We start from the raw sequence: 57,671 nt of genomic DNA on the forward strand, positions 1-57,671 counted from the left end.
GCTTTGCAGTTATCGTCAATGATATCGGCGAAGTAAACATTGATGCCGCCCTCATCCAGAAAGGCGGTGTGGTAGGCAAGAAAGACGACAGTTTAGTGGCTTTGCAGAACGGTTGCATCTGCTGCACCCTGAAAGCCGACCTCATCGAGCAAGTATACGAACTGATGAAGCTGGAGCGGTTCGACTACATCGTCATCGAAGCCAGCGGCATCTGCGAACCCGAACCCATTGCACAAACCCTTTGCTCCATTCCCCGACTGGGCGAAGCATACACCCGTTACGGCATCTGCCGGCTGGATTGCATCGTCAGCGTCGTCGATGCCCTGAGGTTGCAAAGCGAGTTCGCCTGTGGCGACAATCTGACCCGCAAAGGTTTGGACGAAGAAGACATTGAAAACCTCATTGTCCAGCAAATCGAATTCTGCAACGTCATTCTGTTGAACAAAGCGGCTGAGGTGGCTCCAGAAGAGCTGGGACGCATCAAGAAAATCATCCGCACCCTGCAACCGTCAGCCGAAATAATCGAATGCAACTATGCGGATGTCGATTTGGACAAATTGCTGGACACCCATCTGTTCAATTTCGAACGGGCGGCAACCTCGGCCGGATGGATTCGCGAAATCGAACGGGCCGCAACCGAAGAAGAAGAGCGTGAAGCGCATGCCCACGGCAGCCATCACCACGAACACGAAGAGCATCACGACGACCATCACCACGAAGAAGGGGAAGGCCATCACCATCATCATCACGACCATGAAGGGGGTGAAGTGGAGGAATACGGCATCGGTACTTTCGTGTATTACCGTCGTCCAGCCTTCGACATCCATAAGTTCGACCGGTTCATCGCTACGCGCTGGCCGCGCAATGTCATCCGTGCCAAAGGAGTATGCTACTTCAGCCATAACCGCGACATGTCCTACCTGTTCGAACAAGCCGGCGTACAAAAGCAGTTGACCGAAGCCGGACAGTGGTATGCCACCGCTCCCGAAGAAGACCTTATCGAGCTCATGAAACAGGAACCGGGCCTCTTACGCGACTGGGACGAAAAATACGGTGACCGCATGCAGAAAATCGTATTCATCGGGCAACACCTCGACAAAGAGCAATTGGCACACGATTTGGACGAATGTCTGGAGTAAATCAAATTCCAACAAGACAAGATGACACAAAAATAGCACCTGCTCGCCCTTGATCTGGACGGCACCCTGACCAACTCGCAACAGGGTAGTACATCATAAACAGTTAAAGCAAACTTTTAAGCTGGGAAAACGAACAGTTTGCCCAGCTTAAACGAATGCTTTACCCAGCTTAAAGCAACCGTTTGTCCAGCCTAAAGCATCGCTTTCTGCAGGGCAAACAGACGATGTTCCCCCGAATGATTTCTCCTTTAGCAATCAGGCCAAACCACTAACTTGGCAGAAAGAATGTCCAATGCTTGTTTCCTCATCAAGTTTTTCCCTTATCATAGAAAAATCCTCGGCGTATTGCCTTTTTCAATCGCACGTAGAACCGGTATTCACCCCTGCGTCAGCCGTTCGTACACTTTGGGATGGAGGAAATAGCGCACGTCCTTGCCTGCCTCGACAGACTCACGGATGAAGGTGGAACTGATTTCGAGTACCGGCGAATCGACCAGACGCACACGGGGAGGCAGAGTGGAAACATCGACAGGATAACCCGAACGGGGATAAATCAAGATAGGGTTCTCGGCCAGCAAGCGTTCCGACTGGTACCAGCGGGAGAAGGAGAGCCAATTGTCCGACCCGATAATCAGGTGGAAGGTGTGCTGCGGATAGACTTCCTTCAGACGGTCGAACGTATGGATGGTATAGGAGGGCTGGGACAAATGGAATTCAAAATCAGAAGCACGGAATTTGGGATAGCCCTCTATGGCCAGCTCTACCAGTTCCAGCCGCAAGGCATCGGGCAGCAGGTCCTGCCCCACCTTGAAGGGATTGCGGGGAGTGACCAGAAACCACAATTCGTCCAACCCGCCGAATTCACAGAGGTAATTGGCCAACGCCAGATGGCCGATGTGAATGGGATTGAACGAACCGCTGAAGATGCCAATATCCATAATCGTATCAGATTTTCTTTCCCTTCAGACGAAGGAAGGCAAGCGTGCCGTTGGCAAGGGCCACTATTGCCACAAGCCCCATCGCCACCGCCGTAGTGTATTCCTCGTAGCGTATATTGGCCACCAACAGCCACACGGCACATACCAGCAAAATGATGTTGACAATCAGCAGGCTTTTGTTCATCTTGCGTGAGAATTGCTTTCCGCTATAATCTTTCGTCATGCTTTCAGAAATTGGGTGATTACTTTCAATGCTTCGGCCTTGGCCGTCTCCAGGTCGTCGTTCACAATAATCTTGTCAAACTTCGGAGCAAAGGACATCTCATAGGCGGCCTTGGCCACACGGTCCTCGATGACTTCGGGCGTATCGGTACCGCGACCTATCAGACGCTTGCGCAGCTCCTCAATCGATGGTGGCTGGATGAAGACCGACAAGGCACGGTCGCCATAAAATTTCTTGATATTGCATCCGCCCACGACGTCGACGTCGAACACCACGTTCTGTCCGGCAGCCAGCTGCTTTTCGACCTGCGACTTCAACGTGCCGTAGAAGCGGTCGTGATATACTTCCTCATATTCCAAAAACTCGCCGTCGGCTATGCGGCGACGGAATTCTTCAGGCGAAAGGAAGAAATACTCCACGCCATCGCGCTCCGTGCCACGCGGCGGACGGCTGGTGGCCGAAATGGAAAAAGCCAAGTTCAGGTTCTGCGTCAACAGATAGTTAATGATGGTCGACTTACCCGAACCTGAAGGGGCGGAAAAGATAATCAGTTTACCCATAAAAATGAAGAACTAAAAATGAAGAATGAAGAATCCTGCATTCATTTTACATTACATTCAAAACTTGCTCCTTGATTTGCTCCAGCTCGTCTTTCATCTGCACCACAATCTTCTGCATCTCGGCATGATTGGACTTGCTGCCCAAGGTATTGATTTCGCGGCCCATCTCCTGAGCAATGAAGCCCAGCTTCTTTCCCTGTCCGCTACCGTTCTCCAACGTCGTAATAAAATATTTCAAGTGATTGCCCAGGCGCTGCTTCTCTTCGTTGATGTCCAGCTTCTCGATGTAATAGATGAGTTCCTGCTCCAGGCGGTTCTTGTCATAATCCACGCTGATAGTCTTCTCCAGCGCGTCGACAATGCGTTCTTTAATCTTGCCCACACGCTCCTTTTCGTAAGGTTCTACCGTTTCGAGCAGATGGGAAATGTTGGCTATTTTCTCACGGAATTTCTTTTCAAGCGCGGCACCTTCCTGCTTGCGGAAATCCACCAGATGGTTCAGTGCCTCTTCGACAGCCGCGTGAGCCACCTGCCACTCTTCTTCACTCAGTTCCTGTGTCTCGGTCTTGGTCATTACGTCGGGCAGACGGAGCAGAGTACCGAACCAGTCTTCCGGCTCGGGAATGCCTGTGGCGGCCGAAATTTCCTTGATGCGGTGATAGTAGGCAGCCACCAGTTCCTGGTTGATGGGGGTAGCCAGCTGTTCGGCATCTTTCTTCTCTACCCAAAGGCTGAAATCCACCTTGCCACGCTCCAGCACACGGGCAATTTCGTTACGGATTTCCATCTCTTTTTCCCTGTAAATCGGTGCAATACGCGTCGACAGGTCCATCGCCTTACTGTTTAGCGACTTGATTTCAACATTTATCTTTTTATCGGGCAATTCGACAATGGCCTTGCCATATCCCGTCATCGATTGTATCATAATGCTTCTTAAGTTTTGTGCAAAATTACACGATTATTTTTAAATACTGAAAATAATCCCGTAAATTTGTCAGCTGATTTAAAGAGGTATAGAAACTATGTCATGTATCCTGCATATTGAAACATCCACTTCCGCCTGTTCGGTAGCCGTAAGCGAAGACGGGCAGGTAGTGTTCAAGAAAGAAGACCTGAACGGCCCTTCACACGCCGTTTCACTGGGAGTATTTGTAGACGAAGCCCTGTCTTTTGCCGACAGCCATGCCATGCCGCTGGATGCGGTGGCCGTCAGTTGCGGTCCGGGTTCCTATACGGGCCTGCGCATCGGTGTGTCCATGGCCAAGGGCATCTGCTACGGCCGCGACCTGAAGCTCATCGGCCTGCCAACGTTGAAGGTACAGTGCGTACCGGTGCTGCTCTACCACGACGAGCTGCCCGAAGACGCCCTGCTGTGCCCCATGATAGACGCCCGCCGCATGGAAGTGTACGCAGCCATCTACGACCGGGCCTTGAAGACCGTGCGCGACATCAGCGCCGACATTGTGGACGAAAACTCTTACCGCGAGTTTCTCGACCAGCATCCCGTCTACTTCTTCGGTGATGGCGCCGCCAAGTGCAAGGAAAAGATTACCCACCCGAACGCTCACTTTATCGACGGCATCCGCCCCCTGGCCAGCATGATGTTCCCCCTGGCCGAAAAGGCCATAGCCGAAGGAAAGTACGAGGACGTAGCCTACTTCGAGCCCTTCTATCTGAAGGAATTTGTGGCGGGGAAGCCCAAAAATCTGCTGAAAGAATAACAGACCCGATAATTTATTGAATATATGCAATATAACACCCAACAAAAGCGGATGCCCCTGCCCGAATACGGCCGCAGCATCCAGAACATGGTAGACTATGCTCTGACCATCGAAGACCGCGCCGAACGCCAGCGTTGCGCCAATACCATCATCAACATCATGGGCGGCATGTTCCCGCATCTGCGCGACTTGCCCGACTTCAAACATAAACTGTGGGACCACCTGGCCATCATGTCCGATTTCAAACTGGACATCGACTACCCGTTTGAAATCATTCCCAAGAACGACCTCGACTCCAAACCCGACCCCGTGCCCTACCCCTGCACTAAAATCCGCTACCGCCACTACGGCCGCACCTTGGAAGTGCTGATACAGAAGGCATGCGAGTTCCCCGAAGGCGACGAGAAGCAAAACTTGGTGGCCCTCATCTGTAACCACATGAAAAAGGATTACATGACGTGGAACAAGGACACGGTGGACGACCGCAAGATAGCCGACGACCTGTACGAACTGTCGGGCGGCAAGTTGCAGATGACCGACGACATCCTGAAGCTGATGGCCGAACGCATTGACTTGTATTACCGTCCGACCAAAGCCAACATGCCGAACAACAACAGCAATAACAACAACCGCAACAACAAGAAAAAGAAATATTGACCCTACACGCAGGGCCCACCCTATTCTTTTTCCATAAACCGAACCAACATGGCATCATTCATCATCGAAGGAGGACACAGGCTGGCGGGTGAGATCCATCCGCAGGGAGCCAAGAACGAGGCGCTGCAGATTATCTGCGCCACACTGCTCACCGCGGACAAAGTGACCGTACACAACGTGCCCAACATTCTGGACGTGAACAACCTGATACAGCTGATGCGCGACATGGGGGTAGAAGTCACCAAAAACGGCATTGACAGCTATACTTTCCAGGCAGCCCGCATTGACACCGCCTATCTGGAAAGCGAGGAGTTCCTGAAGAAATGCTCCAGCCTGCGTGGTTCGGTCATGCTGGTAGGGCCTATGGTCGCCCGCTTCGGACGGGCCGTCATTTCCAAACCCGGCGGCGACAAGATAGGACGCCGGCGACTGGATACCCACTTCATCGGCATACAGAACCTGGGCGCCCGCTTCCACCACAACGAAGCGGCGGGCACTTTCGACATAACGGCCGACCGCCTGAAAGGCACCTACATGCTGCTGGACGAAGCCTCCGTAACGGGTACGGCCAACATCATTATGGCCGCCGTGCTGGCCGAAGGTACGACCACCATCTACAATGCGGCCTGCGAGCCCTATGTACAGCAGCTTTGCCGCATGCTGAACCGCATGGGAGCCAAGATAACGGGCATCGCCTCGAACCTGCTCACCATCGAAGGAGTGAAGGAACTGCACGGCACGGAGCACACCATCCTGCCCGACATGATTGAAGTGGGCAGCTTCATCGGGATGGCCGCCATGACGGCCAGCGAACTGACCATCAAGGATGTCTCTTATGAGAACCTGGGGATTATTCCCCAATGTTTCCGACGTCTGGGCATCCGACTGGAACAACGGGGCGACGACATATACATACCGGCACAGGAAAGCTACGAGATAGAGTCGTTCATGGACGGATCCATCATGACCATTGCCGACGCACCCTGGCCGGGACTGACGCCCGACCTGCTGAGTGTGATGCTCGTCGTGGCCACCCAGGCCAAGGGCAGCGTACTCATCCACCAGAAGATGTTTGAAAGCCGCCTGTTCTTTGTCGACAAGCTGATTGACATGGGAGCGCAGATCATTCTCTGCGATCCTCACCGTGCCGTCGTCATCGGCCACAACCGTACCTTCCGCCTGCACGGCGGCAACATGACTTCGCCCGACATCCGTGCCGGTATTGCCCTGCTCATCGCAGCCATGAGTGCCGACGGCATCAGCCGCATCCACAACATCGAGCAGATAGACCGCGGCTATCAGGACATCGAAGGACGACTGAACGCCATCGGAGCGAGAATAACGAGAATTTGACCATTATGATTAAACGAGAAGAAGTATATAAGATAGGAATATTCAACAAGCCGCACGGCATTCATGGCGAACTGCTGTTCACCTTCACCGACGACATCTTCGACCGTGTGGAGGCCGAATACATTGTCTGCCTGCTCGACGGCATCTTCGTTCCCTTCTTCATCGAGGAATACCGTTTCCGCTCGGACACCACCGCCCTGATGAAGCTCGAAGGGGTCGATACCGCCGAACGGGCCCGCATGTTTACCAATGTGGAAGTGTGGTTCCCCGTGAAGCATGCCGATGAGGCCGAACCCGAAGAACTGACCTGGAACTACTTCGTAGGTTTCCGCATGGAGGAAATCCATCACGGCTATCTGGGCGACGTGACAGAAGTGGACACTTCGACCCTCAACACGCTGTTTGTCGTAGATCACAACGGTGAAGAGCTGCTGATACCCGCCCAGGAAGAGTTCATCACCGATATTGACCAGAAGCATAAGGTCATCACCGTCAGCCTGCCTGCCGGCCTGGTAAACCTTGACGAAGCGGAAGACGAATAATCCATTCTTAACCCCACCAAGATTCATGCAGACGAAAAAGAGGAAAAAAAGCAAAGCGTTCTGGAACAACATCAAGTTCAAGTACAAGCTGACCATCGTCAACGAGAATACGCTGGAAGAGGTGGTAGGCCTGCACGTGTCCAAGCTGAACGGCATCTCCGTACTTCTGTCCGTACTGACCGTTCTGTTTGTGATAGCCTCGCTCATCGTGGCCTTCACCCCGCTGCGCAACTATCTGCCGGGCTACATGAACAGCGAAATACGTGCCCAGGTGGTAGACAATGCCCTGCGCGTGGACTCTCTCCAGCGACTGGTAGAGAGGCAGAACCTGTACATCATGAACATCCAAGACATCTTCCGCGGCGAGGTCAAGGCCGACACCATCCAGTCCATCGACTCGCTGACCACCCTGCGCCAGGATTCTCTGATGGAACGCACCCAACGCGAAGAAGAATTCCGCAAGCAATACGAGGAAAAGGAAAAATACAACCTGACCAACGTTGCCACCGGACCAACCGAAGGGCTGAACTTCTACTGCCCCACACGCGGCATCGTATCGTCTTCCTTCAACCCCGAACAGCGGCATTACGGAACGGATATTGCCGCCACTCCCGGCGAAAGCATACTGGCCACTCTGGACGGTACCGTCATCCTGAGCGCCTACACTGCCGAGACAGGCTACATCATTCAGGTGCAGCACAGTCAGGACCTCGTGTCCATCTACAAGCACTGCGGTTCCCTGCTCAAGAAAGAAGGCGACACGGTGAAGGCCGGAGAAGCCATCGCCCTGGTGGGCAACACGGGACAGCTGACTACCGGCCCACACCTGCACTTTGAGCTGTGGTACCGCGGAAGAGCCATCAACCCCGAAATTCATATAGTATTCTAAATAAAACGATATATCATGAAGAAACAGATAGCCATACTCGGTTCTACCGGTTCCATCGGAACACAGGCCCTGCAAGTCATTGAGGAGCATCCCGACAAGTACGAAGCCTATGTGCTGACAGCCAACAACCGTGTGGATGAACTCATCGCCCAAGCACGTCGGTTCATGCCTGAGGCTGTGGTCATCGCCAACGAAGAAAAATACCCCAAACTGAAAGAGGCTCTGGCCGACCTGCCCATCAAAGTCTATGCCGGCGAAGAAGCCATCTGCCAGATTGTACAGGAGAAACCGGTCGACATCGTGCTGACGGCCATGGTAGGTTACGCCGGCCTCCGCCCCACCATCCATGCCATCCGTGCCCGGAAGACCATCGCCCTGGCCAACAAGGAAACGCTGGTTGTAGCTGGTGACCTCATCAACGACCTAGCCCGTGTCAACGGTACTCCCATCCTGCCCGTCGACTCCGAACACTCGGCCGTGTTCCAGTGCCTGGCCGGCGAAGCAGGCAATCCCATTGAGAAAGTCATCCTCACTGCTTCGGGAGGTCCCTTCCGCACCTTCAGCCACGAACAACTGAAGACGGTGACCAAGGAACAGGCCCTGCGCCATCCCAACTGGGACATGGGAGCCAAAATTACCATCGACTCCGCCTCGATGATGAACAAAGGCTTCGAGGTAATAGAGGCCAAATGGCTCTTCGGTGTACGGCCCGACCAGATAGAAGTGGTGGTACATCCGCAATCGGTCATCCACAGCATGGTACAGTTCGAAGACGGTGCCGTAAAGGCTCAGCTCGGTATGCCCGACATGCGTCTGCCCATCCAGTACGCGTTCTCTTATCCCGACCGCCTGCATGCCTCGTTCCCGCGGCTGGACTTCAGCAAGTGCACGCAGCTCACCTTCGAGCAACCCGACACCGAACGCTTCCGAAACCTGGCGCTGGCTTACGAAGCCCTTCACCGCGGTGGAAACATGCCTTGCATCGTCAATGCCGCCAACGAAGTCTGTGTGGCCGCCTTCCTGCACGACCGCATCTCCTTCCTCGGCATGAGCGACGTCATCGAAAAAACGATGGGACGTGTATCCTTCATCCAGAAACCCACCTACGAAGACTATGTGGCAACGGATGCCGAAGCGCGCCGTATAGCAGAAAGTCTGATAAATAAATAATTGGAAAGTAAAAATTGATAATTTATAGTTGAATAAATAATGGAAACATTCTTGATTCGTGCCCTGCAACTCATCATGAGCCTCTCGCTGCTCGTCGTCATACACGAAATGGGGCACTTCCTCTTCGCCCGTCTCTTCAAGACCCGGGTTGAAAAGTTCTGTCTATTCTTTGACCCTTGGTTCACGCTGTTCAAGTTCAAGCCCAAGAACAGCGAAACGGAATATGGCATCGGCTGGCTGCCCCTGGGTGGCTATGTCAAGATTGCCGGCATGATAGACGAGTCGATGGACACCGAACAGATGAAACAACCTGTACAGCCGTGGGAATTCCGGGCCAAACCGGCCTGGCAGCGTCTGCTCATCATGGTGGGCGGCGTACTGTTCAACTTCCTGCTGGCTCTGTTCATCTACTCCATGATTCTCTTTGCCTGGGGCGACTCCTACATTCCCGTGCAGAAGGCACCGCTCGGCATGGACTTCAACGAAAGCATGCACCAGGCCGGCTTCCGCGACGGCGACGTACTGCTCTCGGCCGACGGCGTACCCTTCGAACGCATGGGCGGTGACCTGCTGACATCCATTGTCGATGCCCGTCAGGTCAGTGTCCTGCGCGACGGCAAACCGGCCTCGGTCTACATTCCCGAAGGGCTGATGGACCGTCTGCTGGCCGACAGTGCCCGCTTTGCCGACTTCCGTTACCCGTTCGTCATCGACAGCATCGTAGCCGGACGCCCTGCCGCACTGGCCGGTCTCCAGTCGGGCGACAGCATCACGCAGCTGGACGGGCGCAACATCGCCTACTTTGACTTCAAGGAAGAAATGCTGAAACGCCAGAAAGACGGTCAGGCTTCACACGATATCCGCCTGACTTACGTCCGCAACGGCGTCACCGATACCCTCAGCATAGCCACCGACTCGCTCTACGAAATCGGTGTCACTGCCGATATGCGCACCGCCCGCCTGCTCCCCATCGTGAAGAAGGAATACAGCTTCTTTTCTTCGTTCCCTGCCGGCGTCACACTGGGCGTGAACACACTCAAGGGCTACGTCAACCAAATGAAATACCTCTTCTCCAAGGAGGGCGCCAAGCAGCTGGGCGGCTTCGGCACCATCGGCAGCATCTTCCCCGCCACGTGGGACTGGCACCAGTTCTGGTACATGACGGCCTTCCTCTCCATCATCCTGGCCTTCATGAACATCCTGCCCATCCCCGCCCTGGACGGCGGCCATGTACTGTTCCTCATCTACGAGATTGTGGCACGCCGCAAGCCCAGCGACAAGTTCATGGAGCGTGCGCAGATGGTGGGCATGTTCCTGCTCTTCGCCCTGCTCATCTGGGCCAACCTGAACGATGTGCTGAGGTTCATCTTCTAAGAAAATCATAACACAAACCGTTTATCCTATATCTACATATCCAGTAGCTCCCTGAATGGATACACGGAGAATTTTCTATGAAACTACAAGCGACACGGGCTTGTACGGACTGATTGAGTCAGTGAACGTACTCGTCTATGTCGCTTGTACTTTTTTTGCATATTCCATATAAAAATTATACTTTAGCACGCTGATAAGGCAACAGAGAAAATGCAAAAAATTGTCCTACCAAAAACAAACGATATGAAAAAGACAACTGCTACACTGGCCGCCGCCCTGCTGTGCGGAATGACGGCCCTGCAGGCCCAGTCGTGGAAGGCCTATGAACGGACGGCCTTGCAGGACGAGGCTTACGCCCGACACGATTGTGTCAACCTGCTGGACAGCACCAGCGTCACGGTACAACCCAGCGGACAAGGTTCGTTCGCCGTGTGCCGCGCCGTCAAGGTGCAGACACCTGCCGGCGCCCTGCGCCAGCGTGTGCTGAAGTACGACTACGACCCGCTGACGGCTGCCGCCCGCTTCCGTCGGGTGACCGTCCACCATGCCGACGGCACGAAGACCGAGGTGGACGTATCGAAAACCCTGGACTATGCCGCACCCGCCCGTGCCATCTACTGGGGCGCCCGTCAGATTATGATTGAGTTGGGACAGCTGAAGCCCGGCGACGTCATCGACTACGAGATAGACAAGAAGGGATTCACCTACGCCCTGCTGGCCGACATGCCGCAGGAGGATGACGATTCACGCTTCATCCCGCCCATGCGCGGCCAGTTCTACGACATCGTGCCTTTCTGGAGCGGCGACCCGACGGTGCGCAAGGTCTATCGCGTCAGCCTGCCCGGCGACAAGGACATGCAGTTCCAGTTCTATCAGGGCAGCTGCACGTCGTCCCTGCGCTACGAGGACGGACGAAAGGTCTATACCTTCGCCTCGGACGGCCTGATGCCTTTCCGGCGCGAACCGAACATGGTGGACTTCTACGACGCCGCTCCCAAGCTGATGATGTCCACCACTGCCGACTGGCGTGACAAGTCGCGCTGGTTCTACGGCGTCAACGAAGACTATGGCAGCTTCACCGCTATCCCCGAAGCCCAGCGCAAGGTGGACGAACTGATACGCGGCAAGAAGACTGATATGGAAAAGATAGCCGTGCTGACCCACTGGGTGGCCGACAACATCCGCTATGCCGGCATCACCATGGGCAAGGGCGAAGGCTTCACCCTGCACAACCTGAAGATGAACTATACCGACCGCTGCGGCGTGTGCAAGGACATTGCCGGCACACTCATCGCCTTCCTGCGCATGGCAGGCTTCGAAGCCTATCCGGCCATGACGATGGCAGGCAGCCGCGTAGAAACCATCCCCGCCGACCACTTCAACCACTGCGTGGCCGTGGTACGCCTGCAGGACGGCACGCTGATGCCCCTCGACCCCACGTGGGTGCCCTTCTGCCGCGAGCTGTGGAGCAGCGCCGAACAGCAGCAGAACTACCTGCCCGGCACGCCCGAAGGCACCGACCTCTGCCTGACACCCGTTTCCGCTCCCGAGAACCACTACGTCCGCATCCACGCCGACAACCGACTTGCCGACAACGGCACTCTGCGAGGCAGCTTCACCATCGAAGCCGAAGGACAGAGCGACAGCAACATCCGCCGCATCTTCACCACCGGCTTCCAGACCGAATGGCAGAACACCATGGAACGACAACTGCTGAACGTTTCGCCCAAGGCTCGCCTCCTCAGCGTGGACTACGGCCGTAACCCGAAAGACTATCAGAAGGCACCCATCCGCATCACCTTCCGCTACGAGATACCCGGCTATGCCCTGGCAGGCGACGGAGGCGAGATGGTCTTCAAGCCCTTCGTGCTGAACAACCTCTATACGCAAGTGATGTCCTACCTGCGCATCGACACCAGCCTGGAGACTCGACAGTATGGCTTCAAGGACGGCTGTTCGCGCCTGGTGGAACTGGACGAAACGCTTCGTCTGCCCTCGGGCTACCAGCTGGCAGGCCAGCCCCGCCATGACAATCTCAGCGGACAGGCAGCCGACTTCGACGGTTCCATCGCCCAGGAAGGCAACCGGCTGACAGTAAAGACCCGCCTCGCCCTGAAGAAGCGCGTCTATGAGGCTGAAGACTGGGACAGCTTCCGCCAGGCTGTGAATACCGCCAAGAGCTACGGCCAGTACCTCGTCGTAAAGAAATAAAACCGATTCGTCGAACACTCAAAACAGAACTGAAGAAGAATGAAAACAATCCAACTCTATATAGGTGTACTTGCCTTGCTCCTGTCCACGGCCCTCACCGCGCAGGCTGCTCCCGAGGCACGCTTCGGCAAGTTGTCGAAGACCTATACCCTGCATGCCGACGGCAGTCAGGAACTCCGCGTGCAGAAAGAACTGACCCTCTACACCCACGCCGCCATGAACAGCCTCTACGGCGAAACGTTCATCGTCTACGATCCGCAATACCAGCAATTGGAGATACACGATTCATATACACGACAGAAGGACGGTACCATCGTCCGTACGCCCGCCAACGCCTTTGTCGAGGTGCTGCCCTCAGCCGCCGCCAACGCTCCGGCCTACAACCAACTGAAAGAGATGGTCGTCGTACATACCGGCCTGGAACTGGGTGCCACCATCTGCTTGGACTACTCCATCAAGAGTCAGGCAGGTTACTTGACTGAACTGGACATCTGTTGTCCGATCAAAGAGCTGTCACCCATCGACGAATTCACTTGTCGCATCGAGGTGCCCGAAGGCAAGACCCTTCACTACGAATTGCTGAACGCCTCCATCCGTCCGGCAGAAACGCATCAGGACGGCATGAAGATACTGACGTGGAGCCTGAAAAACGTAGAGCCGCGCCCCTACTCCTATCCCTCGCTGCGCGGCAGTCTGGGCATGGTACAGCAGGTGGCCTCCGGCATGATGCCTGTTATCGTGGCCTCTACCTGGACAAGCCATGCCGACGCACTGAAGTCGCTCGCCCGTCAGTTTGTCGCAGGCGACCGTACCGTCATCGATGCCAAGCTGGCTGAGCTGAAGCAAGAAGCGCAAAAGGACAGCACCGACCTGCAAAGCGCCATTGCCACCTACATGGACAGGCTGTACCGCTCCGGCCAGTGCAAGGTGTCGCTCAGTGAAGCGGGCTACCGCCTGCGTCCGGCCTCGGAAGTCATCCGCAGCGCCTACGGCACACAGGCTGAGCTGATCAATCTGGATGCTACCCTGCAGCAGGCAGCCGGACTGAAGGCCGAAGTGGCCGTCTGTGCCCTCCGTCCTTCGGAAGCAGACAACTGTGGACTGGGAACCATCGTATCGGTCGTGGCTATATCAGATGTCACCCCAAAAGGCGTAACGCTACAAGATAAGGAGGAAGCCCGGCTACAAGGCTACATGACGGTAACCGACCTCCAGGCACAACCCCTGGAACTGCCTCTTGGCAATGCCCAGGATATTCAGAAAGACAGACTGGAGGTAAACACAGACAACTCGCAGACGCTACCCGACGGATGGAAGGTTGTCAGTCTGAAGCCGGTATCAACCGCCCTGCCGCTCTACGCCTATGCCGCCAACACCGGCATCCGTGAGAACATTCTGCTCCCGCAGACGCTGGAAGTGACCTGCGAAACGCTGGTGAAGCTGCCCGAAGGTACCGCCTGGAGTCCGAAAGCCGACAAGGTACTGACTAACCGGTGCGGCAAGGTGTCGTTCACCTACCGCCCCAGCGCAGACGGTGTGACCGTGACCCGCAGCCTCAGCATCACGCAACAACGGCTTACGCCCCAAACCTACGGCGACTTCTATGCCCTGATGGCCGAATGGCGCGACACGAACAACCACACCCTGCTGCTGAAGCCGGCGAGATAAGGACCAGACAAAACGAGGGCGCGTCCAGTCAGGACGCGCCCTCGCTGTTATCAGATATATAGGTATGATTATACCAAGTGGGAGATCCATTCCTCGCGGTCGCCCGGCAGCAGGTCGATGACAGGGATTTCAATCATCGTGTAGCAGCCCGGCTGCTGGCGCATCGAAGCACGTGCCACGCATACCAATACCTGAGCCGTCAGGGCCGGATTGTTGATACGCATGTTGAACTCGAACAGCTGATTCTGCGTCTTTCCCGAAACGCCCTTACGGGTGAGGTTCACACCGTGACCCATGTCAAGCAGTGCATCTACGCTGGGCACGAGTTTCACGTGTGTCTCATCGTTCACGAAGTAGGGATCGGCCTTGATGGCGGCAGCCACCTTGTCGAAGTCGTAGCCATCCTTCAGTTCGATGTACACCATACGGCGATGGATGCCCGTACCGGTGGGGATAGTCATGGAGAGGGCAGCCTTGACACCTTCCACAGCCTTGACGGCTACGGTGTGGCCCATGCTCATGCCCGGACCGAAGTTGGTATAGGTGATGCCTTTCGGGGCAATGGCCTCCAGCAAAGTGCGTACTACGGAGTCACTTCCCGGATCCCAGCCGGCGGAAATGATGGACACCGTGTTGTGAGCCTTTGCCTCGGCGTCCAGCGTGCGGCGCAGGTCGGCAATGCCGGTATGGATGTCAAAACTGTCTACCGTGTGGATACCCAAGGCCAAAATCTCCTTGGCATACTTCTCCACGCTGCGGGTGGGCGTACAGAGGATGGCCACGTCCACACCTTCCAGCTCCTTGATGTCCTTCACTACAGGGTAGTCGTTCAGTTCAGCCGGACGGTTCTCGGCTCCTGCGCGGCGTACGACACCGGCAATCTCGAAATCAGGCGCAGCCTGTAAAGCCTGGAGCACATAGTGCCCGATATTGCCATAACCAACGATGGCAGCTCTTACTTTTTTCATACTTTTATTGATTTTAGTTATCAGTTATCTATTTAGCGGGCACAAAAATACACATTTTTCATTGAATTTCGGCATAAACCCACACAATCTTCCATTTCCTTTTTTCTTTATTAAGCTATTTTATAGACGGAGGATATTTCGTACATTTGCACCGGACATGGGTTTCACTCCATCTGCCATTGACCATTAACCATTACTACCGCATCCCAATAAAGAACTGAAAACTTATGATAGAATACCTCCGGGGCGAACTGGCCGAACTCAGTCCGGCAGCCGCCGTCATCGACTGCAACGGTGTGGGCTACCTGGCCAGCATCTCGCTCAACACCTATTCGGCCATCCAGGGCAAGAAGTCCTGCAAGCTCTACATCTACGAAGCCGTCCGCGAAGACGCCTACCAGCTCTACGGCTTTGCCGACAAGCAGGAGCGCGAACTCTTCCTGCTGCTCATCTCCGTGTCGGGCATCGGTGGAAACACCGCCCGCACGATACTCTCGGCCCTGTCCTCCGCCGAACTTATCAACATCATCAGTACGGAGAACGCCAGCCTGCTGAAGACGGTGAAAGGCATCGGTCTGAAGACAGCCCAGCGCATCATCGTGGACCTGAAGGACAAAATCAAGACGGGAGCCGTGGCGGCTGCCATGGGCAGCGAACCGGGCCTTCCGCTCCAAGCCGCTACCAGCAGCGAGGTGATGGACGAAGCCGTAGCCGCCCTCACCATGCTGGGCTTTGCCCAGGCCGCCTCACAGAAAGTGGTGCTGGCCATCCTGAAGGAAACACCCGACGCCCCGGTGGAGCAGGTCATCAAGCTGGCCTTAAAAAGACTTTAAAACAGATTCCCATCCATGAAAACGACTCCTATCTATATGAAACGATGGCTGGAAGCCAACGGACGCAAACGGGCGCTGCCCGGCGACACCTGGTACCTAAACTTCGCCAACGAAGTGCTGCCCCTCGTGGCCGCCTCGCCCCTGTTTCAAGACCACGCCGCAGGCAAGGCTGCCCAAACAGCCCTGGACACGGCCCTCTACTTTCAGGATGCCATCGCCCAGGCAGGCGGATGGAAGGCTTTCACCGCCCGCTACCGCATGCTGTACGGGCAACCGCTTCCCTTCTATGCCTGCAACGACTACATCGACGACGAAATCAACCGGGACGATGTCTGCTTCCTCTTGTGGAAAAACCTGTCGGGCCTGCATCCCTCCTTCCACTTCCTGCCTCCCCACGAAGCATTCCTGATGACGCTGGCCGGGCAACTCTACGACCGGATGGACAGCCTCTTCGAGGAAGCCCCCATCAACGAAATTCCCTCGACCGAGACGTGGGTCATGGACCTCGGTCTGCTGGACACGGTCACCACTCCCCTGCCCGAAGTGACACCCGACTCCCGCCTGACGAAAGACGTGGAACGCTGCCTGGCCTACAGCCACGGACATCCTCTGCTCTACTTCGCCACTTACGGAGACCTGCATGCCTTCCTCACCGGCACACTGGAATGGGAAGACCATCCCGGAGGTGTACTGGCCGACCTGAAGGACGAAAAGGACTTCGTGATTTACGCCAACGCCAAAGGCATGCTGCTCGCCCCGGGCGTAGCCTCCTGCTTCTGCGACTCCCGCAACCCCGCCTACGATGCCCCAACGGCCGCCGCCGAGGCTTACGAACTGTTCTGCCTGCCCGGCCGCTGTCCCTTCGACCTGCTGAAGTATGGCATGCAGCACGGCCTCCTGCCCGATGCCGCCCTGCCCTTTGCCGGAGGTCGGGAAGTGCTGCAACGGCACTGGGACTTCATCGCCCGCTACTTTCTGGAAGAATATTACGAAGGGGACTAATCAAGTCAGGGCTCATTATTGCAAATTGCTCGGATTAACACAGAAAATAACATGATACCATCCATGAGAAACATTTCTTCTGCCGCCTTCAGCGACACCAAACCCCATTATGAACTGCTCGACGGCCTGCGTGGCGTAGCCGCCCTGCTGGTGGTGTTCTACCACATCTTCGAAGGCTTGTCCTTTGCTGCCGGGGGCACCCTCATTACCGTTATCAACCACGGTTACCTGGCCGTAGACTTCTTTTTCATCCTGTCCGGTTTCGTCATCGGCTACGCCTACGACGACCGACTGGGCAAAAGCATGAGTCTGGGCAACTTCTTCAAGCGGCGGCTGATTCGCCTCCATCCGATGATTGTGATGGGAGCCGTACTGGGTGTGGTGTTCTACCTGCTGCAAGGTTCGGTGCAATGGGACGGCACCCACGTGAGCCTTTCGCTGGTGATGCTTGCCCTGCTCTGTGCCCTGTTCTTCATTCCGGCCGCCCCAGGTGCCTGCTATGACATACGAGGCAACGGTGAAATGTTTCCACTGAACGGGCCGAGCTGGTCGCTCTTCTTCGAATACATCGGCAACATCCTCTATGCACTCTTCATCCACCGCCTGAGCAACAAGATGCTGGGCCTGCTGACCGTCCTGTCGGGACTGGGGCTGGCGTGGTTCGCCCTGTTCGACGTAGTGGGCTACGGCATGATCGGTGTAGGCTGGACGCTGGACGGTGCCAACTTCGTGGGCGGACTGCTGCGCATGCTCTTCCCCTTCACACTGGGCATGCTGCTGTCGCGCCACTTCAAGCCCGTCAAAATCAAAGGGGCCTTCTGGATTTGCACAGCCGTATTGCTCGTTCTGTTCTGCGTTCCTTATATAGAAGGTAAAGAAGGCATCTGCCTGAACGGTCTGTACGAAGTATTCTGCATCTTCCTCGTATTCCCCGTGCTGGTGTGGCTGGCTGCCTCCGGAAAGACTACGGACAAGCACTCCACCCGGATATGCCGGTTTGCAGGCGACATCTCCTATCCGCTCTATGCCGTCCACTACCCCGTGATGTACCTGTTCTACTCCTGGCTGATCGAGCACAAATACTATACATTCCGCGAAGTGTGGCCCACGGCCCTCACGGTCTATGCCGGCAGCATCCTGCTGGCCTGGCTCTGCCTGAAACTTTACGACGAGCCTGTACGCCGGTGGTTGAGCAAAAGGCAAGTTTAAAAACTTGACGCAGTAACTATCTGATTATATATACTTTACGGTGACGCGTAAAGTCTCGGGTAAACTTTACGCGGACAATTAAATAAATAGGCTGCCTTTAAAGGCAGCCTATTTATTTAATCAGTTACAGAAAGTTTATAAACACGCCTTTCACTTGACGCAATAAATCATTAACAATCAACCAAGTAGGGTGACAAGTTATAATATTCAAAGTAAAATGGTGCAAAGGAACACTATCATCAAGTGCTTCGTTCCCCCCTCATGCAGTGCTTCCTTACACTTTGACGAAGCACTGCATGAGGGGGTAACAAAGCACTTCGTCAGCAGTTCACGAAGCACTGCATGACATTCCCAAACAACTGCCCGTTAAAGCTCGATGATTTCTTCGGGAGCAAGCGTCAGTTTTTCCAGGCCTTCAGTCGTCACTACCCAGGAATTCTCGATACCCAGCGGACCGACTCCCGGCAATACGATTTTCGGCTCGAGGGCAAAGACCATGCCCGGCTCCAGTTCCTGACGGATGCGGGGAGCGATGACAGGTGCCTCGTTGATCTCCAGTCCGATGCCATGACCGATGAACTTCGCCTTCTGCTCCACTCCCATGAAATAGTCGGCAAAACCGGCTTTCGTCACCAGCTCGATGGCCTTGCTGTACAGGTCCTCGCAGATGACTCCCGGCTTGGCCATGGCTGCCACGGCCTCCTGTATCTCCAGGCAGGTCTGATGGGCCGCATAAGCCTGATCCGTCAGCTTGCCGACGGAGTATACACGGCTCATGTCGCCCATGTAACCATAGAAATTACCTCCCATATCGACCATGATGCTCTGCCCGGGCTGTATCAGCGAACCGTTGGCACCGCCAGGCAGCGTGGGGTCGAGTCCGGCACCTCCCAAAGCGAAGTCGTAGGGCGAAGGAGCTGCCGCATTGTCGCCTGCCAGCAGGCTTCCCATGAATATCTCCATGCTTTGTCCGAACACCCGGAAGATACCCAGACAACCCTCCAGGCGCATCAGCCGCTCCACCTCAACGGAAAGCTGGAGATCGGTCATGCCGGGCCGGTAGACCGACGGAATCTGTGCGTAAGCCTTTGCATGCGCCACGCCCGACCGACGGAAGAACTCAATCTCCATCTCCGTCTTGGTGCTGCGTGCCTGGCGAATGAGATCCGTACCGCAAGGCACCACTTCCGCCTCGGGGAAACAGGCCGCCAGGCGATTGTATTCGTTAAAGGACAGCTCGCTTCCCTCGAGCATCAGCTTCTTCGGCAACGGCAGGCCGCATGCCTGAATCAGTTCCGGCAGCTGTTCGGGCTTTCGGATGGGCATGATGTGTTCGCCTTCAATGGTGTTGGGACGCTTCACGAACAAACGGGCAAAATCGTTCAACGGCAGATACAGATAGCCGCTGACTACCCGTCCGTAGGTATAAATCAAGTTGACATTGCAAGTAATGAGGGCGGCATCAATCCCCTGTTGTGCCATCAGTACGCGTATTTTATCACGTCTTTGTTTCAATTCCGGAAATAGCATATTCTTAACTGTTTTTATTGGTTTCGATGTGCAAAGGTAATAATTTTAAAGATTAAGCCCTATACATCGGAAACTAAGTTAAAGCCTTTTCGGACAAATCGCTGCAAAATACCCATAAACAGGTAACGTCCTGCCACTTCATCTGCCTGACGGACAAAAAAACGCTGCCCCGTACCTTCACAGGCAAAGGGCAGCATAAACCACAAATACAAATACAACTAAACAAAGTTTCTCTCTTAAATTATGCCTTGTCCCATCATGGCGTGGGCAACCTTCATGAAACCGGCGATGTTTGCGCCTTTCACGTAGTTGATGTAGCCATCGGGCTCAGTACCATACTTCACGCACTGTTCGTGGATGCCGTGCATGATGGCATGCAGCTTCTGATCCACTTCGGCAGCGCTCCAGCTGAGGTGCATGGCGTTCTGCGACATTTCCAGTCCGCTGGTGGCCACACCGCCTGCGTTGACGGCCTTGCCCGGCGCGTACATCATCTTGTGCTCGATGAAGAGGTCGATGGCCTCGGGCGTACATCCCATGTTCGAGATTTCGCCTACGCACAGCACGTTGTTGGCAATCAGCTGACGGGCATCATCGCCGTTCAGCTCGTTCTGGGTAGCACAAGGCAGTGCGATGTCCACCTTCACTTCCCACGGACGTTTGCCGGCCACAAACGTAGCCCCCGGGAACTGCTCGGCATAAGGCGCAACAATGTCGTTGCCCGATGCACGGAGTTCCAGCATATAGTCAATCTTTTCGCCGCTGATACCGTCGGGATCGTAGATGTAGCCGTCGGGACCGGAAATGGTCACTACCTTGGCGCCCAGCTGGGTAGCCTTGGTAGCGGCACCCCATGCCACGTTGCCGAAGCCGGAGATGGCCACCGTCTTGCCCTTGATGTCGATGCCCTTGGTCTGCAGCATCTGGTTCACGAAATACAGACCGCCGAAACCGGTAGCCTCCGGACGGATCAGCGAACCGCCGAACTCCAGTCCCTTGCCGGTAAAGGTACCCGTAAACTCACGAGTCAGCTTCTTGTACATACCGAACATATATCCAACCTCGCGGCCGCCTACGCCGATATCGCCGGCAGGCACATCCATGTCGGGACCCAGGTGGCGCCACAATTCCAGAATGAAGGCTTGGCAGAAACGCATGATTTCAGCGTCGCTCTTGCCGCGCGGCGAGAAGTCAGAACCGCCCTTGCCGCCCCCCATCGGAAGCGTAGTCAGGGCATTCTTGAAGGTCTGCTCAAATCCCAGGAACTTCAGGATAGACAGATTGACGGAAGCATGGAAACGGATACCGCCTTTGTACGGGCCAATGGCGTTGTTGAACTGCACGCGATAGCCCAGATTTGTCTGGACTTCACCCTTGTCGTCCACCCACGTTACGCGGAACGTAAAGATGCGGTCGGGTTCTACCAGACGTTCGATAATCTTGGCCTTCTCGAATTCAGGATGCTGGTTATAGATATCTTCGATGGAAAGAAGCACTTCCTTGACGGCTTGAAGATATTCAGATTCGCCGGGATGTTTTGCCTCCAAAGAGGCCATGATACGTTCAATATTCATAATATTACGCTTTAAAAGGTTTATCAAATGGGTTCCTTTGCGTTAGCCAATCAAAATGTCAGCTAACAACACTGCAAATATAGTCATTCTTTTCAAATCTCCTAAACTTTCAACCGAAAAAATAAGCAAATAATAATAAAATGTCATTTCACAAGCAAATAAGTTCCATACGCCCAAAAGAAAATGAGACCTATGTATTAAAAATCCAAAAAATATTCATACCTTTGCATTTATGACTTTAACCAACCTAAATCATTAAACCAGTTCATCAAGACATGAAAACGAAATTCACTTACCTGATGGCTGCTTTTCTTTGCCTGATTCTGGCAAGCTGCAGCACCAACGAATCTCCCTTCACCCTGTCGCAGGACAGCTTCACTGACGTTCCACCCGAGGGAAAGACCCTCTCACTCGACATCCATACTTCCGGCGAATGGACAGCCACCAGCCTCAACAAGGACTGGTGCAACGTAACGCCCGGCAAGGGAACCGGCAATGCCACCATCCAAATAGAAGTGATGGGCAACATCTCCCAAGACCGTACCGGCACCGTAGTCATCAACTGCAACGGCACCCAGACCAACATCGACATCGTGCAGAAGGCCGTACCTGCCGGACAGGAGCTAACCTACCGAATTCCGGTCATCTTCCACGTGTTATATAAAGACCAAAGCGACCCGCACCAGTACATTACCGCCAACCGCATCAAACAGGTATTAGCCAAAGTGAACCAATACTACGATGGACAGACCATCGCCGCAGGCGGTGATGCCGGACAGGACATCAACCTGGATTTCTACCTGCCCGAAACGGACGAAGCCGGCAATCCGCTCGAAACGCCGGGAGTGGAATACATCGCCTGGAACGAAATGCCCATCGACTGCGAAAACTTCATGGTAAGCAACAGCTCCAAAATCCTGAACCTGCTTTGGAATATGAACAAGTACATCAACGTCATGCTTTACAATTTTTCAGAAGTGAATGGTAGCCTAATCTTAGGCATTTCCCACCTGCCGCTGTCTGTCGAGGGTCCGAACTATCTGGAAGGGCTTCAGTCTGTGAAATATGACCGCCTGGAGAACTCCAACCTGGGCTATCCGCACTGTGTCTCCATCAACAGCCTCTACTTTGACCAGGATACCCCTGCCGGATATTACAATGCTGCGGACGCCAATGTAACTCTGGCCCATGAATTGGGACACTATCTGGGTCTGCACCATGCTTTCGATGAAGATGAAAATGCCCAAGAGACTGGGGGTCTTTCAACAGCATGCATTGATTCGGATTATTGTCCAGATACCCCTTCATACAATCGCTATGCCTATCAGATGATGCTGGCGGAATATTACAAAAACTTCTCCATGGAGGCTTTTGAACGGGAGAATTGCCAAACAGGAACGACCTTTACGTCCTACAACCTGATGGATTACGAGATCAGCTATGCAGACCGCTTTACGCCCAACCAAAGGGAACGCATGCGTCACGTGCTGGAATACAGCCCGCTGATTCCAGGTCCCAAACGGACGGCAAGTACCCGCAGCGTAGCCCCGCAAGGCGTGCTCGACATACCTATTATATATAAGGTGTGCTACAAGCACTGATGCAGAAACGAGCTGCCAGCAAGAGGGGCTCAAAACAAAGTCACATCAGCAAAATGCTTTGTCATCCCGGCTTTAAGCTGGGATGACAAAGCATTCTTTTTTATTCCCCCACTTGCATATCCCAAGAAAAAACACGACTTTTGCCTTACTAATTTTGGAAAAACATGCTCAGCAAACTGAAACTCAATCTGCTTTACCTGAAAGATACGCAATTTGCCAACCTGATGACCCGCCGTATCTTCAACGTACTCCTGATAGCCAACCCCTACGACGCCTTCATGCTGGAAGACGACGGACGCATCGACGAGAAGATATTCAACGAATACACTTCGCTGTCCCTGCGCTATCCGCCCCGCTTCACGCAGGTGAGCACCTGCGACGAGGCTCTGGCCCAGCTGAAGAACATGACCTACGACCTCATCATCTGCATGCCGGGCACGGGCGACAACGAAGGCTTTGACGTGGCCCGCACCATCAAGGCGGCATGGCCCCACATTCCGATGGTCATCCTCACCCCCTTCAGTCACGGCATCACCAAGCGCATCGCAAACGAAGACCTCAGCGCCTTCGAGTACGTGTTCTGCTGGCTGGGCAACACGGACCTGCTGGTATCCATCATCAAGCTGATCGAGGACAAGATGAACCTGGAACACGACGTCAACGAAGTGGGCGTGCAGGCCATTCTGCTGGTAGAGGACAGCATCCGCTTCTACTCGTCCCTGCTGCCCAACCTCTACAAATTCGTGCTGAAGCAGAGTCAGGAATTCAGTACCGAGGCGCTGAACGCCCACCAGCGCACCCTGCGCATGCGCGGACGTCCCAAAATCGTACTCGCCCGCACCTACGACGAAGCCATTTCCATCTACACCAAGTACAAGAACAACATACTGGGCGTAGTGACCGACGTCCGCTTCCCCCGCACCGAGCGCGGCGAGAAGGACGGCATGGCCGGCATCCGCCTCTGCGCCGCCATCCGCAAGGAAGACCCCTTCGTACCGCTCATCATCCAGTCGTCCGAAACGGAGAACATGACCTATGCCAACAAGTACGGGGCTGCCTTCATCGACAAGAACTCCAAGAAGATGGACGTGGATCTGCGCCGCATCGTGTCGGACAACTTCGGCTTCGGCGACTTCATCTTCCGCAACCCCGAAACGATGGAAGAGATAGCCCGCGTGAAGAACCTCAAGGAACTGCAGAACATCCTGTTTGCCGTCCCCTCGGAGTCGTTCCTCTACCACATCAGCCGCAACCACATCAGCCGCTGGCTCTACTCGCGCGCCATGTTCCCCATCGCCGAGTTCCTGAAGCCCATCACCTGGAACACCCTGCAGGACGTGGATGCCCACCGGCAGATCATCTTCGAAGCCATCGTCAAGTACCGCAAGATGAAGAACCAGGGCGTGGTGGCCGTCTTCAAGCGCGACCGCTTTGACCGCTACTCCAACTTTGCCCGCATCGGTGAAGGTTCGCTGGGAGGCAAGGGGCGCGGTCTGGCCTTCATCGACAACCTGGTGAAGCGCCACCCCGAGTTCGAGGAGTTCGACAACGCCCGCGTCGCCATCCCCAAGACCGTGGTGCTCTGTACCGACGTGTTCGACGAGTTCATGGAGACCAACAACCTCTACCAGGTGGCCCTGTCGGACGTGGACGACTCCACCATCCTGCGCTATTTCCTCAAGGCCAAGCTGCCCGACCGTCTGGTCGAAGACTTCTTCACCTTCTTCGACGTGGTGAAGTCGCCCATCGCCGTGCGCTCGTCGTCGCTGCTCGAAGACTCGCACTACCAGCCTTTCGCCGGCATCTACAACACGTACATGATTCCCTACCTGGACGACAAGTATGAAATGCTCCGCATGCTGAGCGACGCCATCAAGGGCGTCTATGCCTCGGTCTACTTCCGCGACTCCAAGGCCTACATGCAGGCCACGAGCAACGTTATCGACCAGGAGAAGATGGCCGTCATCCTGCAGGAAGTGGTGGGCAACCAGTACGGTCCCCGTTTCTACCCCAGCATGTCGGGCGTGGCCCGCTCGCTCAACTACTACCCCCTGGGCGACGAGAAGGCCGAGGAAGGCATCGTCAACCTGGCTCTCGGACTGGGCAAGTACATCGTGGACGGCGGCCTGACGCTCCGCTTCTCGCCCTACCACCCCACCAAAGTGCTCCAGACCAGCGAGATGGAGATAGCCCTGCGCGAGACGCAGACCCGCTTCTACGCCCTCGACCTGAGCAACTCCGGCCACGACTTCTCTATCGACGACGGCTTCAACCTGCTGAAGCTGCCCGTCAAGGAAGCCGAGAAGGACGGTGCGCTCAACTACATCGCCTCGACCTACGACCCCTACGACCAGATTATCCGCGACGGCCTGTATCCGGGAGGGCGCAAGGTCATCACCTTTGCCAACATCCTGCAACACGACGTCTTCCCCCTGGCGCGCATCCTGCAACTGGCCCTGAAGTACGGACAGGAAGAGATGCGCCGTCCCGTAGAGATAGAGTTTGCCACCACCCTGAGCCGCGAGAAGGACAAGACAGGTACCTTCTACCTGCTGCAGATACGCCCCATCGTAGACAACAACGCCGTGCTCGACGAAGACCTCAGTGCCATCCCCGACGACCGGCTGCTGCTGCGCTCCAACAACTCCCTGGGACAAGGCATCATGAACGACCTCTACGACATCGTCTACGTGAAGACCGACCACTACAGCGCCTCGAACAACCAGAAGATAGCCTGGGAGATCGAGAAGCTCAACCAGCAGTTCCTGGACGAAGGACGCAACTACGTGCTGGTGGGCCCCGGCCGCTGGGGCAGCAGCGACACGTGGCTGGGCATTCCCGTGAAGTGGCCCCACATCAGTGCGGCCCGCGTCATCGTGGAAGCCGGCCTGACCAACTACCGCGTAGACCCCAGCCAGGGCACCCACTTCTTCCAGAACCTGACATCGTTCGGCGTGGGCTACTTCACCATCAACGCCTACATGAACGACGGCCTCTACAACCAGGACTACCTCAACGCCCAGCCTGCCCTGCATGAGACGGAATACCTGCGCCACGTCCGTTTCGACCGTCCCATGACCGTCAAGATGGACGGCAGGAAGAAGCAGGGAGTGGTGATGATGCCGGAATAAAGCTCTCCTGCCGGCCGTTTCCTGTACATGGAAACGGCTGTTCCCTTCAATGGTAACGGGCCCAAGCCTGTCGCTCCGCCGGCCACCAGACTCTTCAAAATAGCCTTTCACTTCTTCCTCCTTTTGCCCTGAATCTTAAAAAACAGACATAAAACGGGCTATTTTCCCTCTATCACGACCCAATTCCTTAAAAAAAGAACTGAATTCCCTTAAAAAGGAACTTGCAGCATTTCAAGAAAAGTTGTTACTTTGCGGCGAAAATTATACAACTTTATAGAAATATTATTACCTAATCAATGTCAACAAGAGGAAATTGCCGTAATCTTCAAGTATGTGGCTTTCCTCTTTTTCACTGTGACAACAGTCTAAATGATTAAAGCCACAGCGGAACTAAAAAAAAAGTTATATGAATACAATGAGAAAGTTAGTAGCACAGCTGCTATTGTGTGCCCTCGGAGGAGGACTGCTGACCGCCTGCTCATCGGAGGAAGAAATGCTGCAAATTCCGGAAGGAAAAGGATACGTCAAACTGGTCTTAAAAACGGATTTGGGGTTCCAGACCAAGGCAGTGGATGAAAAAGAATACGAAGATCTCAATAACTACACAGTACAAATTCTAAAAGACGGTAAGGTAGTTGACGGAATGGAATGGAAGTACTCGAACATGCCAACCGAATTGATTGAACTCTCAGCCGGCGCATACGATCTGAAAGCTTTTTATGGAGAAGATAAAGCAGCATCCAAACAAAGCATGTATGTAGAAGGACAAACATCTTTCAACATTAATAATGACCAAACGACAGCTTCCGTCACCTGTAAGCCTGTTTGCGGAAAAGTAACTGTAAAGTTTGACAGCAAAATGGCCGATTATTTCAACGACTACTCCATTACTTTCCAAACAAAGGCACTTGGAGATATGAATATTTCGTGGGCCAAGAATGATACAGATCCCATTTATTTGAAAGTGGAAAATCAGGAAAAGATTTCTGCTGTATATAACTTGGTAGATAAACAAGGGAAACAAGCCAACATCGGCAACAAATCTTATGAACTAAGTCCGTTGAAACATTTAATTATAAATGTTGTACCGGCTGTAAGTAATGGGCAGATAGGTATTTCCATTGAGATAGACGAATCTACAAATGACCATGAAGAAGATATTATAATCCCCTCAGATTGGATAAATCAATAAAATCGACAAAAGAGCATTAGGATATGAAAATTCAACATACAATAGCATTCTTCCTGCTGGTAGCAGCCAGTTTGACTTCATGTGAAATGAAAGATGAAATCTTTGATAAAAACAAGATTTCAGGTGATACAGGCTATCTAAATTTAGCGGTATCAGTCCAAAATAAAGCGACTAAAGCAGCAACTGATGAAGGAACAAATAACAATTCACCGGTTAGTGCAGACAACTTCGAAGTAGAAATAAGCAATAGCGAAGGTACCTACGAAAAGAAATTCGATTCCTACACAGAGCTGCAAGCTGCTGGAAAAATTGAACTACCAGTAGGAAAGTATACCATCAAAGCACATACTCCCGGAACTATTGCTCCCAAAATGGATTATCCTTTTTACAAGGGAGAAGAAACTTTGGAAATTACCAAAGGGACAGAGAAAACAACGGCTGTTATTTGCACTATGCAAAACACGAAAATTCAATTGATTTATGGTACAACATTTGCCACAATTTTTAAAGAATGGGATATCACCATCTCAGACGGATCAAGCAATATATTAACCTATGATGAGAGTGACCTAAACCCTACGACCAAATATTGGCTGATTGCGGATAATGTTTCTGAAATTAAAGTACATATTGAAGCATACCTGCAAGACGGAAGCAAAATCGAGGAAGACCGTTCCATCACCAAGCCCGAAGATGCAGACAGCGATTTCTGGGCAGGTAGTGATGCACTGACCATTACGATGGAACCGGGTGAACCGAGTACACCAGACAATCCAAATGGAGTTACAATTAATGTTAAAGTGGAAATATCTTTCACAGATGATGAAGTTACTGAAGAGATTCCGGTAGAAGGAGAAGGCAGCGATGAAGGAGAAGGTGGAGATACAACAGAACCTAGTGAAGGAGATGGACCTACTATTACATTCCCCAAAAACAATTACATTTTACCAGATGATAATAGACTAAAAGCTGATGCTGAGATATATGCTTCTGCTGGATTAAAAAGTGTTATTGTAAAAATAACTCCAGGAAACACAGCTTTTGAACAAGCATTAGGTCTATTGCCTAATGCCGGAACTACTGATGCAGAAAAAGCAATGTTGGATTTATTAACCGGGGCGGAACTTGTAGGCAATAATCTGTTAGGGTCAACAATAGGTATGATAATGCCTGGAGTTAATATTCCTAATCTCTCAAAAGAAGATATAAATTACACTTTCCCTGTTGGAGATTTTTTTGAAGCATTAGGTAGTTTGGGAACGACAAGCACAGTTGCCCATAAATTTGAAATTATAGTAGAAGATATGAATGGAGAAACAACATCAGGTGTTTTAAATGTTAGTGTTAAATAAAAAATAGGTAAAATGAAAATTGTTAATTATATATTATATATATTGTTGGCAATCTTTTTAGCAGCTTGTCAAACAGATGATAACGCATACAATAATGTTGGGTATCTAAGATTAAATATCGGCACTAATAATTCGGCTAATACAAAAGCTGCACCTGAGAATTATAAGCCTAAACAGATTGCTGTTCAGATTGTCAACTCAAAAGGACAAGTCATCAAAGAGACAGACGATAGTGAGACTTGGAAAACGCCTATCACCTTAGAAACAGGAGCCTATACTATCAAAGCTTCCTCAAACGGTTTTGATGGCCAAGATTCAGGTTTCGATATACCTTATTATGTAGGGTCAAAGGAAATTACGATTCAAGCCAATAAGGAATTGCAGGAGACCATAACCTGTACGTTGGCCAACGTCAAGGTTTCCGTCAAATTCGACCCAGCTTTCTTAGAGAAATTTAAAGGAAGAACAATCAATGTCCAAGTAGGCGATCAAACCAATACCAATAAGTTTGCACCCTTAAACTTTACTACGACGGAAACTCGTTCAGCTTATTTTCCTGTGGGCAATCTGTATGCAACCATTACGATTGATAACCCGGAAAAGCCATTGGAACCTTACACATTAACACAGGATTTTATGAATGTGCAAGCTAAGGATCATTATATTTTAAACTACAAAGTAGAGGAAACTGGAAGTACTAATATTACAGTTACCGTAGATCCAACAACACACGAGTACAGTTATACTTTCACAGTTGCTACCGAAGCCACGAATAAAGCCGAATTGACTACAGGTACTTGGGGAAATGTTGCTTATTTAAAAGCTGAAAATGTAACAACAAGTTCTGGCATGAATACTGAAGGAATAACGTTCCAGTATCGCATCAAGACAAATGAACAAACAAGATCCAACGAAGCCGATTGGATTGATATTGAAACAACTGTTGATGAAAATACATATACCGCTATATTAACGGGATTGAATGCATCTACCTCTTACGAATACCGTCTGGCTACCGCTGAAGGAGAAACGATCGGAAATATTAGTGAATTTACGACTTCAGAAGCAGATAGTAGAGAAGAATTATATAATGGAAAGTTTGACGAATGGTATGAGCGAGCAAATGATAACCTCATGAGAACTAAAACTTGGTTTGCTTGTTCAGAGAGTTATTATAATGAACATAGCGGTTCATTCTGGGACTCTAGCAATCCAGGAACAACAACAGACGCAGGTATGCTTGCTAATATAAATCCAACAACAGGAAACAGTGACATTGTTAGAACCCCAGGAGGAAAGTCCGCTAAATTAGAATCAAACTATAAGGTTAAATTTGCAGCAGCCAGCCTTTATGTTGGTGCTTTTGGTGGGCTTGAAGGAACTAGTGGCGCAAGAATAAACTTTGGTCAGCCTTTCACATCGAGACCAATCGCATTAAAAGGGTATTTCCAATACGCTCCAGCCTCTATAGATCATGTAGGAAATGGTCAACCTACCAATACTGTAAGTAAAGGAGACATGGATATATGTTCTATATTTATAATATTATCCAAAGGAACATACCAAGTTAACAATACGGATACATGCACTCTTTTGACTGAAGAGAAAGTTAAAAACACAGATCAGTTTATTGCATATGGTGAGTTACCGGCAAGTGAATGCGTAAGTACAAATGGTCAGTGGAAAGAGTTTAATATACCCTTGAAATACAAAGAGGAGGCGTTTAGTGAAAAACCTACCCACTTGATTATCGTATGTACTTCCAGCAAGTATGGAGATTACTTTACTGGCGGCGAAGGTAGCACGATGTACCTCGACGACTTCGAGTTGATTTACGACGGCGAACCAACAATATGGAAATAACAAAATAGTTTTGTATCTTTGCAAACTCACCTCAAGGGGTTAGAAGCCCATTTCGTAACAGGAAATGGTTTCTAGCCCCTTAGGTGGCAAATAACCAGACTATAAAATTAAGGAAGTAATTCTTATAGAAGAATAGATGAAGAAAAAAACAATTCTGCTGATGTTGCTGGCAATCGTGACGACCGCCAACGCATGGGCCCAGCGAGGAAAACGAGCTATCCAGCGAATAGACCGTGACGTACAGACACGCGTATTCATCCCCAAAGGTACGTGGATGGTGGGAGGAACCGTCTCCTACTCTGAGCATGAACAGGACAATCTGAACTTCCTTGTCATCAAGGACGTCGAAGGAAACGGCTACGACTTCAGCGTTAGCCCCTACATCGGCTACTTCTTCCGTAACAACATGGCTGCAGGTATCCGTTTTGCCTATAACCGCGACTACCTCGACCTGGGTAACCTGGACATTGATCTGGGTGACCTGACCCTTTCCTTCAACGACCTCTACTATCTGGAACATAAATACGAAGTGTCCGGGTTCTTCCGTTCCTATATTCCCATTGGACGTAGTAAGGTGTTCGGTCTCTTCAATGAGATGCGACTCACCTACGGATATGGTGAAGGAAAGAATTCTACTGGTTCGGGCACCGAGTATGACGGTACTTATCAGACCGTGCAGAATTTCCAGATCGGCTTTGCTCCGGGAATGACAGCCTTCATTACCAACTGGGCGGCAGCAGAAGTATCGGTCGGCGTGATGGGTTTCGACTTCAAATGGACTGACCAGAAGACCAACCAGGTGGAAACGGGCAAGCGCCGCGTCTCCTCCGGCAACTTCAAGATAAACCTCTTCTCCATCAATCTCGGAATGACTTTCTACCTCTGACAACATGAAACGAATGATTCAATATAACCTGACCCGCATCTTTGGCATACTGACACTGACCGTCGGTATTCTCTCATCCTGCGCTATCGAAAACGACATTCCCTATCCCATCGTAGAGGCCTCCATCGAATCGATGACCGTGGAAGGCCAACGGGGTGCGGACGCAAACACCTTTACCGCCGCCACCATCAACAAGTCGACACGCACGGTGACCCTCTACGTGAACGACGGTGTAGACATCTCCCGCCTGCAAATTCTCAGCCTGAAGACAACCTCGGGCGCAGAGCTGCTGGCCGACTCGGCAGCCTGCGAGAACTATGCCAAATTTCCGACAGCGGGGTTTGCATCGCTGGACAGCATCCCCCTGTCGTCCAACACACGGGTGAACTTTACGAATCCAGTCACCTTCACCCTACGTACCTACCAGGATTATCAGTGGAAAGTGACAGTAAACCAAATTATTCAGCGGGATATCGACGTGGAGGGCATGACGGGCTGCGTCATCGATGCAGACACGCGAAGTGTTATCATTTACGTTAATCCTGACGACACAGACCTCACAAATCTGAATGTAAAAAAGATGAATCTGGGCGGCGAATATGGCCGCGTGACACCCGATCCAACCCTTCAAAAGGACTATTCGAAACCATCGACCTTCAACGTCAGTTGTTCATGGGAGGAATTTTTTTACGAATGGACCGTCTACGTCTACCCGGACAGCAACGAAAGCGGTAGTAGTTCGGCCAAGGCTTTTGCCATGACTACCCGCGCCACGGTGACAGGCAATGTTCAGAGCGGCAAAACCCCGACGGTGGAATACCGCAAAGAAAGCGAAACATCGTGGAGCACCGTCCCCTCGGCCGACGTCAGCACATCAGGGAACACCTTCAGCGCCACACTGACAGGACTGAGTGCCTCGACTACCTATAAATACCGTATCAGCGTAGACGGCTCGGCTGGTAGCGAACAGACGTTCACCACCGCAGCGGCTACCCCGCTGGAAAACGGCGCAATGGAGGAATGGTCGCAGGACGGCAAGCAGTGGAATCCCTGGGGAGCAGGCAATGACTCTTTTTGGGGCACGGGAAATCCCGGTGCGGCTGCGTTCATCGGTAACCTGACCACTCCGACGGACGAAAGCGTGAAGGGACAAGCTGCCCTACTGGAAACCAAGAATGCCATCATCAAACTCGGGGCAGGCAACATCTTCACAGGTGATTTCGCCTTGGACGGGCTAAACGGTCTGTTGCACTTCGGACGTCCGTTCACAGCTTTTCCCACCGCCCTACGCCTGAACTACAAATACACTTCGGCCACCATCGACATGATAGGCGACAACGTGGGCGACCTGGCCTCCCTGAAAGGACAACCGGATATGTTCCAAGTCTACATTGCCCTGTCTGACAAGTCGGAACCATACGAGATACGCAATGACCCGAAGAACCGCCATCTCTTCGATCCGAACGATGCAAACATCATTGCTTACGGCGAATATACCTCCAGCGAAACAGTGACAAGCTATCAGCAACTGGAAATTCCTCTGGAATACCGCGCAACCAACCGCACTCCGAAGTATATCATCATCGTCGCTTCGTCAAGCAAGTATGGTGACTACTACATCGGCGGCGTAGGCAGCAAGCTGTGGCTGGATGAGATGGAATTGGTTTATGAATGACAAGAAAAGAATAGCGCACATGAAATATATCAAGTCAATCTATATCGGACTGGTGGGGATGCTGATGGCAGCCTGCCAGACGGAGCAGTGGGAAGCCACGCAAGGAGGCTTGTGCATCACCCTTGCCGAAGATGTCAGTATAAGTACCAAAAGTACACCTGCCGAACTGGGGAAACCGACAGCAGAGAAATTTACCCTGAATATCGTCAAGGAAAGTACCGGAGAATCTTTGTATAGCGGCGTATATACTTCACAACCGATTCCAGCCTCTACAGGTACATACACCGTAACTGCCACTTATGGTACAGATTATACCATTGCCCTCGATTCCCCCTATTACAAAGGAGAAGCAACCGGTGTGGAGGTTGAAGCAAATCAGCCTACGCCTGTAACCTTGACGTGCAAGGTGGCCAACGCATTGACATCGATTGTTTATGGAGAGGGACAGATAGATAAATTCAACGACTTGTTCTCCACCTACGGTGTGGAAGTCAAAGTAGGCAATACTAGCGTAACCATCGGACGTAACGGTTCTACCACACAGAGTGCTTACTACCGTGCCGGTTCCACTCCCACATTCACCTTTAATGGAACGCTGAAAGAAAGTAACAAAAACGTCAGCATGGAGATTACCTCAGACAAACTGACGGCTGACGCTTTCCAAGCCGGACAGCATTGCATTTTTACCTTGTCGTTGGAACCTACTACAGCCGGTGCCATCATCACTGTGGAGAAAGTGGAAGTGGAGACAGTTACCATTTCGGAAACAATACCGATGGAGTGGTTGCCAAAGCCGAAAATTGATGCAGAAGGATTTGAAGCAAACAAACTTACGTTTACAGAAACAGAAACTCCTGAAGCGTCTATCAAGCTAAATACTTCGTCTACTTTACAAGACCTAAAAATCAAATTTAACTTTGAAGATTCACAATTCACTGCGTTCAATCAAGAATATACTCTTTCAACGTTAGATGAAGAAACTAGGAAGAACATAGAAGAAACATTAGGGATCTTCTTGCCACAGGTTGGTGATGCAGCGTCAACTATCCAGCTAAATAATCTCATAGCCCAATTACAGACAAAAAATGCAGGCGAAACGACCAATAATACCATTGAATTAGATGTAAAAGCCAATAACCGCTGGAGTAGTGAAGACGCTACTACCAATCGTGTTTATACATTGACTTGTAATAAGCCTGAATTCAGCGTCAGTGTAGATGCAGGGAATTGTTGGTCTAGAGAATTTACGATTAACGAAATTACTGTTACAACCGGTAATGCCGAAATCATAAAAAACAACTTGAAATATCAATATTACAATGGTACCGAATGGATAGAATGTACAACTCGGGATGCCATTAAAGGCCGTACACAGCAATTTAACATAGCAGCAGAAGATATAACACAAAAGAATTATAAAGTACGTGCTCTGTATCGTGATATTATCGCCTCAACAGAAACTGAAGTTTCCTTAGAAATGCCAGAACAATTACCAAACTCCGGAATGGAAGAATGGTATATAGAAGAAAAAAAGAAATCAAGTACATGGCCTTTCCCTGATAAAACATACTACACCTTTCATCCTTATTTAGAAGGTGCTGCTAACTATTCTTGGTGGGATACCAACAATGACAAAGCACAAGGGGGCACAGTAGTGGGAACAATATGGTACGAAGGGTGTTTTGCATCCTGTGTCAGTTATACAAACGATGCCCATGAAGGATCAAAAGCAGCTTTAATATATGTGTCAGGATGTGGTGATGGATACGCCAACACTTCAGTAACCTATGTAGGTGGTGCTATGGTTGGAAGCCTCTTCATTGGCACATATAATTCAGGAATATCCCAAGGCCATAATTTTTCGTCACGCCCTTCTTCATTATCTTTTTGGTATAAATATAAACCATACAACACAGATACCTTTAAAGCAATCATATCATTAAAAAATGGAGATAAAGAGATAGCTACTGGAACATATGAACCAACAGCCTATTCTACAGAAGATAATGAATATAATCAGGCTAATATTATTCTCCATTATAACAACAATAATGAAAAAGCTACTACCATATGTGTTCAATTTTTAGCCTCTAATAAAACATCGCTTAGTGAGAACGACTTTGAGAAAGGCACAACAATAAACTATCCCGTCATTGGAAATTGGACTGTACACATGGGAAGTGTTTTAAAGATTGACGACATCTCCCTCACCTACGACAAATAATATACCGAACTTATGAAACAGACATTCTATATCTTACTCAGTCTCTTCCTGCTAATCAGTTGCCAGCAGGAAGATATCCTGTCGGAACAAGGCAAAGGATACCTCCAATTGACGGATTTATCCCTTGCATCGCCGACCATAGAAAGCCTGCACACCCGTGCTGTGGATGAAGACTTGTACGTGAAGATAATCGGGACAGATATCAACAACACATACGAACCAGGAACATTCCCCAATAAAATAGAACTGGAAGCAGGCGAATATACCCTAAAGGCATATAACGACGCTTATAAGAACAAGACAGCCAATGCCCCGCAATATTACGTAGAAACGACTTTCACCATCGAAGCGGAAAAAGTGACTTATCCTACCATATCTGTACCGATGGTCAATGTCGGCATCAGCCTGGCAACACTGTCCGACGAGCTTCAAGGGTTGTTTAATGACGTTAAACTTTCGTTCTATACGACAAATGAACAAGCAACAACAACCCTTCAACCCGGAGGAATCGCTTACATGGACTATGCAGAAGATATGACCTTTACCTACACGCTGACTGCAACGAATGCAGATAACGAAACCTTCACTACAGAAAGGAAGACCTATGGAAACGTGGAAGGAGAAAAGGTAGAACCGGGACATTGCTACGTCATCACCTATTCCCTGGCTTCGCCCACTCAACTCAAAACAACTGTAAATCCATAACAGTCTCTATGCACCCCAACTCCCCCCGCGCCTGGCTCCTCGCCGCTCGCCCCAAGACACTGACGGCCGCCCTCATCCCCGTAATGCTGGGCTGTGCGCTGGCCTTTGCCGACCGAAAGTTCCAGACGGAGGAAGCGGTGCTGTGCCTGCTCTTCGCCTGCCTGATGCAAGTAGCAGCCAACTTCATTAACGACCTGTTCGACTTCCGGAAAGGCAGCGACCGCAGTGACCGCCTCGGCCCCCAACGGGCCTGTGCGGAAGGATGGATTACGCCACATGCCATGACCGTCGGCATCGGCATCGTGCTGACCTTGGCCTGTGCATGCGGACTCGGCGTATTGTACTTTGCCTGGGGAAGTCTGCCGCACGGCGGATGGGAACTGGTGTTACTGGGCGTGCTGTGCCTGCTGTTTGCGTTTCTCTACACCACCGTGCTCTCCTACCGGGGCTGGGGCGACATGCTGGTACTGGTGTTCTTCGGCTTCGTGCCCGTGGGCGGCACCTACTATGTACAGACGGGGCAGGTGAACGGAGACGTGTGCCTGCTGTCGCTCGTATCGGGACTGGTCATCGACACACTGCTGATGGTGAACAACTATCGCGACCGTGAGCAGGACCGTATCAGCGGGAAACGGACCCTGGTCGTGAGATATGGAGAGCGCTTCGGAGCCGGCCTGTATCTGGGGCTGGGCGCAGCGGCCGTATTGCTCTGCACCGGCCTGGTAGGCAGCGGAAGGCTGACGTGGACGGAATTCGTCTGGGCACCGTGCCTCTACCTCTGCCTCCACTTCCTGACGTGGCGCAACATGGTAAAAATCCGGGAAGGCAAGGAACTGAACCGCATCCTGGGCGCCACTTCCCGAAACATGCTGCTCATGAGCCTGCTGCTCTGTGCCGCTCTCCTCTTCTGAGGGAATGATTATCCTGCCAGCTCCACCACTTCCAGGTCCCGAAACACACCGTCGTCGATGACGAAGCGGACCAACGTGCGCACTTTGTGAAAACCATACTTGCCGGCAGCTCCCGGATTGATGTGGAGCATGCCGAGTGTCTTGTCGTACTTCACCTTCAGGATGTGCGAATGCCCGCTGATGAAGAGCTTGGGCGGGCGCGTGAGCAGACTGCCCGCTATCGAGGGATCGTACTTGCCGGGATAACCGCCGATGTGCTTCATCAGTACCTCGGCACCGCCCGCCGTGAAGCGGAGGGTCTGCGGATACAGACGGCGGAGGTCCTGCCCGTCGATGTTTCCATACACGGCCCGGAAAGGGCGGAAGGCGGCCAGGCGTTCGGCCACCTCAAGCGAACCGATGTCGCCGGCATGCCAGATTTCGTCGCACGGTTCGAAGTATTGCAAGTATTTCTCGTCCCAATATCCGTGTGTATCGGACAGCAAACCTATTTTTATCATCTTTTCATTTGTTTTTGTGTGCAAAGGTAAGTACATTTGCCTTACATTCGCCTAAGAGAGACGGATTAGTTGACAGAAATCCATCAGCTTCTCCCCTCTTTCGCCCTAAATCTACAGTTATGGAATATCAGTTCTTCAAACGAGACATCAGCTGGCTGTCGTTCAACTACCGCGTCCTGCTCGAAGCCGACGACGACACCCTGCCGCTATACGAACGCATCAACTTCATCTCCATCTATTCGTCCAACCTGGAAGAATTCTACAAGGTGCGGGTGGCCGACCACAAGGCCATAGCCACCGGCAAGACGCCCGAAGACGAGGAAAGCGTACAGTCGGCCATCGAGCTGGTGGACGAAATCAACGACGAAGTGAACCGTCAACTGGAGGACCGTATCCGTATCTACGAAACCAAAATACTGCCCGCCCTGCGCAAGCATCACATCGTATTCTACCAGAGCCCGGAGGTGGAGCCCTTCCACCGGGAATTCGTGCGCCGCTTCTTCCTGGAAGAAATCTTTCCCTACCTGGCCCCCGTACCGGTGACGAAGGACCGCATCATCTCCTTCCTGCGCGACAACCGCCTGTACCTGGCCGTCCGCCTCTATCCCAAGACGGAAGAGCCAGACGCTCCCTGCGCTCCCGAATACTTCGTGATGAAACTGCCCTACAGCAAGGTGCCCCGCTTTATCGAACTGCCCAAGGAGGGGAAAAACTATTACCTGATGTTCATCGAAGACATCATCAAGGCCAACCTGGGCACCATCTTCCCCGGCTATCGGGTGGACAGCAGCTACTGCATCAAGATATCGCGCGACGCCGACATCCTGATAGACGACGCCACGAGCAGCAACGAGATCATCGAACAGCTGAAAACAAAAGTGAAGAAGCGGAAGACGGGCGCCGTGTGCCGCTTCGTGTACGACCGCGCCATGCCCCACGACTTCCTGGAGTTTCTGGTAGACGCCTACCGGATAGACCGCAACGAGCTGGTGCCGGGCGACAAACACCTCAACCTGGAAGACCTGAACCACCTGCCCAACCCCAACCCGAACCTGCCACCCATGCAGAAGCCGCAACCCATGAAGCTGACCTGCCTGAACGAGCGGGAATCCGTCTTCGACTACGTGCAGCGGCAGGACCTGCTGCTGCACTATCCCTACCACTCGTTCGAACACTTCATCCACTTCCTCTACGAAGCCGTACACGAGCCCACGGTGAGGGAAATCATGGTGACCCAGTATCGCGTGGCGGAGAACTCGGAGGTGATCAACGCCCTGGTGGCCGCTGCACAGAACGGCAAGAAGGTGACCGTGTTTGTGGAGCTGAAGGCCCGGTTCGACGAGGAGAACAACCTGGCCACAGCCGCCATGATGCAGAAAGCCGGTATCCGCATCATCTACAGCCTGCCCAAGCTGAAGGTACACGCCAAGGTGGCGCTCGTGCTGCGCAAGGACCGCGAAGGCCACAAGCTGCCCGGCTACGCCTACATCAGTACCGGCAACTTCAACGAAAAGACAGCCACCCTCTATGCCGACTGCGGCCTGTTTACCTGCAACCCGGTCATCGTCAACGACCTGCACACCCTCTTCCGCACGCTGAAAGGCAAGGTGGCCGCCCCCGTATTCCACCGCCTGCTGGTGGCCCGCTTCAACCTGATACCCGAACTGAACAAACTGATAGACCACGAAATAGCGCTGGCCAAGGCCGGCAAAGGCGGGCGCATCATCCTGAAAATGAATGCCCTGCAGGACCCTGTCATGATCAGCCGGCTCTACGAGGCTTCGGAAGCGGGAGTGGAAATCGACCTCATCGTCCGTGGCATCTGCTGCCTCATCCCCAACCAGCCCTACAGCCGCCACATCCGCATCACCCGCATCGTGGACACCTTCCTGGAGCATGCCCGCGTGTGGTACTTCGGCAACGGGGGCAAGCCACGCCTCTTTCTGGGTTCGCCCGACTGGATGCGGCGCAACCTCTACCGCCGCATCGAGGCCGTAGTACCCGTACTCGACGAACGCCTCAAGCAGGAACTGACGGACATGCTCTACATCCAGCTGGCCGACCGGCGCAAGGCGTGCTTCGTGGACGAACACCTGCGCAACTGCTGGAAGTCGCCCCACCCGCAACGCGAACAGGTAAGGGCGCAATACACGTTCTACGAGTATCTGAAAGAACGATTGTAACACGATTGTAACATGTATGACAATCACCTGTAACACAAACATCCGTTCTTTGCAAACGGAAATAAAATACACAATTACATCAATATGGAAACAATCTATTTGGGAATCGTTCTCTTCCTGTTCGTCCTCGCCATATTCGACCTTGTGGTGGGCGTCAGCAACGATGCCGTCAACTTCCTGAACTCCGCCATCGGAGCCAAGGCGGCATCCTTCAAGACCATCATCTTCATCGCAGGCATCGGTGTCTTTATCGGAGCAGCCTTGAGCAACGGCATGATGGACATCGCACGGCACGGCATCTACCAGCCGCAGCACTTCTACTTTGCGGAAATCATGTGCATCATGCTGGCTGTGATGCTGACAGACGTCGTACTGCTCGACGTATTCAACACGATGGGTATGCCGACCTCGACCACTGTCTCGATGGTATTCGAACTGCTGGGCGGTACGTTTGCACTGGCACTTATCAAGGTCTACAGCAGTGAAGGTACTTTAGGATTGGGCGACCTGATCAATACAGACAAAGCTTTGTCCGTCATCATGGCCATCTTTGTCTCCGTAGCCATAGCCTTCTTCTTCGGTATGCTGGTACAATGGCTGGCACGTATCGTGTTTGCCTTCAACTACAAAAAGCACATGAAATACAGCATCGGCATCTTCGGAGGTCTTGCCGCCACCAGCATCATCTACTTCATGCTGATCAAGGGATTGAAGGACAGCTCGTTCATGACAGCGGAATACAAGCAGTGGATCCACGAAAACACGCTGACCCTGGTGGCCGCCTTCTTCGTATTCTTCACCATCCTGATGCAGATACTCCACGCCTTCAAGGTGAACGTATTCAAGGTTATCGTACTGATGGGTACCTTTGCACTGGCCCTGGCCTTCGCCGGAAACGACCTGGTGAACTTCATCGGTGTCCCCCTGGCCGGATATTCCTCTTTCATGGACTACACGGCCAACGGACAGGCAGCCGGAGCCGACGGCTATCTGATGACCTCGCTGCTGGGACCGGCCAAAACGCCCTGGTACTTTCTGTTCGGTTCGGGAGCTGTCATGGTAATAGCCCTGGCCACCTCAAAAAAGGCGCATAACGTCATCAAAACTTCGGTCGACCTCTCCCGACAGGACGAAGGGGAGGAAAACTTCGGAAGCACCCCCATCGCCCGTACGCTGGTCCGCTTCAGCCTGACAATGGCCAACGGCATCTCCAAGATTGTTCCCGAAGGCACCAAGCGCTGGATGGACAGCCGCTTCCGCAAGGATGAAGCCATTCTGGCTGACGGAGCTGCCTTCGACCTGGTACGCGCTTCCGTCAACCTCGTGCTGGCCGGCCTGCTCATCGCCCTGGGTACGTCGCTGAAACTGCCGCTTTCTACTACATACGTCACGTTCATGGTGGCCATGGGTACCTCGCTGGCCGACCGTGCCTGGGGACGCGACTCCGCCGTATTCCGCATCACCGGCGTACTGAGCGTCATCGGAGGCTGGTTCATCACGGCGGGTGCTGCCTTCACCATCTGCTTCTTCGTGGCCCTCATCATCTATTACGGCGGCACGGCAGCCATCGTCCTGCTCATTGCACTGGCCGTATTCATGCTCATCAGAAGCCAGGTGATGTACAAGAAACGCAAGGAGAAAGAAAAAGGCAATGAAACACTGAAACAGTTGCTGACCAGCACAGACAACAGCGAAGTACTGCGACTGCTGCAAGTCCATACCCGCGAAGAGCTGGCCAAGGTACTGGCCTTCACGGAAGAAAACTTCGAACGCACGTCGACCTCCTTCCTGCACGAGAACCTGCGCGGCCTGCGCCGCTCCATGGGAGCCGTGAAGTTCGAGAAACAACTCATTAAACAGATGAAACGCACCGGTACGGTAGCCATGAGCCACCTGGACAACAACACGATATTGGAGAAAGGCTTGTACTACTACCAGGGCAATGACTTTGCCAGCGAACTGGTTTACAGCGTGGGACGCATGTGCGAGCCCTGTCTGGAGCACGTGGACAACAACTTCATGCCTCTGGATGCCATCCAGAAGGGCGAATTTGCCGACGTGACGGAAGACATCACCAACCTGCTGCAGATATGCCGCCAACGCATCGAAAGCAACGATTACAACGGCATGGAAGAAGACATCCGCAAGGCCAACGACCTGAACGGACAGCTCTCCCACCTGAAACGCCAGGAACTGCAACGCATCCAGAGCCACACAGGCAGCATCAAGGTAAGCATGGTATACCTGACCATGGTACAGGAAGCGCAGAATGTCGTGACCTACACCACCAACCTGCTGAAAGTGAGCCGCAAATTCCAGGCGGAAGAATAATCCCAATCCCTCAAAGGGGGAACCCTTCCCCCGCATACTCAAGGAGGCTGTGCTCGGCACAGCCTCCTTTGTTTTATCCGACATTCCACCCCTTGACTTCACCCATGCAATGCTCCCCTACAAAAGATACAATGTTCTGCCCCACAAGAAGCAATGTTTTCACCCATAAAAAGCAATGCTTTCATCCACAAGAAGCAATGCTTTACCCATAAGAACGGACGTACGCAACGGGACCTGTGCCCCACCTTCCTACCAACACCAGCCTAACCGCCTCTTCCGGCCGCCACCCTTTGCACCTCACGTACAGACATAAAAAAAGGGAATGCGCTCAAAGCACATTCCCTTTCAAACCATATACAGAGTATTTTTAAGCTTCTTCAGCAACTACTTCGAAAGGAACTTCTACAGAAACTTCCTTGTGCAGCTTGATGAGAGCCTTGTAATGACCTACTTCCTTTACGGCATCTTTCACAACGATGATCTTGCGATCGATGTTGTGACCCAGCTTAGCCAGCTCGTCGGCAATCTGAATGCTGCCTACAGAACCAAAAATAGTACCCGTAGAGCTTACCTTCGTAGCGATGGTCAAAGAAACGCCCTGCAGCTTGGCAGCCAGTTCTTCGGCATCCTTCTTGATTTTCTCCAGCTTGTGAGCACGCTGCTTCAGCTCTTCAGCCAACATCTTCTTGGCAGCCGGTGAAGCGATAACGGCCTTGCCGGTAGGGATGAGGTAGTTACGACCATAACCGGACTTAACAGTCACGATATCGTTCTTATAACCCAAGTTAATTACGTCTTCTTTCAATATAATTTCCATACTATCTCCTCCTTATTATTTCATCATGTCAGTTACATAAGGCAGCAATGCCAGGTGACGTGCTCTCTTAACGGCCTGAGCCACGCGACGCTGATACTTCAGTGAAGTACCGGTAATGCGGCGGGGAAGAATCTTACCCTGTTCGTTCAAGAACTTCTTGAGAAACTCGGGATCCTTGTAATCGATGTACTTGATACCGCTCTTTTTGAAACGGCAGTATTTCTTCTTCTTAACGTCTACTGAGGGCGGAGTTAAATATCTGATTTCTGATTGAACTTGTTGTGCCATGATTAATCCTCCTTTTTACTTGATTTAACACTTCTTCTTTTTGCAGCGTATTCAGCGGCATACTTGTCTTGCTTGAAAGTCAAGAAGCGGATGACACGCTCGTCACGACGGAAATTTACTTCCAGCTTTTCAATGACAGAAGGCTCTGCCTTGAACTCAATCAGCTGATAGAAACCTGTAGACTTCTTCTGGATAGGATAAGCCAGCTTCTTCAGTCCCCAGTTTTCCTCATTTACAATCTCAGCACCTTCAGCAGTAAGGATGCCTTTGAATTTCTCTACCGCTTCCTTCATCTGAACGTCAGACAAAACGGGAGTTAAAATGAAAACGGTTTCGTATTGATTCATAACTCGTTTAATTAAATAAATTTGTTTGATTTAAAAATTGCGGTGCAAAGGTAGGCATTTTATTTTGAACTACAAACAATTCATATTTTTTTCTTATCCAAATATAGGATTTGTCGAAGAAGAAAAGTACCTTTGCAAGGTTGTTTAAGCAATGATTTATGATAGAACAGTTCAATTTTGACATGAGGCTGATATTTGCCATCCTGAACGGAAAGGTATCAGCAGCCATCAACCGCAAGTTGTCGAGGAACTTCCGGCAGAACGGCATGGAAATCACACCGGAACAATGGACCGTCCTCATCTTTCTATGGGAGAAGGATGGAGTGACCCAGCAGGAACTGTGCAACGCCACCTTCAAGGACAAGCCCAGCATGACACGACTGATCGACAACATGGAACGCCAGCACCTGGTAGTCCGCATATCGGACAAGAGAGACCGGCGCACCAACCTGATCCATCTGACCAAAGACGGCCGGGAGCTGGAAGAGCGTGCACGCGTCGTGGCCAACCAGACGTTGAAGGAAGCGCTGAAGGGAGTAAAAATCGAAGAGCTGACCATCGGACAGGAGCTGCTCAAGAAGATATTCTTCAATACCAAGGACTGAATAAAGAGTCGGGGAAACGTCCATTCCCCCATTGAAAGGCATAAAAAACAAACGAAATTTGCCTCTTAATAGTTTTTTTGCACAAATAATTTCGCTTGTTAAAGAATTATGCTTTTCTTTGTGTCAGAATTGCTTTAGAATATAATAAACTATTAAAAATACACACAAATGAAAGGCTTATTGAAAAATTTGGGATTGATATTGATCTTGGTTGGAGCAATCATCTTAGTAGCATGCTCCATGACTGGCAATGTGAACAACAATGCAATCTTGGGCAGTGCTGCCGCCATCATGGTTGTGGGCCTGATTGCCTATATCGCCATCAACAAGCGAATTGCCGATTGATATCCAAGCTGAAAAACTAAAAGGACGGAAACCAGAAGTTTCCGTCCTTTTATTATATATGCCTATCGGCTCCTCCAGCCATCAGTTTTCAGGCTCAGGAGTAATCAGCTTATAGCCCTTGCCATGAATATTGATGATTTCGATGGAGTCGTCCTCCTTCAAGTGCTTACGCAGCTTGGTGATATACACATCCATACTGCGGGCATTGAAATAATTGTCATCAATCCAAATGGTCTTCAGAGCGAAGTCGCGCTGCAGGATTTCATTGGCATGGGCGCAAAGCAAGCCCAATAATTCCGATTCCTTGGTCGTCAGCTTCGTCTGCTTCTCGGGAGTAGACAGAATCTGCTTCTGCGTATCGAACGTAAACTTGCCAATCTTATAGATATTGCTTTCCTTGTTCTTCTTTCCACGCACACGACGCAGGATGGCCTCAATACGGAAAGTCAGCTCTTCCATACTGAACGGCTTGGTGATGTAATCGTCGGCGCCAATCTTGAAGCCTTCCAGTATATCGTCTTTCAGCGTCTTTGCCGTCAGGAAAATGATAGGAATTTCAGCATTGGCGGCACGTACTTCCTGCGCCAATGTGAATCCGTCCTTCTTCGGCATCATTACGTCAAACACACACAAATCGTATTTATTCTTCAAGAAAGCCTTGTAACCGGCTTCACCATCGGGAAACAACTCTGCTGCATAGCCCTTGGCCTGCAAATATTCTCTCAGCAGCATGCCCAGATTCTCGTCGTCCTCGCACAACAAAATTCTCAGTTTCTCGTCCATAATATCAATCAGTTTTTAATTAAAGGTAATGCAATAATAAATTTAGTTCCCACATTCAGTTCGCTTTCGGCCCGTATGGTTCCCTTGTGGTCCGTAATGATTTTCTTCACATAGGCCAATCCCAAACCAAAGCCCTTGACGTCGTGCAGATTACCCGTATGCACACGGTAGAACTTTTCAAATATCTTCTTCAGGTTTTCCTTCTTGATTCCGATACCGTTATCCTGTATCGAAATCATCAGCTTGCCCGGTTCGTTCCAAGTTTTCACCAACAGATGCAAATCCACATCCGGACGCTTATACTTCACCGCATTATCCATCAGATTGAATATCACATTAGTGATATGCATCTCATCGGCAAATATATTCGCATCAGCAGCCTCCAACTCGGTATCAATCTTGCCGTTATAACGTTCCACCTTCAAGGCAAACGTATGGACAACTCCCTTTATCAACTCGTTCGCATCCAGTTCCTTGGGCTTCAACGTAGCCTTCTGACGATCGAACATGGACATCTGCAGCACCTTCTCTACCTGGAACCTCAACCGCTTTGTCTCATCATTGATGACTCCCGATATATGCTGGAACATGGCAGGCGACTTACCTACTGCCGGATCGTTCAACATCTGCGCGGCCAGCGAAATAGTAGAGATAGGAGTCTTGAACTCGTGTGTCATGTTATTGATAAAGTCGTTCTTCATTTCTGTCAACTTCTTCTGGCGGAAGACGATGTACAGCGTAAAAACAAACGTTATCAGCAGCACAAAGGTGAAAATCATCGAAGGGATCATAAAGCTGACCGAATCGAAAATATAATCCTTCTTGCCGGGGAAATGTACTTTCACAATACTCATCCGTGCCGGAGGATCATTCAAGAACAGCGGTTGCGCATACGAGCTTTCACTCCCCTCGTCGCTGTAATCCGAACAACGGTACACTTCCCGTCCCTCACTGTCTACCACCTTAAAGTGATAGTCAAAATCACCGATTCCATTGTCTATCAGCCCCGACTTGATGTATTGGTCCAGGTTCTTGAAATTAACCCTATCCTCAATCGGCTTGTCACTGGCATGATAAAGCATATTGAACACCACATCATCCACCAACGCACGTTGATAAAGATATCGGTTCTTGATCATATCAGTCAACGAGCGCGACGTCTTGGGAATGGTCTTAGCACCATGTTTGCTTGAAATCATGGCCCGAGGCAACACTGCCGGTTTGTTGGCAAAAGTTTTCAGTTCAAGCGAAGACTCAATCTTCCCGTCCGGCGAAGTCATCAGAATGCGGCGTGTACTTATCACCCCGCCATTTGTTCCCTGCGACTGTTCCCAGGCTTTCTTTTCGGCCTCTGAAATATCTTCCCGTAACCAACGGGCCACCTCGGCCGATTCGACATCCTTGGAAGCTGCCATCAACGCCCGCTTCACCGATTCGTCAAACTGCTCATTACGCATCTTTACCATTTCCTCAATGTAACTGATCTGCAAATAAAGCAGACTGAGGAACGAAAGACCCATTACAACACCTAATATCCAAATCGTAGACTTTTTCATAGCGGCAAATTTAACAGACCCTAATTAACATTCCTAACACATTAACCTGTTTTAACCGCGAGTGCCCAACAAATTAACTGAAAGGATATTCCAAGGCTCCATTTTACATATTAAAACAAAACATTCCGTCTTGTCGTTTGCAAAATTAATAAAAAATTAATAATTCCGTTCACAAACTCGCATCATATTGACCAGTGCAGACGAAAAAACCGCCATTCTCCCGTTAAAAGGAGCAGGCGGTTTTAACAATTATAAAAACAGATGAAATGAAGTTTCTTTATTCGTCTGCCTGTTTAGCTTCAAATTCCTTAATCAACTTGTCTTGGACATCACCCGGAACAAGTTCATAGCTGGCAAACTTCATGATGAACGAAGCACGACCACCGGTCAATGAACTCAATGCGGTTGAATAAGAAGACATTTCCTTCAAAGGAACTTTTGCAACCAGTTTTTCATATCCGGCCTCGCTACTCATGCCCATAATCATGGCACGACGTCCTTGCAAATCACTCATCACATCACCCATCTTATCGGAAGGCACAAATACCTCTACATCATAGATAGGCTCCAGAATCTTCGGACCTGCATTCTTGAATGCCTCACTGAAAGCATTGCGACCAGCCAACATGAAGGAAATTTCGTTGGAGTCAACCGGATGCATCTTTCCATCGTACACAATGACACGCACGTCACGGGCATACGAACCAGTCAACGGTCCCTGCTCCATACGTGACATAACGCCCTTCAAAATAGCCGGCATGAAACGCGCGTCAATGGCACCGCCAACCACACAGTTGACAAACACCAGCTTGCCACCCCACTCCAAAGATACTTCTTCAGTGCCCTTGACATTCATCTTGAATTCCTGGCCATTGAACTTATAAGTATCGGGGGCAGGCATACCTTCATAATACGGCTCTACAATCAGATGGACTTCACCGAACTGACCGGCACCACCCGACTGTTTCTTATGACGATAATCGGCACGGGCCGCCTTCGTAATGGTCTCGCGGTAAGGAATACGGGGTTCTTCAAAGATAATAGGCAGTTTTTCATTGTTCTCCAAACGCCATTTCAACGTACGCAAATGGAATTCGCCCTGGCCGTGAACAATCGTCTGACGCAACTCTTTCGACTGGTCGATCACCCACGTCGGATCTTCTTCGTGCATACGGTTCAGAATAGCCATCATCTTCTCGGTATCGGCTTCATTCACCGGCCTGATGGCACGTGAGTATTTCGAATTGGGATATTTGATAAAATTGAAACGGTTTTCCGCTCCCTTACCATTCAGTGTATTACCCGTATGAACATCTTTCAGTTTGACAGTACAACCGATATCACCGGCTACCATTTCTTCCACTTTAATGCGGTTGGCACCCGCACAAGCAAAAATCTGGGCAATACGCTCTTTGGATCCACGATCGGCGTTGGTAAAGTCATCGCCTTCATGAACCTTGCCGCTCATCACCTTGAAATACTGTACATCACCGATATGGGGTTCTACAGCGGTCTTGAAGAAATAGAGCGATGTGGGAGCATTGGGATCGGGTTTCACGATTTCACCCCGTGTATTGTGGACAGGAGGCATTTCATCTACAAACGGAACAACATTTCCCAAGAATTCCATCAAACGGCGAACGCCCATATCCTTTCCGGCACAGACACAGAATACCGGGAACATGCCACGAGCAGCCAATCCCTTACGGATACCTTCGCGCATCTCGTCTTCGGTCAACGAATCCATCTCAAAGAATTTCTCCATCAGGCCTTCGTCATGTTCAGCGGCAGCTTCTACCAACACTTTATGCCAAGCTGTTGCCTTTTCCATTTCTTCGGCTGGAATATCTTCGATGGTCGGAGCGCCCCCTTCAGGTCCCCAAGAATATTTTTTCATCAGCAACACATCAATCAATGCATTAAAATTCGGGCCCGTAGAAAGCGGATATTGTACAGGAACCACTTTGGATCCATAAATGGACTTCAGTTGCTCGAGTATCATGTCGTAATCGCACTTTTCGTTATCCAACTGGTTTACCAGGAAAATGACCGGTTTACCCAGTTTCTCGGTATAACGGAAATGATTCTGCGTACCGACCTCGGGACCATACTGGCCGTTCAACAACAGGATGGCCGTATCTGTAACATTCAGAGCTGTCATGGCCGCACCTACAAAATCGTCGCTACCCGGACAGTCGATGATATTCAGTTTTTTACCATTCCATTCTACATGGAAAACGGTGGAAAACACAGAATACCCATATTCCTGTTCCACCGGAAAGTAATCGCTGACTGTGTTCTTGGCTGTAATTCTGCCACGACGTTTTATAATACCACTCTCATAGAGCAGCGCTTCTGTGAGAGTGGTTTTTCCCGAGCCATCATTGCCAAGAAGAGCAATGTTCTTAATTTCATTCGTCTGATATACTTTCATGATATATAAGATTTAATGTGAATACTCAGCATGCTTATGCATACCCTTATTTTGTGAGGCGCAAATTAGAAATTTATTACAAAATAAACAACGAACCAGCAAATGTTACTAAACTATGTTATTCAACACATTAAACAAAAAAGGAGGATAAACTACAACGGGCCATCCTCCTTTCAAGTTTATTTTCTGCAACTTAATGAATCGTTCACTTCATTGAAACGCTGTGCCACACAGGTGTCAGGATGAAAGAAAATTCATAATTGCCATAAGGAATCTGATACTGTGGCAACGGCCATGCTCCCCAGCTGTTCACACATCCAAGCCCCATCTGCACCTTGTCGATACACAGATTGGTCAAATCCGCCTGTTCCACTTCGGGAGAGTGACGCTGGTCCTTGTCCCAACCGTCGTCCAGCGAATCAATGGTATAGTGCAAAGCTGAAGCGGAGAAAGGTGCATCAGCCACCACCTGCAAGCCACAACCGGCTGCATTCAGCTGTTTCCACCAGCGGATATCAGTCTTGGTACCCGTTTCCTGCGGACGAATGTAGGAATAGAACTGTTCATCTACTGTCTGGCGATAGAGACCCAAATTGGTAGAATGGTTACGGTCAATATAGTTTTCTACCGGACCACGGCCATAGTATTCAATCGTCTCGAACGACTTGGGCATCTGTACTTGCATACCGAAACGGAACATCGGAGCTACCTTGGCCTGAGTATCGGCAGTCATCTTCTGTGTAACCTTAACAGCCCCCTTGTTATTAATAACGTAGGTCAATGACAACTTGGCCGAAACTTTCTTCATGTCATAATCTGCATTGACTACCACCATATCGTTCTCTACATTCCACTTGAAGGAAGTCAGCTCGATGCCCGGTTCCTTCCACACAGCAAACTTGCGTTGCAGTCCGGCACCCATATCGTTGTCGGTCGGAGCACGCCAGAAATTAGGCGTCAACTGCGCGCCTTCGTTCAGCATTTCCGTACCCGCTACCTGATAGCGCGACAGATAACCTGTATGCTTGTTGAATTCCAGGCGGAAATCTTCCCCGTTTACAATCAAATAATTCCAGTCATTTTCCTGAACCTCAGGTACGACAGTGGCCACGTTCACTTCCTCGACATTCTTCAATTCCATGTCAGGAGCCTTATACGGATTCAAGACCAATTGATCCTTAGCCACTACAAAACCGGCAGGAAGCAAACCTTCACGATTCTTCAGACGGTAGGACACATTGAGCACCCATTCCTTGCATTGGCATACCTTGCCCAGTTCAAGCTTTACCTTCGCCGTCTGCTGGGGAGCCACGTTCAATGTCTCCACTCTGCCACTACGAACAGCCTTTCCATTGGCCAGAACTTCCCATTCCATATAATAAGCCGACAGGTCACGGAAGAAGTTTTCGTTATGTACATTCACTTCACCTTGAGCCAGATTGGCCGGAGTCGTCCAGATATTCTGGTAGAAATATCCAACTTCATACATGTGGGGATTGGGGTTACGGTCGGGACTGATCAGACCATTGTCACAGAAGTTGTTGTCGGACCCATCAAAGCGATTGAAGTCACCACCGTAAGCATAAATGCTGACGCCATCTTTCCCTGTCCAACGGATGGACTGATCCACAAAGTCCCAAATGAAACCTCCCTGCAAGGCAGGATACTTACGGATCAAGTCCCAATATTCCTTGAAACCACCTTGAGAATTACCCATCGCATGTGCATATTCGCACTGAATCAGCGGTTTTTTGATGTCCTTGCGCTGGGCATATTTTTCCATATGGGCATAGTCGGCATACATCGGACAATAAACATCGGTAAATTCGTTGCCATGAGCTTGCTCATACTGCACGGGGCGGCTCGGATCTTCCGCTTTCACCCAATTGTAGGCCGCTTCAAAGTTCGGACCGAAACCGGCTTCATTGCCTAATGACCAGAAAATGATGCTGGGATGGTTAAAACCACGCTGAACATTCCGTTGGTTGCGTTCCATGTGGGCTTTCTTATAATCTGCACGCTTGGCCAAAGTCTCATCACCATAACCCATACCGTGAGACTCGATGTTCGCTTCAGCCACGACATAAATACCGTATCGGTCGCACAAGTCATACCAAAGGTTGGCATCCGGATAGTGGCAGGTACGGACAGCATTGATATTGAACTGCTTCATGATCTGAATATCCTGCAGCATCCGTTCGGGTGAAACGACATAACCTCCATCCGGATCCAACTCATGACGATTGGCTCCTTTGAAAAGTACTGCCTGGCCATTGACCAGAATCTGCCCGTTCTTCTGTTCAATCTTGCGGAAACCGACTTTTACAGGAATAACTTCCTTACTGCCCTGCATCGAAGCACGCAACGTATACAGATAGGGAGTCTCGGCCGTCCATTTGAAGGGATTTTCCACATTCAAGACCACCGAACCGCTTCCTTTGGCCGTAGCAGACGCAACCTGTTTGCCGGTTGCATCCAACAATTCCAGACTGACATTGCCACTGCCCTTCAGAGTCAGTTCAACGTTCAGAGAACCATTCTTGTATTCTGCATCCAAGTCGGGTGTCACACGGATATCTTCAATGCGTTTCTTGTCGCGAGCATAAAGATAGCAATCACGTCCCACACCGCTGAAACGGAAGAAATCCTGGTCCTCCAGATAGGTACCGTCACACCAACGGAATACCTGAAAAGCAATCAAGTTCTTTTGTCCGGGCTTCAGGTAAGAAGTCAGATTGAATTCTGCTTCCAGCTTGCTGTCTTCGCTATAACCTACATATTTCCCGTTGACCCACAGATACATGTTGGATGTCACCGAACCGAAATGAGCAATGATATCCTTTCCTTTCCACGAAGCAGGAATGACAAACTCACGACGATAGGAACCTACATGATTGTTCTCGACAGGCACCTGCGGGGGATTGTTCTTGAACTGGTTGCGCCATGCATAGCCTGTATTTACATAAATGGGATCACCGTATCCGTTCAATTCCCAAACGGCCGGTACCTGCAAATCGTCCCAGCCACGGTCATTATAGCCGACCTTCCAGAAGTCGGTAGGACGGGAATCGGCATCCTTTACCCAGAAGAACTTCCAGGTGCCATTCATTGTCATGTAATTAGCTGACTGATTCATTTTGCCTGCCGCAGCCGCTTCTTCCGACTCATAGGCAAAATAATTGGTGTGCATCGGGGCACGGTTGACGGCATTCACTTCCGGATCCTGCCATTCCTTGAAAGACTGCGCACCAGCACTTACGGCCAAAGCGGCAAACAGTCCTGTAATAAGTTGTTTCCTCATGATATATTAAATAAATTTATGTTTGTAGCGACTTGTCCAAAAAAGAGATTCTTGTACAAGCCGCTACAAAGATAGGAGTATTGTGATTACAAATAGAAGAATTATATTGCAATTATGATAGAAAATTAATGCATTTGCAACCGATATACCCCAAACGAACGTTCAGGAAGTTGCAATTCCAGCGACTGGCCTTCCACTTGTACCGGACGCACACGCGGAACCAGCTTTTCCTGCTCCAACGTATTGACCGCTTTCCAATCATCGTTTTGCAAATAAGTACAAGTACCCGATACCATACGATGTTTCTTCAGACCGTTGAAGTTGATTTTCACGTCAGCGGGTTTCGAACCTACATTCACCAATTTCAAAATAACCTCACCCGTCGGAGCATCCAACGCAGCCGTCGCATAGAGACTGTCCTGTCCGGCCACCGGTTCACCATTCATCTGCAGGCGGAGTACATCCGTACCGGCATTCATACCATACATCTGCTGTACATAATAGTTAGGGGTACGCATCATCCGCAGATTGTCGAACCAAATGAGGTCGGGATTCCACTGCCAGGCATCCACATGAGCAAACAAGGGAGCATATGTAGCCAGATGAACCACATCGGCATTGCGCTCCAAGCCGGTCATGAAAGCAGCTTCAGACAAGGCCGCATACAAATTGTTGGCTTTCCCGGTCGGATAGTCATGAGCAGCGTATTCGCCGGCAAAAACCTTCGGTCCCTTGCGGTCGTATGAATCATACCGTTTCGCATTCTCCAGAAACCATTCAGGCTTCATGTAATAGTGCTCGTCGACCAGGTCTACTCCCACCCGCTTCATTTCGGGCCACAGATAGTCAAACTTGTCTCCCGAAGCACTGGGACCGGACGAGCCAATCACCTTGATATCCGGATATTTCTCCCTGATAGCTTTGGTAAAGACTTCCAGACGCTCTACATACACTTTATCCCACTGTTCGTTGCCCACAGCAATCATTTTCAGATTGAACGGTACCGGATGCCCCATCTCCGCACGAACCTTGCCCCAGGTTGAATTGACGTCTCCGTTGGCAAATTCAATCAAGTCCAAGGCATCCTGTACGTATGGATCGAGCTCGTCCAAAGGAACCACTTCGTTGCTCTCGTACTGGCAGGAAAGGCCGCAGCTGACTACCGGCAACGGTTCGGCACCAATGTCTTCACTCAACAGGAAGTATTCATAGAAGCCCAATCCCAAACTTTGAAAATAATCGGGAAACGCTTTATGCTTGAACGTATAGTTCCAGCGGTTTTCGTTCAGAGGACGGTTTTCCACAGGCCCTACCGAATTTTTCCACTGATAACGGGTAGCCAGACTGTTGCCTTCAATGATACAGCCACCCGGGAAACGAAGCACACCGGGATTCAAGTCATACAAGGCCTGAGCCAAATCTGCGCGAAGTCCGTTTTCACGTCCTTTCCAAGTTTTGACCGGGAAAAGAGAAATATGGTCCATATCCACTGTACCCTTCGTTTCCAGAACAATGCGCAAACGGGCATGGGCATCGGTAAAGGGAGACTTCAGAATGACAGTCTGCTTCTGCCATTCATCACCCTTCACTTCCACCGTCTTTTTCAGCGGATTGGAACCATCCTTGCGCACCAGTTCCACAGACAATTTCATCGGAGCTGCGTCCGGAGTACGGGCATAGACCGAAAAACGATATTCCTCCCCTTCCTTCAGACCGATACCGGTAAATCCCTCATTATCGAGTCCGGCCCGAAGCAAACGTCCGTCATTCACCACACGCACATAGTGAGGATTCCGTTCAAAGCAAGGCTTCTCACTCTGCACACTCACATTTCCAAAAGGCACCCAACCTACAAATGGCTGAGGAAATTCAAAAGAACGGTTCTTCACCAATTCGGCATACAAACCTCCGTCGGCACCAAAATTGATATCTTCAAAGAAGATGCCATACATGGTAGGCTGTATCTCGGCTGTCGGTTTCGAAACGTCAACAGTCATGACATGCTGTTGCGCCTGCAAGCCAATAGCCAGTGACAAAGCCACAATAGTCGTTATTTTCTTCATAATAAAAATATTTAATGATTAAAGAATCCATTGTCTTCCTGTTTCTCCGCTTTCTGCGGAAGAGCCGATGACGCGCCGACCTCTATGGGAAGCCAGACTTCCATGTCTCCTTCGCCCCGATGAGCCCAGGCATAATAAGGTATCAAAGTCAATTTGACATCCCTTACAGCCAACTTGCCGGCAGCATCATAACTGAGTGCCTGTGCATCGGTCGTTATTTCATGTATGCCATAAAGCAGGTCCGGTCGCTCTTCCACTTGGAATGCAGGATGCTGGTTCAGCAAGATGTTGTGAACATTGAAATCATTGTCTGGCCATTCTGCACAATAGACCAAAGGGCCTCGTTCGACGGCCACACGACCACGGTCCGCTTCTACCTTTCCGTTGGCTTTGACTATGCGGGGCTTCATGTCAAAATTTACTTCAACCACATCACCCTTTTTCCACTTGCGGTCAATCAGCAAATAGCCTTTCTGCAATTCTCCGGCGACAGGTTCGCCATTAACCGTTACCGTATATCCCAGTTCCTGACCATCGGCATAACGATACAAATCGCTGGGCAACACAGCCCCACGCACCCAGCCGGGAATACGCAGATGCATCGTAAACGGCAGATTGCCTTGAGCCACCCGAATGCGGATGTCTCCATTCCAAGGATAGCCGGTTTCTTGCTCCAATACCAATTTTTTCCTGTTCACCTTCAATTCGGCACGGTTACTCAAAAACAGATTGACGTATACCTGGTCGTCCTTCACCGCATAAACGTAACCGGGCAACGAAGGAATGAATCGACAGATATTGCTGGGACAACAAGCGCAACCGAACCACGGCTTACGGCTATACCCACCTGTCGAGGCCAACGGATTGGGATAGAAGAACGAACCGCCGTCGAGCGAAACACCGGAAATCAGCCCGTTGTACAGCGTCCGTTCGAGCACATCAAAGTATTTGGCATCGCCATGCAACAGAAACAGACGATAATTGACATACACATTGCCAATGGCGGCACAGGTTTCATTATAAGCCGAAAGGTTGGGAAGCTCGTAATTGTCACCGAAAGCCTCTCCGGCGTGACGGGCTCCGATGCCACCGGTAATATAGATTTTCTTACCGACAATATTCTCCCAAATCCGATCCACCGCCTTGATATAAGATGAGTCGCCCGTAATGGCTGCTACGTCGGCCATACCGGCATACATATACGTGGCGCGGACGGCATGTCCTACCGCCTCATCCTGCTCCAGTACCGGTTTATGAGCCTGACTGTAGGCATCCTTCCGGCTCGTATATCCACGGGCATCCAAAAAGAACTTGGCCTGATCCAGGTATTTCCGGTCGCCGGTTACCAGATACAGCCGCACCAGAGCCATTTCGGCAATCTGATGTCCCGGTACGAGTTTTTTTTGGTCGGGACCATTTCCGATGGCCTTGCAGACACAATCGGCATACTTGATGGCTATATCCAGAAAATTCCGCTTTCCGGTTGCCTGATAATGGGCAACAGCCCCTTCCACCATGTGTCCCAGATTATAAAATTCATGACTGAGCTCTTCCACTTTCGACCAACGCTCGGGACCGGCCCAATCGTGTGGATGCTTCGGATTCATCGTCCGCGCCGTATACAGATAGCCGTCCGGCTCCTGAGCTGCCGCCACGATGACCAGCACACTGTCTATGTACTTTTCCAGCTGCTTGTCAGGATAGGTCTGCAACGAATAACTGGCACCTTCGATGGTCTTGTAGACATCCGTATCGTCAAACGAATATCCTTCTACCTTATACTCATCACTGGGATGGGCCGCTTTCACAAAATTCTCGTAACGGCCTGTTTCCTCGCATTTGCTGAATGCCAGCGGGATGGTCACTTCCCGACTGGCCTTGAGCCGTTGCCCCCAAAAGCTGTCTGTCACCTTGACCGAAGTGAAAGGTACCGGATCAATGGGATAACCCGAATGCAAATCCGTTTTCTGTGCCGCCAAACTACCTGACAACAACGCCATTGCGGTCCATACATATATTTTCTTCATATCATCGATTTTTCTTTATTAACCATTTTATTTCTTCAATGTCTGCCCGATACGGATAACCGTCAACGAATAGGCCGGCAAGGTATAGGCAAAGTCTTTGCCCTGTATTTCAAAAGACTCCGTTACGGGACGCACATGTTCATCCGCAGGACGACCTGTCAATACCGTCTTCTGCGCCTTCGAGCCATCCAGGCTGATGCCATCCAACTTGACTTGCGAAGTGACCTCCACCGGCAACATATTCACCAGTTTCACAATGTAGTCACCTGTTACAGCGTCTTTCACCGCCGACACCCCGATCCGTTTCCGCACGGCATCCTGCCGATTGTCCAGCCGGATGGTGGAAGTGAAGTATTCATTTCCGGCATTCTGCCCGAACAGTTGCTGGGTGTAGTAGTCGGGGGTAAGCTTCACTTCCCCGTTATTGAAATATATCAGGTCGGGACGCCATTGGGTATGTCCTTCCTTGGCCAGCAAAGGCGCATACGATGTCATGGTCACTACGTCGGCGTTACGTTCCACCGCTGTCAGATACAAAGCCTCGGACAAGGCTGTCTCCAGGTTGCTGGGACGACCGGGCAGATGGGCCGCATACTCGCCCAAATAGACTTTCGACTTGTGGCGGTCGTACCGGTCGTAAAAATCCTGGTTATGAATGAACCAACCCGGAGCCACATAATAGTGTTCGTCCACCATCGGCACCTCCAGACGAGTAGCCAGTTTCCAGCCCTCGTCATAGTCCGTACCTTCGTAGAACGGCCCTACCGTACCGATAACCGTCACTTCGGGATATTTCTCGCGGACAGCGTTGTAAATCATCGTAAACCGCTCTTCAAAGACTTCGGTAATCAGGTCTTCGTTGCCGATGCCGATATACTTCAGATGGAACGGTTCAGGATGTCCGGCTTCGGCGCGCTTCCGTCCCCACTCCGTCTTGCGGGCATCTCCGTTGGCATATTCAATCAGGTCGAGCACATCCTGCACGTAAGC

At 51.1% G+C, this 57,671-nt stretch carries 45 protein-coding genes (2 of these 45 cut by a window edge); 27 read left to right on the forward strand and 18 right to left on the reverse strand.

Going from position 1 to position 57,671, the window contains the following annotated elements; translation table 11 throughout:
- On the forward strand, positions 1–1,139 hold the 3' portion of the coding sequence (locus tag BQ7483_RS06505; protein ID WP_072545292.1) for a GTP-binding protein. Its footprint begins 100 nt before the window's first position; only the last 1,139 of its 1,239 coding nucleotides appear in the window; its start codon lies off the left edge, out of view; its stop codon occupies positions 1,137–1,139.
- Between the two features lie 377 nt (positions 1,140–1,516).
- On the opposite strand, the gene nadD is transcribed toward BQ7483_RS06505, so the two are convergent.
- Genes nadD through BQ7483_RS06525 form a run of 4 tightly spaced genes read right to left on the reverse strand, consistent with a single transcriptional unit; the run spans position 1,517 to position 3,785 of the window.
- Positions 1,517–2,077, reverse strand: coding sequence for a nicotinate (nicotinamide) nucleotide adenylyltransferase (gene nadD, locus BQ7483_RS06510; RefSeq protein ID WP_072545293.1), 561 nt, complete (start codon positions 2,075–2,077; stop codon positions 1,517–1,519).
- Between the two features lie 7 nt (positions 2,078–2,084).
- Positions 2,085–2,300 carry a hypothetical protein gene (locus tag BQ7483_RS06515; RefSeq protein WP_022020452.1) on the reverse strand — a complete coding sequence of 72 codons (216 nt, stop codon included), beginning with the start codon at positions 2,298–2,300 and terminating at the stop codon, positions 2,085–2,087.
- Positions 2,297–2,860 carry a guanylate kinase gene (gmk, locus tag BQ7483_RS06520; RefSeq protein WP_022020451.1) on the reverse strand — a complete coding sequence of 188 codons (564 nt, stop codon included), beginning with the start codon at positions 2,858–2,860 and terminating at the stop codon, positions 2,297–2,299. The genes BQ7483_RS06515 and gmk overlap by 4 nt, the downstream gene beginning before the upstream one ends.
- 46 nt (positions 2,861–2,906) lie before the next feature.
- Positions 2,907–3,785 carry a YicC/YloC family endoribonuclease gene (locus tag BQ7483_RS06525; protein ID WP_022020450.1) on the reverse strand — a complete coding sequence of 293 codons (879 nt, stop codon included), beginning with the start codon at positions 3,783–3,785 and terminating at the stop codon, positions 2,907–2,909.
- Positions 3,786–3,882: 97 nt separating this feature from the next.
- Here BQ7483_RS06525 and tsaB point away from each other — a divergent pair, with 97 nt between their 5' ends.
- From tsaB to BQ7483_RS06570, 9 genes are all read left to right on the forward strand, one after another.
- Positions 3,883–4,581 (forward strand): tRNA (adenosine(37)-N6)-threonylcarbamoyltransferase complex dimerization subunit type 1 TsaB, encoded by a 699-nt coding sequence (gene tsaB / locus BQ7483_RS06530; RefSeq protein WP_072545294.1) that lies wholly within the window; start codon positions 3,883–3,885, stop codon positions 4,579–4,581.
- Between the two features lie 24 nt (positions 4,582–4,605).
- The gene (locus BQ7483_RS06535; protein ID WP_022020448.1) at positions 4,606–5,238 is read left to right on the forward strand and encodes a DUF4290 domain-containing protein; all 633 of its coding nucleotides are present in this window, start codon (positions 4,606–4,608) and stop codon (positions 5,236–5,238) included.
- A gap of 48 nt (positions 5,239–5,286) precedes the next feature.
- Positions 5,287–6,591 (forward strand): UDP-N-acetylglucosamine 1-carboxyvinyltransferase, encoded by a 1,305-nt coding sequence (gene murA / locus BQ7483_RS06540; RefSeq protein WP_022020447.1) that lies wholly within the window; start codon positions 5,287–5,289, stop codon positions 6,589–6,591.
- 5 nt (positions 6,592–6,596) lie between these two features.
- Positions 6,597–7,133: a ribosome maturation factor RimM gene (gene rimM / locus BQ7483_RS06545; protein ID WP_072545461.1), complete on the forward strand. Its 537-nt coding sequence runs from the start codon at positions 6,597–6,599 to the stop codon at positions 7,131–7,133.
- Between the two features lie 25 nt (positions 7,134–7,158).
- Positions 7,159–8,022, forward strand: coding sequence for a M23 family metallopeptidase (locus BQ7483_RS06550; RefSeq protein ID WP_072545295.1), 864 nt, complete (start codon positions 7,159–7,161; stop codon positions 8,020–8,022).
- A 15-nt stretch (positions 8,023–8,037) separates the two neighbouring features.
- A complete protein-coding gene (locus BQ7483_RS06555) occupies positions 8,038–9,192 on the forward strand; it encodes a 1-deoxy-D-xylulose-5-phosphate reductoisomerase (protein ID WP_072545296.1) in 1,155 nt (384 codons plus the stop codon).
- 39 nt (positions 9,193–9,231) lie between these two features.
- Positions 9,232–10,566: an RIP metalloprotease RseP gene (gene rseP, locus BQ7483_RS06560; protein WP_072545297.1), complete on the forward strand. Its 1,335-nt coding sequence runs from the start codon at positions 9,232–9,234 to the stop codon at positions 10,564–10,566.
- A gap of 288 nt (positions 10,567–10,854) precedes the next feature.
- A complete protein-coding gene (locus BQ7483_RS06565) occupies positions 10,855–12,777 on the forward strand; it encodes a DUF3857 domain-containing protein (RefSeq protein WP_072545462.1) in 1,923 nt (640 codons plus the stop codon).
- Between the two features lie 39 nt (positions 12,778–12,816).
- Positions 12,817–14,445, forward strand: a complete 1,629-nt coding sequence (locus BQ7483_RS06570) for a DUF3857 domain-containing protein (protein ID WP_072545298.1) — start codon at positions 12,817–12,819, stop codon at positions 14,443–14,445.
- A 68-nt stretch (positions 14,446–14,513) separates the two neighbouring features.
- Here the strand turns inward: BQ7483_RS06570 and BQ7483_RS06575 are convergent, their stop codons facing one another.
- The gene (locus tag BQ7483_RS06575; protein WP_022020434.1) at positions 14,514–15,413 is read right to left on the reverse strand and encodes a diaminopimelate dehydrogenase; all 900 of its coding nucleotides are present in this window, start codon (positions 15,411–15,413) and stop codon (positions 14,514–14,516) included.
- A 227-nt stretch (positions 15,414–15,640) separates the two neighbouring features.
- Here BQ7483_RS06575 and ruvA point away from each other — a divergent pair, with 227 nt between their 5' ends.
- From ruvA to BQ7483_RS06590, 3 genes are all read left to right on the forward strand, one after another.
- Positions 15,641–16,246 (forward strand): Holliday junction branch migration protein RuvA, encoded by a 606-nt coding sequence (gene ruvA / locus BQ7483_RS06580; protein ID WP_022020433.1) that lies wholly within the window; start codon positions 15,641–15,643, stop codon positions 16,244–16,246.
- Between the two features lie 15 nt (positions 16,247–16,261).
- Positions 16,262–17,248 carry a DUF3843 family protein gene (locus BQ7483_RS06585; RefSeq protein WP_072545299.1) on the forward strand — a complete coding sequence of 329 codons (987 nt, stop codon included), beginning with the start codon at positions 16,262–16,264 and terminating at the stop codon, positions 17,246–17,248.
- Positions 17,249–17,311: 63 nt separating this feature from the next.
- Positions 17,312–18,457 (forward strand): acyltransferase family protein, encoded by a 1,146-nt coding sequence (locus BQ7483_RS06590; RefSeq protein WP_072545300.1) that lies wholly within the window; start codon positions 17,312–17,314, stop codon positions 18,455–18,457.
- 366 nt (positions 18,458–18,823) lie between these two features.
- Here the strand turns inward: BQ7483_RS06590 and BQ7483_RS06595 are convergent, their stop codons facing one another.
- Positions 18,824–19,987: a M24 family metallopeptidase gene (locus tag BQ7483_RS06595; RefSeq protein ID WP_072545301.1), complete on the reverse strand. Its 1,164-nt coding sequence runs from the start codon at positions 19,985–19,987 to the stop codon at positions 18,824–18,826.
- Positions 19,988–20,223: 236 nt separating this feature from the next.
- Entirely contained in the window at positions 20,224–21,561 is a 1,338-nt protein-coding gene (gene gdhA, locus BQ7483_RS06600; RefSeq protein WP_022020429.1) for an NADP-specific glutamate dehydrogenase, read from the reverse strand.
- 275 nt (positions 21,562–21,836) lie between these two features.
- Here gdhA and BQ7483_RS06605 point away from each other — a divergent pair, with 275 nt between their 5' ends.
- The 10 genes from BQ7483_RS06605 to menA all read left to right on the forward strand — a co-directional run bounded on the left by BQ7483_RS06605 (position 21,837) and on the right by menA (position 37,101).
- A complete protein-coding gene (locus tag BQ7483_RS06605) occupies positions 21,837–23,162 on the forward strand; it encodes a zinc-dependent metalloproteinase lipoprotein (RefSeq protein WP_072545302.1) in 1,326 nt (441 codons plus the stop codon).
- A 164-nt stretch (positions 23,163–23,326) separates the two neighbouring features.
- The gene (locus tag BQ7483_RS06610; RefSeq protein ID WP_072545303.1) at positions 23,327–26,293 is read left to right on the forward strand and encodes a PEP/pyruvate-binding domain-containing protein; all 2,967 of its coding nucleotides are present in this window, start codon (positions 23,327–23,329) and stop codon (positions 26,291–26,293) included.
- A 406-nt stretch (positions 26,294–26,699) separates the two neighbouring features.
- Positions 26,700–27,485: a DUF4493 domain-containing protein gene (locus BQ7483_RS06615; RefSeq protein ID WP_083535667.1), complete on the forward strand. Its 786-nt coding sequence runs from the start codon at positions 26,700–26,702 to the stop codon at positions 27,483–27,485.
- Between the two features lie 23 nt (positions 27,486–27,508).
- Complete coding sequence (locus BQ7483_RS06620) at positions 27,509–28,837, forward strand: DUF4493 domain-containing protein (protein WP_072545304.1); 1,329 nt, start codon at positions 27,509–27,511, stop codon at positions 28,835–28,837.
- Positions 28,838–28,849: 12 nt separating this feature from the next.
- Positions 28,850–30,700, forward strand: a complete 1,851-nt coding sequence (locus tag BQ7483_RS06625) for a DUF4493 domain-containing protein (protein WP_072545305.1) — start codon at positions 28,850–28,852, stop codon at positions 30,698–30,700.
- A gap of 136 nt (positions 30,701–30,836) precedes the next feature.
- On the forward strand, positions 30,837–31,586 hold the full coding sequence (locus BQ7483_RS06630; protein WP_072545306.1) for a hypothetical protein: 750 nt from the start codon (positions 30,837–30,839) through the stop codon (positions 31,584–31,586).
- A gap of 4 nt (positions 31,587–31,590) precedes the next feature.
- The gene (locus BQ7483_RS06635) at positions 31,591–33,261 is read left to right on the forward strand and encodes a PCMD domain-containing protein (protein ID WP_072545307.1); all 1,671 of its coding nucleotides are present in this window, start codon (positions 31,591–31,593) and stop codon (positions 33,259–33,261) included.
- Between the two features lie 19 nt (positions 33,262–33,280).
- On the forward strand, positions 33,281–35,485 hold the full coding sequence (locus tag BQ7483_RS06640) for a DUF4493 domain-containing protein (RefSeq protein WP_072545464.1): 2,205 nt from the start codon (positions 33,281–33,283) through the stop codon (positions 35,483–35,485).
- 12 nt (positions 35,486–35,497) lie between these two features.
- Positions 35,498–36,190 carry a DUF4493 domain-containing protein gene (locus BQ7483_RS06645; protein ID WP_072545308.1) on the forward strand — a complete coding sequence of 231 codons (693 nt, stop codon included), beginning with the start codon at positions 35,498–35,500 and terminating at the stop codon, positions 36,188–36,190.
- A gap of 8 nt (positions 36,191–36,198) precedes the next feature.
- On the forward strand, positions 36,199–37,101 hold the full coding sequence (gene menA / locus BQ7483_RS06650; protein WP_072545309.1) for a 1,4-dihydroxy-2-naphthoate octaprenyltransferase: 903 nt from the start codon (positions 36,199–36,201) through the stop codon (positions 37,099–37,101).
- 8 nt (positions 37,102–37,109) lie between these two features.
- Here menA and BQ7483_RS06655 read toward each other — a convergent pair whose 3' ends face one another.
- Positions 37,110–37,601, reverse strand: coding sequence for a metallophosphoesterase family protein (locus tag BQ7483_RS06655; RefSeq protein ID WP_072545310.1), 492 nt, complete (start codon positions 37,599–37,601; stop codon positions 37,110–37,112).
- A gap of 119 nt (positions 37,602–37,720) precedes the next feature.
- Here BQ7483_RS06655 and BQ7483_RS06660 point away from each other — a divergent pair, with 119 nt between their 5' ends.
- Both BQ7483_RS06660 and BQ7483_RS06665 read left to right on the forward strand, forming a co-directional pair.
- On the forward strand, positions 37,721–39,784 hold the full coding sequence (locus tag BQ7483_RS06660) for an RNA degradosome polyphosphate kinase (protein WP_072545311.1): 2,064 nt from the start codon (positions 37,721–37,723) through the stop codon (positions 39,782–39,784).
- An 84-nt stretch (positions 39,785–39,868) separates the two neighbouring features.
- Positions 39,869–42,115 carry an inorganic phosphate transporter gene (locus tag BQ7483_RS06665; protein ID WP_072545312.1) on the forward strand — a complete coding sequence of 749 codons (2,247 nt, stop codon included), beginning with the start codon at positions 39,869–39,871 and terminating at the stop codon, positions 42,113–42,115.
- A gap of 367 nt (positions 42,116–42,482) precedes the next feature.
- Here BQ7483_RS06665 and rplI read toward each other — a convergent pair whose 3' ends face one another.
- From rplI to rpsF, 3 genes are read right to left on the reverse strand one after another with little or no spacing between them, the layout of a single operon-like run.
- Entirely contained in the window at positions 42,483–42,932 is a 450-nt protein-coding gene (gene rplI / locus BQ7483_RS06670; protein ID WP_022020415.1) for a 50S ribosomal protein L9, read from the reverse strand.
- A gap of 15 nt (positions 42,933–42,947) precedes the next feature.
- A complete protein-coding gene (gene rpsR / locus BQ7483_RS06675) occupies positions 42,948–43,220 on the reverse strand; it encodes a 30S ribosomal protein S18 (RefSeq protein ID WP_022020414.1) in 273 nt (90 codons plus the stop codon).
- A 2-nt stretch (positions 43,221–43,222) separates the two neighbouring features.
- Positions 43,223–43,567 carry a 30S ribosomal protein S6 gene (gene rpsF / locus BQ7483_RS06680; protein WP_022020413.1) on the reverse strand — a complete coding sequence of 115 codons (345 nt, stop codon included), beginning with the start codon at positions 43,565–43,567 and terminating at the stop codon, positions 43,223–43,225.
- Positions 43,568–43,725: 158 nt separating this feature from the next.
- Here rpsF and BQ7483_RS06685 point away from each other — a divergent pair, with 158 nt between their 5' ends.
- A complete protein-coding gene (locus BQ7483_RS06685) occupies positions 43,726–44,172 on the forward strand; it encodes a MarR family winged helix-turn-helix transcriptional regulator (protein WP_022020412.1) in 447 nt (148 codons plus the stop codon).
- Between the two features lie 168 nt (positions 44,173–44,340).
- Positions 44,341–44,517: a hypothetical protein gene (locus BQ7483_RS17885; RefSeq protein ID WP_022020411.1), complete on the forward strand. Its 177-nt coding sequence runs from the start codon at positions 44,341–44,343 to the stop codon at positions 44,515–44,517.
- A gap of 81 nt (positions 44,518–44,598) precedes the next feature.
- Here the strand turns inward: BQ7483_RS17885 and rprY are convergent, their stop codons facing one another.
- The 7 genes from rprY to BQ7483_RS06720 all read right to left on the reverse strand — a co-directional run.
- Positions 44,599–45,300 (reverse strand): response regulator transcription factor RprY, encoded by a 702-nt coding sequence (gene rprY / locus BQ7483_RS06690; protein WP_022020410.1) that lies wholly within the window; start codon positions 45,298–45,300, stop codon positions 44,599–44,601.
- An 8-nt stretch (positions 45,301–45,308) separates the two neighbouring features.
- On the reverse strand, positions 45,309–46,856 hold the full coding sequence (locus tag BQ7483_RS06695; protein WP_022020409.1) for a sensor histidine kinase: 1,548 nt from the start codon (positions 46,854–46,856) through the stop codon (positions 45,309–45,311).
- Between the two features lie 277 nt (positions 46,857–47,133).
- Positions 47,134–49,290 carry an elongation factor G gene (locus BQ7483_RS06700; RefSeq protein ID WP_022020408.1) on the reverse strand — a complete coding sequence of 719 codons (2,157 nt, stop codon included), beginning with the start codon at positions 49,288–49,290 and terminating at the stop codon, positions 47,134–47,136.
- A 205-nt stretch (positions 49,291–49,495) separates the two neighbouring features.
- Positions 49,496–52,591: a beta-galactosidase, LacZ type gene (locus tag BQ7483_RS06705; RefSeq protein ID WP_072545313.1), complete on the reverse strand. Its 3,096-nt coding sequence runs from the start codon at positions 52,589–52,591 to the stop codon at positions 49,496–49,498.
- 125 nt (positions 52,592–52,716) lie between these two features.
- Entirely contained in the window at positions 52,717–54,654 is a 1,938-nt protein-coding gene (locus BQ7483_RS06710) for an alpha-L-arabinofuranosidase C-terminal domain-containing protein (protein WP_072545314.1), read from the reverse strand.
- Between the two features lie 11 nt (positions 54,655–54,665).
- Positions 54,666–56,681, reverse strand: coding sequence for a glycoside hydrolase family 127 protein (locus BQ7483_RS06715; protein WP_022020404.1), 2,016 nt, complete (start codon positions 56,679–56,681; stop codon positions 54,666–54,668).
- Positions 56,682–56,708: 27 nt separating this feature from the next.
- Positions 56,709–57,671, reverse strand: the 3' portion of a protein-coding gene (locus BQ7483_RS06720) for an alpha-L-arabinofuranosidase C-terminal domain-containing protein (protein ID WP_235847322.1). The gene runs 1,518 nt beyond the window's last position; only the last 963 of its 2,481 coding nucleotides appear in the window; the start codon falls outside the window, past its right edge — the gene reads right to left on this strand; it ends in the stop codon at positions 56,709–56,711.

Origin of the sequence: Mediterranea massiliensis (assembly GCF_900128475.1) — a bacterium.
Taxonomy (GTDB): Bacteria; Bacteroidota; Bacteroidia; order Bacteroidales; family Bacteroidaceae; genus Bacteroides; species Bacteroides massiliensis_E.

Excerpts from the sequence above, each read along its gene's own strand:
- nadD (WP_072545293.1), bottom strand. The coding sequence starts at position 2,077 with ATGGATATTGGCATCTTCAGCGGTTCGTTCAATCCCATTCACATCGGC.
- BQ7483_RS06515 (WP_022020452.1), bottom strand. The coding sequence starts at position 2,300 with ATGACGAAAGATTATAGCGGAAAGCAATTCTCACGCAAGATGAACAAA.
- gmk (WP_022020451.1), bottom strand. The coding sequence starts at position 2,860 with ATGGGTAAACTGATTATCTTTTCCGCCCCTTCAGGTTCGGGTAAGTCG.
- BQ7483_RS06525 (WP_022020450.1), bottom strand. The coding sequence starts at position 3,785 with ATGATACAATCGATGACGGGATATGGCAAGGCCATTGTCGAATTGCCC.
- tsaB (WP_072545294.1), top strand. The coding sequence starts at position 3,883 with ATGTCATGTATCCTGCATATTGAAACATCCACTTCCGCCTGTTCGGTA.
- BQ7483_RS06535 (WP_022020448.1), top strand. The coding sequence starts at position 4,606 with ATGCAATATAACACCCAACAAAAGCGGATGCCCCTGCCCGAATACGGC.
- murA (WP_022020447.1), top strand. The coding sequence starts at position 5,287 with ATGGCATCATTCATCATCGAAGGAGGACACAGGCTGGCGGGTGAGATC.
- rimM (WP_072545461.1), top strand. The coding sequence starts at position 6,597 with ATGATTAAACGAGAAGAAGTATATAAGATAGGAATATTCAACAAGCCG.
- BQ7483_RS06550 (WP_072545295.1), top strand. The coding sequence starts at position 7,159 with ATGCAGACGAAAAAGAGGAAAAAAAGCAAAGCGTTCTGGAACAACATC.
- BQ7483_RS06555 (WP_072545296.1), top strand. The coding sequence starts at position 8,038 with ATGAAGAAACAGATAGCCATACTCGGTTCTACCGGTTCCATCGGAACA.
- rseP (WP_072545297.1), top strand. The coding sequence starts at position 9,232 with ATGGAAACATTCTTGATTCGTGCCCTGCAACTCATCATGAGCCTCTCG.
- BQ7483_RS06565 (WP_072545462.1), top strand. The coding sequence starts at position 10,855 with ATGACGGCCCTGCAGGCCCAGTCGTGGAAGGCCTATGAACGGACGGCC.
- BQ7483_RS06570 (WP_072545298.1), top strand. The coding sequence starts at position 12,817 with ATGAAAACAATCCAACTCTATATAGGTGTACTTGCCTTGCTCCTGTCC.
- BQ7483_RS06575 (WP_022020434.1), bottom strand. The coding sequence starts at position 15,413 with ATGAAAAAAGTAAGAGCTGCCATCGTTGGTTATGGCAATATCGGGCAC.
- ruvA (WP_022020433.1), top strand. The coding sequence starts at position 15,641 with ATGATAGAATACCTCCGGGGCGAACTGGCCGAACTCAGTCCGGCAGCC.
- BQ7483_RS06585 (WP_072545299.1), top strand. The coding sequence starts at position 16,262 with ATGAAAACGACTCCTATCTATATGAAACGATGGCTGGAAGCCAACGGA.
- BQ7483_RS06590 (WP_072545300.1), top strand. The coding sequence starts at position 17,312 with ATGAGAAACATTTCTTCTGCCGCCTTCAGCGACACCAAACCCCATTAT.
- BQ7483_RS06595 (WP_072545301.1), bottom strand. The coding sequence starts at position 19,987 with ATGCTATTTCCGGAATTGAAACAAAGACGTGATAAAATACGCGTACTG.
- gdhA (WP_022020429.1), bottom strand. The coding sequence starts at position 21,561 with ATGAATATTGAACGTATCATGGCCTCTTTGGAGGCAAAACATCCCGGC.
- BQ7483_RS06605 (WP_072545302.1), top strand. The coding sequence starts at position 21,837 with ATGAAAACGAAATTCACTTACCTGATGGCTGCTTTTCTTTGCCTGATT.
- BQ7483_RS06610 (WP_072545303.1), top strand. The coding sequence starts at position 23,327 with ATGCTCAGCAAACTGAAACTCAATCTGCTTTACCTGAAAGATACGCAA.
- BQ7483_RS06615 (WP_083535667.1), top strand. The coding sequence starts at position 26,700 with ATGAATACAATGAGAAAGTTAGTAGCACAGCTGCTATTGTGTGCCCTC.
- BQ7483_RS06620 (WP_072545304.1), top strand. The coding sequence starts at position 27,509 with ATGAAAATTCAACATACAATAGCATTCTTCCTGCTGGTAGCAGCCAGT.
- BQ7483_RS06625 (WP_072545305.1), top strand. The coding sequence starts at position 28,850 with ATGAAAATTGTTAATTATATATTATATATATTGTTGGCAATCTTTTTA.
- BQ7483_RS06630 (WP_072545306.1), top strand. The coding sequence starts at position 30,837 with ATGAAGAAAAAAACAATTCTGCTGATGTTGCTGGCAATCGTGACGACC.
- BQ7483_RS06635 (WP_072545307.1), top strand. The coding sequence starts at position 31,591 with ATGAAACGAATGATTCAATATAACCTGACCCGCATCTTTGGCATACTG.
- BQ7483_RS06640 (WP_072545464.1), top strand. The coding sequence starts at position 33,281 with ATGAAATATATCAAGTCAATCTATATCGGACTGGTGGGGATGCTGATG.
- BQ7483_RS06645 (WP_072545308.1), top strand. The coding sequence starts at position 35,498 with ATGAAACAGACATTCTATATCTTACTCAGTCTCTTCCTGCTAATCAGT.
- menA (WP_072545309.1), top strand. The coding sequence starts at position 36,199 with ATGCACCCCAACTCCCCCCGCGCCTGGCTCCTCGCCGCTCGCCCCAAG.
- BQ7483_RS06655 (WP_072545310.1), bottom strand. The coding sequence starts at position 37,601 with ATGATAAAAATAGGTTTGCTGTCCGATACACACGGATATTGGGACGAG.
- BQ7483_RS06660 (WP_072545311.1), top strand. The coding sequence starts at position 37,721 with ATGGAATATCAGTTCTTCAAACGAGACATCAGCTGGCTGTCGTTCAAC.
- BQ7483_RS06665 (WP_072545312.1), top strand. The coding sequence starts at position 39,869 with ATGGAAACAATCTATTTGGGAATCGTTCTCTTCCTGTTCGTCCTCGCC.
- rplI (WP_022020415.1), bottom strand. The coding sequence starts at position 42,932 with ATGGAAATTATATTGAAAGAAGACGTAATTAACTTGGGTTATAAGAAC.
- rpsR (WP_022020414.1), bottom strand. The coding sequence starts at position 43,220 with ATGGCACAACAAGTTCAATCAGAAATCAGATATTTAACTCCGCCCTCA.
- rpsF (WP_022020413.1), bottom strand. The coding sequence starts at position 43,567 with ATGAATCAATACGAAACCGTTTTCATTTTAACTCCCGTTTTGTCTGAC.
- BQ7483_RS06685 (WP_022020412.1), top strand. The coding sequence starts at position 43,726 with ATGATAGAACAGTTCAATTTTGACATGAGGCTGATATTTGCCATCCTG.
- BQ7483_RS17885 (WP_022020411.1), top strand. The coding sequence starts at position 44,341 with ATGAAAGGCTTATTGAAAAATTTGGGATTGATATTGATCTTGGTTGGA.
- rprY (WP_022020410.1), bottom strand. The coding sequence starts at position 45,300 with ATGGACGAGAAACTGAGAATTTTGTTGTGCGAGGACGACGAGAATCTG.
- BQ7483_RS06695 (WP_022020409.1), bottom strand. The coding sequence starts at position 46,856 with ATGAAAAAGTCTACGATTTGGATATTAGGTGTTGTAATGGGTCTTTCG.
- BQ7483_RS06700 (WP_022020408.1), bottom strand. The coding sequence starts at position 49,290 with ATGAAAGTATATCAGACGAATGAAATTAAGAACATTGCTCTTCTTGGC.
- BQ7483_RS06705 (WP_072545313.1), bottom strand. The coding sequence starts at position 52,591 with ATGAGGAAACAACTTATTACAGGACTGTTTGCCGCTTTGGCCGTAAGT.
- BQ7483_RS06710 (WP_072545314.1), bottom strand. The coding sequence starts at position 54,654 with ATGAAGAAAATAACGACTATTGTGGCTTTGTCACTGGCTATTGGCTTG.
- BQ7483_RS06715 (WP_022020404.1), bottom strand. The coding sequence starts at position 56,681 with ATGAAGAAAATATATGTATGGACCGCAATGGCGTTGTTGTCAGGTAGT.